This window comes from Scopulibacillus darangshiensis (assembly GCF_004341035.1).
GTDB lineage: Bacteria > Bacillota > Bacilli > Bacillales > Sporolactobacillaceae > Scopulibacillus > Scopulibacillus darangshiensis.
This window is the reverse complement of sequence record NZ_SLXK01000002.1, coordinates 158,130-215,669: the sequence shown is the minus strand read 5'-3', so window position 1 is coordinate 215,669 and position 57,540 is coordinate 158,130. Positions and strand designations below refer to the sequence as shown.

64 protein-coding genes, 1 pseudogene and 2 riboswitches (2 of these 67 running past the window's edge) are annotated in these 57,540 nt (G+C 43.0%); of the genes and pseudogenes, 58 read left to right on the top strand and 7 right to left on the bottom strand.

Annotation, left to right across the window (positions count from 1 at the left end; translation table 11 throughout):
- The 5 genes and pseudogenes from deoD to EV207_RS02840 form a co-directional block, all read right to left on the bottom strand.
- Window positions 1-46 carry the 5' end (the start) of a purine-nucleoside phosphorylase gene (deoD, locus tag EV207_RS02860; protein ID WP_132743427.1) on the bottom strand. Its footprint begins 662 nt before the window's first position, so 46 of the gene's 708 nt are visible here — the first part of the coding sequence; its start codon is at window positions 44-46; its stop codon lies beyond the left edge, outside the window.
- 86 nt (window positions 47-132) lie between these two features.
- Window positions 133-1,346: pseudogene (locus EV207_RS02855) on the bottom strand (MFS transporter).
- A gap of 90 nt (window positions 1,347-1,436) precedes the next feature.
- Window positions 1,437-1,772: a YolD-like family protein gene (locus tag EV207_RS02850; protein WP_132743424.1), complete on the bottom strand. Its 336-nt coding sequence runs from the start codon at window positions 1,770-1,772 to the stop codon at window positions 1,437-1,439.
- Between the two features lie 133 nt (window positions 1,773-1,905).
- Window positions 1,906-2,226 (bottom strand): thioredoxin family protein, encoded by a 321-nt coding sequence (locus tag EV207_RS02845; protein WP_132743422.1) that lies wholly within the window; start codon window positions 2,224-2,226, stop codon window positions 1,906-1,908.
- Window positions 2,227-2,388: 162 nt separating this feature from the next.
- Window positions 2,389-3,297, bottom strand: coding sequence for a hydroxymethylglutaryl-CoA lyase (locus EV207_RS02840; protein WP_132743420.1), 909 nt, complete (start codon window positions 3,295-3,297; stop codon window positions 2,389-2,391).
- A 185-nt stretch (window positions 3,298-3,482) separates the two neighbouring features.
- Here EV207_RS02840 and EV207_RS02835 point away from each other — a divergent pair, with 185 nt between their 5' ends.
- From EV207_RS02835 to EV207_RS02815, 5 genes are read left to right on the top strand one after another with little or no spacing between them, the layout of a single operon-like run.
- On the top strand, window positions 3,483-4,676 hold the full coding sequence (locus EV207_RS02835) for an acetyl-CoA C-acetyltransferase (protein WP_132743418.1): 1,194 nt from the start codon (window positions 3,483-3,485) through the stop codon (window positions 4,674-4,676).
- 21 nt (window positions 4,677-4,697) lie between these two features.
- Complete coding sequence (locus EV207_RS02830) at window positions 4,698-5,387, top strand: CoA transferase subunit A (RefSeq protein WP_132743416.1); 690 nt, start codon at window positions 4,698-4,700, stop codon at window positions 5,385-5,387.
- A 38-nt stretch (window positions 5,388-5,425) separates the two neighbouring features.
- Window positions 5,426-6,094, top strand: a complete 669-nt coding sequence (locus EV207_RS02825; RefSeq protein WP_132743599.1) for a CoA transferase subunit B — start codon at window positions 5,426-5,428, stop codon at window positions 6,092-6,094.
- Between the two features lie 26 nt (window positions 6,095-6,120).
- Window positions 6,121-7,440, top strand: a complete 1,320-nt coding sequence (locus EV207_RS02820; RefSeq protein WP_132743414.1) for a short-chain fatty acid transporter — start codon at window positions 6,121-6,123, stop codon at window positions 7,438-7,440.
- A 15-nt stretch (window positions 7,441-7,455) separates the two neighbouring features.
- Window positions 7,456-8,631: an acetyl-CoA C-acetyltransferase gene (locus EV207_RS02815; protein ID WP_132743412.1), complete on the top strand. Its 1,176-nt coding sequence runs from the start codon at window positions 7,456-7,458 to the stop codon at window positions 8,629-8,631.
- A gap of 35 nt (window positions 8,632-8,666) precedes the next feature.
- Here EV207_RS02815 and EV207_RS02810 read toward each other — a convergent pair whose 3' ends face one another.
- Window positions 8,667-9,578: an aldo/keto reductase gene (locus EV207_RS02810; protein ID WP_132743597.1), complete on the bottom strand. Its 912-nt coding sequence runs from the start codon at window positions 9,576-9,578 to the stop codon at window positions 8,667-8,669.
- A gap of 205 nt (window positions 9,579-9,783) precedes the next feature.
- On the opposite strand from EV207_RS02810, the gene EV207_RS02805 reads away from it, so the two are divergent.
- The 42 genes from EV207_RS02805 to EV207_RS02600 all read left to right on the top strand — a co-directional run bounded on the left by EV207_RS02805 (window position 9,784) and on the right by EV207_RS02600 (window position 47,547).
- Window positions 9,784-10,362 carry a DNA-3-methyladenine glycosylase I gene (locus tag EV207_RS02805; RefSeq protein WP_132743410.1) on the top strand — a complete coding sequence of 193 codons (579 nt, stop codon included), beginning with the start codon at window positions 9,784-9,786 and terminating at the stop codon, window positions 10,360-10,362.
- Window positions 10,355-10,894: an NUDIX hydrolase gene (locus EV207_RS02800; RefSeq protein WP_132743408.1), complete on the top strand. Its 540-nt coding sequence runs from the start codon at window positions 10,355-10,357 to the stop codon at window positions 10,892-10,894. The genes EV207_RS02805 and EV207_RS02800 overlap by 8 nt, the downstream gene beginning before the upstream one ends.
- Before the next feature lie 14 nt (window positions 10,895-10,908).
- Window positions 10,909-12,081, top strand: a complete 1,173-nt coding sequence (locus EV207_RS02795) for an endonuclease Q family protein (protein ID WP_132743406.1) — start codon at window positions 10,909-10,911, stop codon at window positions 12,079-12,081.
- An 83-nt stretch (window positions 12,082-12,164) separates the two neighbouring features.
- The gene (gene spoIIM, locus EV207_RS02790) at window positions 12,165-12,794 is read left to right on the top strand and encodes a stage II sporulation protein M (RefSeq protein WP_132743404.1); all 630 of its coding nucleotides are present in this window, start codon (window positions 12,165-12,167) and stop codon (window positions 12,792-12,794) included.
- A 121-nt stretch (window positions 12,795-12,915) separates the two neighbouring features.
- Window positions 12,916-13,371 carry a ferric iron uptake transcriptional regulator gene (gene fur / locus EV207_RS02785; protein WP_132743402.1) on the top strand — a complete coding sequence of 152 codons (456 nt, stop codon included), beginning with the start codon at window positions 12,916-12,918 and terminating at the stop codon, window positions 13,369-13,371.
- 171 nt (window positions 13,372-13,542) lie between these two features.
- Window positions 13,543-13,773: a YqzK family protein gene (locus tag EV207_RS02780; RefSeq protein WP_243646917.1), complete on the top strand. Its 231-nt coding sequence runs from the start codon at window positions 13,543-13,545 to the stop codon at window positions 13,771-13,773.
- Window positions 13,774-13,778: 5 nt separating this feature from the next.
- Window positions 13,779-14,672, top strand: coding sequence for a site-specific tyrosine recombinase XerD (xerD, locus tag EV207_RS02775; RefSeq protein ID WP_132743400.1), 894 nt, complete (start codon window positions 13,779-13,781; stop codon window positions 14,670-14,672).
- A gap of 24 nt (window positions 14,673-14,696) precedes the next feature.
- A complete protein-coding gene (gene deoB, locus EV207_RS02770) occupies window positions 14,697-15,884 on the top strand; it encodes a phosphopentomutase (protein WP_132743398.1) in 1,188 nt (395 codons plus the stop codon).
- Between the two features lie 17 nt (window positions 15,885-15,901).
- Entirely contained in the window at window positions 15,902-16,711 is an 810-nt protein-coding gene (locus tag EV207_RS02765) for a purine-nucleoside phosphorylase (protein ID WP_132743396.1), read from the top strand.
- 117 nt (window positions 16,712-16,828) lie between these two features.
- On the top strand, window positions 16,829-17,998 hold the full coding sequence (locus EV207_RS02760; RefSeq protein WP_132743394.1) for a D-alanyl-D-alanine carboxypeptidase family protein: 1,170 nt from the start codon (window positions 16,829-16,831) through the stop codon (window positions 17,996-17,998).
- Window positions 17,999-18,094: 96 nt separating this feature from the next.
- Window positions 18,095-18,445, top strand: a complete 351-nt coding sequence (gene spoIIAA, locus EV207_RS02755; protein WP_132743392.1) for an anti-sigma F factor antagonist — start codon at window positions 18,095-18,097, stop codon at window positions 18,443-18,445.
- Window positions 18,445-18,885 carry an anti-sigma F factor gene (spoIIAB, locus tag EV207_RS02750; RefSeq protein ID WP_132743390.1) on the top strand — a complete coding sequence of 147 codons (441 nt, stop codon included), beginning with the start codon at window positions 18,445-18,447 and terminating at the stop codon, window positions 18,883-18,885. The genes spoIIAA and spoIIAB overlap by 1 nt, the downstream gene beginning before the upstream one ends.
- A gap of 12 nt (window positions 18,886-18,897) precedes the next feature.
- Window positions 18,898-19,656 (top strand): RNA polymerase sporulation sigma factor SigF, encoded by a 759-nt coding sequence (gene sigF / locus EV207_RS02745; RefSeq protein ID WP_132743388.1) that lies wholly within the window; start codon window positions 18,898-18,900, stop codon window positions 19,654-19,656.
- A gap of 114 nt (window positions 19,657-19,770) precedes the next feature.
- Complete coding sequence (locus EV207_RS02740; protein WP_132743386.1) at window positions 19,771-20,394, top strand: stage V sporulation protein AA; 624 nt, start codon at window positions 19,771-19,773, stop codon at window positions 20,392-20,394.
- Window positions 20,387-20,806, top strand: a complete 420-nt coding sequence (locus EV207_RS02735) for a stage V sporulation protein AB (protein ID WP_132743384.1) — start codon at window positions 20,387-20,389, stop codon at window positions 20,804-20,806. Before EV207_RS02740 ends, EV207_RS02735 begins: the two co-directional genes overlap by 8 nt.
- Before the next feature lie 22 nt (window positions 20,807-20,828).
- Window positions 20,829-21,287, top strand: coding sequence for a stage V sporulation protein AC (gene spoVAC / locus EV207_RS02730; protein WP_132743382.1), 459 nt, complete (start codon window positions 20,829-20,831; stop codon window positions 21,285-21,287).
- Between the two features lie 31 nt (window positions 21,288-21,318).
- Window positions 21,319-22,329, top strand: a complete 1,011-nt coding sequence (spoVAD, locus tag EV207_RS02725) for a stage V sporulation protein AD (RefSeq protein ID WP_132743380.1) — start codon at window positions 21,319-21,321, stop codon at window positions 22,327-22,329.
- Between the two features lies 1 nt (window position 22,330).
- Window positions 22,331-22,681: a stage V sporulation protein AE gene (spoVAE, locus tag EV207_RS02720; protein ID WP_132743378.1), complete on the top strand. Its 351-nt coding sequence runs from the start codon at window positions 22,331-22,333 to the stop codon at window positions 22,679-22,681.
- 8 nt (window positions 22,682-22,689) lie between these two features.
- Window positions 22,690-23,268, top strand: a complete 579-nt coding sequence (gene spoVAEA, locus EV207_RS02715; protein WP_243646916.1) for a stage V sporulation protein SpoVABEA — start codon at window positions 22,690-22,692, stop codon at window positions 23,266-23,268.
- The gene (locus tag EV207_RS02710; RefSeq protein ID WP_279389158.1) at window positions 23,225-24,739 is read left to right on the top strand and encodes a spore germination protein; all 1,515 of its coding nucleotides are present in this window, start codon (window positions 23,225-23,227) and stop codon (window positions 24,737-24,739) included. The genes spoVAEA and EV207_RS02710 overlap by 44 nt, the downstream gene beginning before the upstream one ends.
- A gap of 84 nt (window positions 24,740-24,823) precedes the next feature.
- Window positions 24,824-25,006, top strand: a riboswitch (Lysine riboswitch).
- Window positions 25,007-25,134: 128 nt separating this feature from the next.
- Window positions 25,135-26,457, top strand: coding sequence for a diaminopimelate decarboxylase (gene lysA / locus EV207_RS02705; RefSeq protein ID WP_132743374.1), 1,323 nt, complete (start codon window positions 25,135-25,137; stop codon window positions 26,455-26,457).
- Between the two features lie 52 nt (window positions 26,458-26,509).
- A riboswitch (FMN riboswitch) is annotated at window positions 26,510-26,654 on the top strand.
- Window positions 26,655-26,989: 335 nt separating this feature from the next.
- Window positions 26,990-28,102, top strand: coding sequence for a bifunctional diaminohydroxyphosphoribosylaminopyrimidine deaminase/5-amino-6-(5-phosphoribosylamino)uracil reductase RibD (ribD, locus tag EV207_RS02700; protein ID WP_165886812.1), 1,113 nt, complete (start codon window positions 26,990-26,992; stop codon window positions 28,100-28,102).
- Complete coding sequence (gene ribE, locus EV207_RS02695; RefSeq protein ID WP_132743372.1) at window positions 28,083-28,670, top strand: riboflavin synthase; 588 nt, start codon at window positions 28,083-28,085, stop codon at window positions 28,668-28,670. Before ribD ends, ribE begins: the two co-directional genes overlap by 20 nt.
- Window positions 28,671-28,689: 19 nt before the next feature.
- Window positions 28,690-29,916, top strand: coding sequence for a bifunctional 3,4-dihydroxy-2-butanone-4-phosphate synthase/GTP cyclohydrolase II (locus EV207_RS02690; protein WP_279389157.1), 1,227 nt, complete (start codon window positions 28,690-28,692; stop codon window positions 29,914-29,916).
- 19 nt (window positions 29,917-29,935) lie between these two features.
- Window positions 29,936-30,403 carry a 6,7-dimethyl-8-ribityllumazine synthase gene (gene ribH, locus EV207_RS02685; protein ID WP_132743370.1) on the top strand — a complete coding sequence of 156 codons (468 nt, stop codon included), beginning with the start codon at window positions 29,936-29,938 and terminating at the stop codon, window positions 30,401-30,403.
- Window positions 30,404-30,865: 462 nt separating this feature from the next.
- The gene (locus tag EV207_RS02680; protein WP_132743368.1) at window positions 30,866-31,390 is read left to right on the top strand and encodes a cupin domain-containing protein; all 525 of its coding nucleotides are present in this window, start codon (window positions 30,866-30,868) and stop codon (window positions 31,388-31,390) included.
- Window positions 31,391-31,477: 87 nt separating this feature from the next.
- Window positions 31,478-32,401 carry a VOC family protein gene (locus EV207_RS02675; RefSeq protein WP_132743366.1) on the top strand — a complete coding sequence of 308 codons (924 nt, stop codon included), beginning with the start codon at window positions 31,478-31,480 and terminating at the stop codon, window positions 32,399-32,401.
- Window positions 32,392-33,183 (top strand): SDR family oxidoreductase, encoded by a 792-nt coding sequence (locus EV207_RS02670; protein ID WP_132743364.1) that lies wholly within the window; start codon window positions 32,392-32,394, stop codon window positions 33,181-33,183. The genes EV207_RS02675 and EV207_RS02670 overlap by 10 nt, the downstream gene beginning before the upstream one ends.
- 53 nt (window positions 33,184-33,236) lie before the next feature.
- Window positions 33,237-34,931: a thiamine pyrophosphate-binding protein gene (locus EV207_RS02665; protein ID WP_132743362.1), complete on the top strand. Its 1,695-nt coding sequence runs from the start codon at window positions 33,237-33,239 to the stop codon at window positions 34,929-34,931.
- A 7-nt stretch (window positions 34,932-34,938) separates the two neighbouring features.
- Window positions 34,939-36,387 (top strand): aldehyde dehydrogenase family protein, encoded by a 1,449-nt coding sequence (locus EV207_RS02660; protein WP_132743360.1) that lies wholly within the window; start codon window positions 34,939-34,941, stop codon window positions 36,385-36,387.
- 14 nt (window positions 36,388-36,401) lie between these two features.
- The gene (nadX, locus tag EV207_RS02655; RefSeq protein ID WP_132743358.1) at window positions 36,402-37,184 is read left to right on the top strand and encodes an aspartate dehydrogenase; all 783 of its coding nucleotides are present in this window, start codon (window positions 36,402-36,404) and stop codon (window positions 37,182-37,184) included.
- 59 nt (window positions 37,185-37,243) lie between these two features.
- On the top strand, window positions 37,244-38,524 hold the full coding sequence (locus EV207_RS02650) for an MFS transporter (protein WP_132743356.1): 1,281 nt from the start codon (window positions 37,244-37,246) through the stop codon (window positions 38,522-38,524).
- Between the two features lie 24 nt (window positions 38,525-38,548).
- Complete coding sequence (locus EV207_RS02645; protein ID WP_132743354.1) at window positions 38,549-39,853, top strand: aromatic ring-hydroxylating oxygenase subunit alpha; 1,305 nt, start codon at window positions 38,549-38,551, stop codon at window positions 39,851-39,853.
- Between the two features lie 21 nt (window positions 39,854-39,874).
- A complete protein-coding gene (locus EV207_RS02640; RefSeq protein ID WP_132743352.1) occupies window positions 39,875-40,384 on the top strand; it encodes an aromatic-ring-hydroxylating dioxygenase subunit beta in 510 nt (169 codons plus the stop codon).
- Window positions 40,385-40,410: 26 nt separating this feature from the next.
- The gene (locus EV207_RS02635; protein ID WP_132743350.1) at window positions 40,411-41,670 is read left to right on the top strand and encodes an MFS transporter; all 1,260 of its coding nucleotides are present in this window, start codon (window positions 40,411-40,413) and stop codon (window positions 41,668-41,670) included.
- 24 nt (window positions 41,671-41,694) lie between these two features.
- Window positions 41,695-42,480 carry an SDR family NAD(P)-dependent oxidoreductase gene (locus EV207_RS02630; RefSeq protein ID WP_132743348.1) on the top strand — a complete coding sequence of 262 codons (786 nt, stop codon included), beginning with the start codon at window positions 41,695-41,697 and terminating at the stop codon, window positions 42,478-42,480.
- 20 nt (window positions 42,481-42,500) lie between these two features.
- Complete coding sequence (locus EV207_RS02625; RefSeq protein ID WP_132743346.1) at window positions 42,501-43,322, top strand: alpha/beta fold hydrolase; 822 nt, start codon at window positions 42,501-42,503, stop codon at window positions 43,320-43,322.
- A gap of 5 nt (window positions 43,323-43,327) precedes the next feature.
- Complete coding sequence (locus tag EV207_RS02620; RefSeq protein WP_132743344.1) at window positions 43,328-44,122, top strand: IclR family transcriptional regulator; 795 nt, start codon at window positions 43,328-43,330, stop codon at window positions 44,120-44,122.
- Between the two features lie 18 nt (window positions 44,123-44,140).
- Window positions 44,141-45,898, top strand: coding sequence for a 2-oxoacid:acceptor oxidoreductase subunit alpha (locus EV207_RS02615; RefSeq protein ID WP_132743342.1), 1,758 nt, complete (start codon window positions 44,141-44,143; stop codon window positions 45,896-45,898).
- Entirely contained in the window at window positions 45,882-46,751 is an 870-nt protein-coding gene (locus EV207_RS02610) for a 2-oxoacid:ferredoxin oxidoreductase subunit beta (protein WP_132743340.1), read from the top strand. The genes EV207_RS02615 and EV207_RS02610 overlap by 17 nt, the downstream gene beginning before the upstream one ends.
- A 39-nt stretch (window positions 46,752-46,790) precedes the next feature.
- Window positions 46,791-47,036 carry an indolepyruvate ferredoxin oxidoreductase subunit alpha gene (locus EV207_RS02605; RefSeq protein WP_132743338.1) on the top strand — a complete coding sequence of 82 codons (246 nt, stop codon included), beginning with the start codon at window positions 46,791-46,793 and terminating at the stop codon, window positions 47,034-47,036.
- A 151-nt stretch (window positions 47,037-47,187) separates the two neighbouring features.
- The gene (locus EV207_RS02600) at window positions 47,188-47,547 is read left to right on the top strand and encodes a GNAT family N-acetyltransferase (protein ID WP_132743336.1); all 360 of its coding nucleotides are present in this window, start codon (window positions 47,188-47,190) and stop codon (window positions 47,545-47,547) included.
- On the opposite strand, the gene EV207_RS02595 is transcribed toward EV207_RS02600, so the two are convergent.
- Complete coding sequence (locus EV207_RS02595; RefSeq protein ID WP_132743334.1) at window positions 47,548-48,030, bottom strand: DUF309 domain-containing protein; 483 nt, start codon at window positions 48,028-48,030, stop codon at window positions 47,548-47,550.
- A 96-nt stretch (window positions 48,031-48,126) separates the two neighbouring features.
- Here EV207_RS02595 and EV207_RS02590 point away from each other — a divergent pair, with 96 nt between their 5' ends.
- The 11 genes from EV207_RS02590 to EV207_RS02540 form a co-directional block, all read left to right on the top strand.
- A complete protein-coding gene (locus EV207_RS02590) occupies window positions 48,127-48,915 on the top strand; it encodes a segregation/condensation protein A (RefSeq protein WP_132743333.1) in 789 nt (262 codons plus the stop codon).
- Window positions 48,884-49,468, top strand: a complete 585-nt coding sequence (gene scpB / locus EV207_RS02585) for an SMC-Scp complex subunit ScpB (protein ID WP_132743331.1) — start codon at window positions 48,884-48,886, stop codon at window positions 49,466-49,468. The genes EV207_RS02590 and scpB overlap by 32 nt, the downstream gene beginning before the upstream one ends.
- Before the next feature lie 35 nt (window positions 49,469-49,503).
- Window positions 49,504-49,860 (top strand): hypothetical protein, encoded by a 357-nt coding sequence (locus EV207_RS02580; protein WP_132743330.1) that lies wholly within the window; start codon window positions 49,504-49,506, stop codon window positions 49,858-49,860.
- 68 nt (window positions 49,861-49,928) lie between these two features.
- Window positions 49,929-51,083: a D-alanyl-D-alanine carboxypeptidase family protein gene (locus tag EV207_RS02575; protein ID WP_132743329.1), complete on the top strand. Its 1,155-nt coding sequence runs from the start codon at window positions 49,929-49,931 to the stop codon at window positions 51,081-51,083.
- On the top strand, window positions 51,076-51,669 hold the full coding sequence (locus tag EV207_RS02570) for a nucleoside recognition domain-containing protein (protein WP_132743328.1): 594 nt from the start codon (window positions 51,076-51,078) through the stop codon (window positions 51,667-51,669). Before EV207_RS02575 ends, EV207_RS02570 begins: the two co-directional genes overlap by 8 nt.
- A gap of 1 nt (window position 51,670) precedes the next feature.
- Window positions 51,671-52,207 (top strand): spore maturation protein, encoded by a 537-nt coding sequence (locus EV207_RS02565; protein WP_132743326.1) that lies wholly within the window; start codon window positions 51,671-51,673, stop codon window positions 52,205-52,207.
- A gap of 112 nt (window positions 52,208-52,319) precedes the next feature.
- Window positions 52,320-53,039, top strand: coding sequence for a pseudouridine synthase (locus tag EV207_RS02560; RefSeq protein ID WP_132743324.1), 720 nt, complete (start codon window positions 52,320-52,322; stop codon window positions 53,037-53,039).
- Between the two features lie 95 nt (window positions 53,040-53,134).
- Window positions 53,135-53,665, top strand: a complete 531-nt coding sequence (gene resA / locus EV207_RS02555; RefSeq protein WP_132743322.1) for a thiol-disulfide oxidoreductase ResA — start codon at window positions 53,135-53,137, stop codon at window positions 53,663-53,665.
- Window positions 53,666-53,680: 15 nt separating this feature from the next.
- Window positions 53,681-55,324: a cytochrome c biogenesis protein ResB gene (gene resB, locus EV207_RS02550; RefSeq protein ID WP_132743320.1), complete on the top strand. Its 1,644-nt coding sequence runs from the start codon at window positions 53,681-53,683 to the stop codon at window positions 55,322-55,324.
- Window positions 55,321-56,523, top strand: coding sequence for a c-type cytochrome biogenesis protein CcsB (gene ccsB / locus EV207_RS02545; protein ID WP_132743318.1), 1,203 nt, complete (start codon window positions 55,321-55,323; stop codon window positions 56,521-56,523). Before resB ends, ccsB begins: the two co-directional genes overlap by 4 nt.
- Window positions 56,524-57,296: 773 nt before the next feature.
- A protein-coding gene (locus EV207_RS02540; protein WP_207902908.1) for a response regulator transcription factor crosses the window boundary here: on the top strand, window positions 57,297-57,540 show its 5' portion. The gene runs 479 nt beyond the window's last position; only the first 244 of its 723 coding nucleotides appear in the window; the start codon lies at window positions 57,297-57,299; the stop codon falls past the right edge of the window.

Below are 57,540 nucleotides of genomic sequence, written 5' to 3'. Positions count from 1 at the left end.
TTGTTTCAGCTATGTCGCCTTTTTTGGCACCAATATGCACACTCATTAATATTCCTCCTCATTGATCTTTTGATATTTATTTTAAATAGAATATCAAACAATACTCATATTACACATTGTTTGCAGGTAAAATCAATTCGCTTGAAGCTCTTGATCAGCGGCGGGTTCTGCAGCTGAGGGCCTTGTAAGGGAAAAAACGGCACAGAAAAACGCTAACAGAACAAAAGCACTTCCGACCCAAGCATTATAATGCACTGAATAGCTTTCGACAACAATGCCGCCAATCGCCGATCCTAATGCAATGCCGAGGTGAATAGCGGTTGTATTCAGCCCCATCTGGATATCGGATGTTTCAGGAGCTGCCTGGATAAGGTAATTTTGCTGTGCAGGGGAGATTGCCCAGCTCAACATGCTCCAAAGAATCATGACTATCGTAAAAATATAAATCGACTGGGCTGTCAGGGGCAGAAGGACCAATGCAACGCCAAAGCATGCGACGATGGATAAAATGCTTCTGGCCGTACCAAATTTATCACTGGCCCAGCCGCCAACCCCGCCGCCCATAACAGCAGCAACCCCAAAGATAAAATAGAACAAGCTGACCAATACGCCGTTCAAACCCATCACGTTTTTCAGATAGGGTGTAAAGTAAGCATAAAGCGTCATATGACCGGTCAACATGAAAAAGGAAATCATTTGTGCGCTTAAGATTTTCTTGTTTTTAAGCGTTGCCAGCTGTTGTCCCAACGGCACAGCCGGTTTTGGCGGTATCTTTGATAAAAAGAACGAGACACCGATGATTGAAATGACTGTAAGGACGGAGATCAATATAAAAGGAGCCTGCCAGCCAAAGTTAGCACCAAGCACCATGCCAATTGGCACACCTAATACCAGTGATCCGCTGATTCCCATAAAAATAATCCCAATAGCACGCCCTCTATACGCTGGTGTTGTCACAGCCGCCGCCATTGTCAATGACAGAACGACAACGAGGGAGCCGCTTGCCGCGGTAAGGATCCTTGCTGCCATCAACCAGGTGTATGTTGGACTTACCGCGGCCAGAATATTCCCAATCAGGAAAACAAATAATGTACAAATATAAAGTTTCTTGCGTTCGAACTTAGATGTTACAGCCAAGAGCGTCGGTGCAGCCAGTGCAAAGACGAGAGAATAGACTGTGATCAGCTGGCCAGCTGCACTTATGGATACGTGCAAATCATTAGATACGAGATCTAAAACACCGCCGATAATAAGCTCGACAGTCCCTGCCACAAAGGAGGCAATCGCCAGGATGTAAACTCTAAAATTCAAGTCAGCACCTCCAAATCTCTTTTTATAGTTACCACTATAATAGTAACCTAATGTTAAAAATGAGACAAGGGGTTAAAAAATTTATTTAAAAACACCTCCGCTAAAGGGGAGGTGCCTCATCCTAATTAATCAAAAGAGATATCAAGAATGGCGTCTATTTTCAGCAGGTGCTTTCGATCTGCGGCATCGATGATTTTCAATTGGCGGGTTACTTCGTTAATGGTTTGAATCTGTCCTTTCAGCGCTTTGTAAGCGCCGTGTTCAATATAGGTGAAACGGACAGCTAAATCGTGATGGAGGGCCTCATACACAGCGAGATTGAGCTCCTCATTCTTTTGCTCATCAAGCGCCGGCTGTACGGCACGCGGATGCTCCTCTTCGTCCTGCCAATCTCTAAGCATTTTCACATGCTCTGGAAGCATGAGGGAAACCCACTTGATCGAACCCCGATCCTGTACCATGTCGTCACCTTCTTTAAATGTTTTGGGAATGTATGTTCTTATTTTATGCCAACCAAAACATTTTATGCAACGTTAAACTTTTCCAGGCAATTGAAAAAGCTCCCCGATTAAGGGAGCTCCTTTTGGCTTGTGATTATTTACTTTCAACACCATCTAGATACCCGCGGACATCTTCGGGTGTTTTGGCATTGGCGCTGTGCAGGTGCCCTTTCTTCTCGCCATTTTGGAATACTAGCAGGCTTGGGATGCCCATGACTTCATATTTTTCGGCAAGCTCGGGAAAGTTGTCACGGTTAACATCAAACCATTCAAATTTATAATCCTTAATAATATCATCGATGAACATGTCGAGGCGTTTGCAGTCAGGGCACCAGCCAGCCTCAAATTTGACTACAATCGGATCAGAGCTATTTATTGCTTGTTCAAAAGCTTCATTTGTTTCAATTGATTTCATCTTGGTCATCTTCCTTTCGAGATTATGCTATCCTTTATAATCCCATCATAGCAAAAAATGAATCATGATAAAAATTTCCTGATTTAAGATCCCCGGGATTTGAAGAGCTGGCCACCGCTGCTCCGGCACAGGCTGCAATGATGCTTTTTTGTCCTTAATAAGTTAACCCTTCTGTTTAATATTTTCGCGCAAATGATAGATTTTGCTGTCCAGCGGTCTTGACATATATGGGGCCACAAGATCCACAGCACTCACAACTTTCTCAATATTTACCCCTGTCTCAATTTCCATTTCCGCAAGCATGAAGAGCACATCTTCAGTCGCAACATTCCCGCTTGCCCCCGGTGCGAACGGGCAGCCGCCGAGTCCGCCTGCCGAGCTGTCGAAACGGCTGATGCCGGCTTCAAGACTCGCATAGATATTAGCAAGAGCCATCCCGCGGGTATTATGAAAGTGGCCGGTCAAGAGAACGCTTTCAGGAAGAGACGGCTTAAGGACTGTAAATAGCTCGTGAACATGCTTCGGGTTAGCCATGCCGACCGTATCGGCAACACTCAGTTCATCAACCCCGTATGCCGCAAATGTTTCACAAAGCTTTACCGTATCCTCTATAGAAACTTTTCCTTCATAGGGGCAAAAGAAAGCTGTTGAAATGCAGGCGCGGACAAATTTGCCGTTTTCTTTTAAATCCCGGATCAAAGGCTTTAACTCGATCATGCTTTCTTCCGTGGTTTTATTAATATTTTTCTTGTTAAAGGAATCGGACACACCAACAAACACAGCGATGTGACCCGCCCCTGATTGATAAAATCGCTCCACACCCTTTTGGTTTGGTGCGAGGACAAAATTACGGCGCTTATCCAAGCAGTGTTCTAAAACAGCTTCGGCATCCTTCATTTGCGGAACCCATTTGGGTGAAACAAAAGAGGTCAGTTCCATTTCTTTAAGACCAGCATCCTTTAAAGCATTAATGAATGCGATTTTTACTTCGGTCGGAATCAAGCTTTTTTCATTTTGCAGGCCATCGCGCGGACCAACTTCAATCATCGTAACTTCTTTGGGCAGCGACATTTCGGTTCCTCCTTATGGGCAGTTTACCAAATATAAATACATACAGTTCTATTTTATCGGTTCGCAAATGAAATCACAATTCAAGGACCTTTCATTTTAATATTTTTAAATTAAAATGAAAAATAATATTTTTTTTAGTATCATAATAGGTGTAAGCGTTTTATTTCTATAAAGGAGGACTATTCATGGCAAATAATGATGTTGTTATTGTCAGCGCTGTAAGAACAGCGATTGGTCAATTTAACGGATCACTTGCGGACGTAGCTGCACCCAAGCTCGGAGCCATTGTGATTGAAGAAGCACTGGGGAGGGCCGGGGCTAATAAAGAAGAGGTCGATGAAGTCATTATGGGAAATGTCCTTCAAGCCGGTCTTGGGCAAAATCCGGCACGTCAGGCTTCCATTCAGGCGGGGCTGCCTGAAACAGTCCCGGCGATGACGATCAATAAGGTTTGCGGATCCGGACTTAAAGCGGTTCATCTCGCTTCTCAAGCCATCATGCTTGGTGACGCTGACCTAATCGTTGCCGGCGGTATGGAGAATATGACCCAGGCACCTTACTTACTTGATAAAGCGCGTTCGGGATATCGGATGGGTGATGGCAAACTGATTGACAGCATGATCAAAGATGGCCTTTGGTGCGCCTTTAACGATTATCATATGGGTGTCACTGCAGAAAACCTTTGTGACCGCTATGAATTAACAAGAGAAGAACAAGATGCTTTTGCGGCTGTCAGTCAGCAAAAAGCAGTTAAAGCAATTGAAGAAGGCGTCTTTGAAGATGAGATCGTCCCGGTCACCATTCCACAAAGAAAAGGTGATCCAGTTGTGTTTAAAGTTGACGAACATCCAAGAAAAGGAACAACTGCAGAGGGACTTGGCAAACTGCGCGCCGCATTTAAAAAGGAAGGCAGTGTCACGGCAGGGAATGCTTCAGGAATTAACGACGGAGCAGCGGCGTTCGTGCTTATGAGCAGGAAAAAAGCAGAGGAAGCAGGTCTCAAGCCGCTTGCGGTAATTAAAGCTAATAGCAACGGTGCTGTTGATCCAAGTGTGATGGGGATCGGTCCAGTGCCGGCGGTAAAAAAAGCGTTGGAAAAAAGCGGCTTATCAATGGCTGATTTGCAGCTTATCGAAGCCAATGAAGCCTTCGCGGCCCAGTCATTAGCAGTCGGCAAGGAGCTTGAAATTGATCCATCCATTTTAAATGTTAACGGCGGGGCCATTGCACTCGGTCATCCAATCGGTGCGAGCGGGGCCAGAATCCTCGTCACTCTTCTGCATGAAATGAACCGGCGCGGCGTCACATATGGCTTAGCAACATTGTGCATCGGCGGCGGACAAGGTGTTGCGACGATTGTTGAACGAGAAGAAGTATAACCGAGGAGAGGAGCAGAATAAATGAAAACAATATGCAATAGTTTTGAAGATGCGATTAAAGACATTAAGGACGGAGCTACACTCATGGTCGGGGGCTTCGGGCTTGTCGGTATACCAGAAAATTTAATAAAAGCACTCGCAGCATCAGGAGTCAAGGATCTCACTGTCGTTTCAAACAACTGCGGTGTCGATGACTGGGGGCTCGGCCTTTTACTGAGGAACAAACAAATAAAGAAAATGGTCGGCTCCTATGTTGGTGAAAATAAGGAGTTTGAAAGACAGGTCCTGGCGGGGGAGCTTGAGGTTGAGTTAATTCCTCAAGGAACTTTGGCAGAGCGGATTAGAGCCGGCGGTGCAGGCATCCCGGCGTTCTATACCCCGGCTGCCGTTGGAACACCATTAGCCGAGGGGCGGGAAGTAAGAAGTTTTGATGGCAAAGAGTACCTTCTTGAGTATGGCATGACCGCTGATTTTAGTCTGGTCCGCGCGGCAAAGGGCGATAAGATGGGGAATCTCATTTATAACAAGACAGCACGCAACTTTAACCCAATGATTGCCACAGCGGGGAAAGTCACTATTGCGGAAGTTGAAGAGCTGTTTGAGACAGGTGAGCTGGAACCGGACCTTATTCATACACCAAGCATTTATGTTCAGAAATTGGTTAAAGGTGAGCAGGAAAAACGGATTGAACGTCTGACCGTCAGTCAATAACAGTATATTTATAAAGGGAGGTTGTTTTTAAGATGGTTATGGTAGAAGATAAAGCCAAAAAACGCGAACGCATTGCACGCCGGGCGGAAAAGGAAATAAAAGATGGTTATTATGTGAATCTCGGCATTGGTATGCCAACAATGGTGGCCAACTACATTTCCGATAATAAAGAAGTTGTTCTGCAATCAGAAAACGGGTTGCTTGGCATCGGCCCTTTTCCGGAAAAGAATGAGGTTGATCCGGACTTGATTAATGCGGGCAAAGAAACCGTCACAGCAACCAAAGGGGCGGCTTATTTTAGCAGTGCGGAATCTTTCGCCATGATCCGGGGCGGGCACATCAATTTGGCCATTCTCGGGGGTATGGAGATATCCGCTAAGGGCGATTTAGCAAATTGGATGATTCCAGGCAAAATGATTAAAGGTATGGGAGGTGCCATGGACCTTGTGCACGGCGCCAAAAGAATTATTGTCATCATGGATCATGTCAATAAGAACGGTGCCCCCAAAATCCTAAATAAATGCTCCTTGCCGCTGACTGGGAAAGGTGTCGTTAACCGGATTATTACAGACCGGGCCGTGATTGACGTGACTGAACAAGGACTTAAACTTGCCGAAGTCGCAAAAGGCTGCACTGTTGAAGAGGTGATCCAATCAACAGAGCCTGAACTAATCATCCCTGACGATGTTGCTCTTGATGCTTTTTAAACATTAAGGATTAGGAGAGGGGACTAATGCTAAAAAAGATAACAGCAGCTTCAAATAAGTTAATGGAACGGTATCTGCCAGATCCGTTCCTCTTTGTCATTCTTTTAACGTTTGTCGTCTTTATCTTTGGAATTATTATTACCGGCAGCTCCCCGGTTAAGATGGTATCTTATTGGGGCGGCGGCTTTTGGGGTCTGCTCGCTTTTTCCATGCAGATGGTGCTCATTTTGGTCACTGGCTATGTTTTGGCAAAAAGCCCGTTGTTTCAGACCCTTCTGAAAAAAATGGCTGGCAAGGTGAACAAACCTGGGACAGCGATTATCGTCGTCACGCTCGTATCCTTATTAGCAAGCTGGATCAATTGGGGCTTTGGATTGGTCATCGGAGCGTTATTTTCAATTGAGCTTGCCAAAAAAGTAAAAAATGTTGATTACCGGCTGTTAATTGCCAGTGCCTATTCCGGTTTCCTTGTATGGCATGGCGGCTTGTCGGGTTCCATTCCTCTTACGATTGCAACACCGGGCCATTTTGCCGAGAAAATGATTGGTGTTATTCCAACCTCCCAAACCATTTTTTCATCCTTCAATTTGGCCATTGTCATTGCATTATTCATTGTTATTCCAATCATTAACCGTCTGATGCTGCAAAAAGACCACGGCTATGCTATTGATCCTAAGCTCCTTGAAGAAACGGAGACCGCTGCTGTCCTTGATCAAGCAGATGCAAACACTCCCGCCGAAAAGCTTGAAAACAGCGTATGGCTTTCTATGATCATCGGATTATTAGGCATTGCCTTCGTCATCTATTACTTTGTCAACGGTTCAACATTAAATATTGATGTCGTTAATTTCGCCTTTTTGTTTGTCGGCATTATCCTGCACAAAACGCCAAAACGCTATCTGGCAGCCGTTAAAGAAGCTGTGACCGGAGCAGGCGGCATTATTTTGCAGTTTCCATTTTACGCAGGGATTATGGGAATGATGGTTGACTCTGGCCTTGCGGCACAATTATCAGAGTGGTTTGTTCATATATCCAATGCTTTTACCTTTCCGTTATTTACGTTCATCAGCGCAGGGATCGTGAATTTCTTTGTTCCTTCTGGCGGAGGACAATGGGCGGTTCAAGCTCCCGTCATGCTTGAAGCGACCAAAGCCTTAGGTGTTGATCCAGCGAAAACGGCGATGGCCGTCGCCTGGGGTGATGCCTGGACGAATATGGTCCAGCCGTTTTGGGCGTTGCCGGCTTTGGCAATTGCAGGGTTGAAGGCCAAAGACATTATGGGCTTTTGTCTTATTGTCCTTGTTGTCGGCGGTGTGATTATAGGCGCGGGGCTATTACTCTTATAAAAGAAGGTGAATCAAATGGAAAAAGTCTATTTGCTTGATGGGGCAAGAACAGCTTTTGGCGGTTTCGCCGGGTCGTTAAAAAATGTGAGCAGTACCGACTTGGGTGTGACGGCTTCCAAAGCAGCACTGGACAAAGCAAAAGTTGATGCCAAGGATATTGAGCAGGCTGTATTTGGCAATGTCATACACACAAGTACAAGCGCAGTCTATCTTGCCAGACACATTGCTCTCTATAGCGGTGTTCCCCAAGAAAAACCGGCATTGACGGTAAACCGTTTGTGCGGATCAGGCTTGCAGGCTGCCATCTCTGCCGCACAAAGCATGATGCTGGGCGAGGCACAGACGGCTCTTGTCGGCGGCGCGGAAAACATGTCAATGAGTCCGCACGCTGATTTTAAAACGAGAGCAAACGGTGCTAAATTCGGTTCTGTCGTCCTAGAGGATATGCTGCTGAACACGCTGACAGATGCTTATACCGGTGTCGGTATGGGCATGACCGCAGAGAATTTGGCACAGAAATATGATATTTCCCGTAAAGAACAGGATGAGTTCGCTTACCTTAGTCACATGCGTGCGGCAGAAGCTCGTAACAACGGCCGTTTTGCAAAGGAAATAACACCGGTTTCCACCAAAAAAGGCCTGGTAGATAAGGATGAGCATATACGGGCGGGCACGAGTGCTGATCAACTGGTATCTTTGAAACCAACCTTTAAAAAAGACGGGACGGTTACCGCAGGGAACTCAAGCGGTATTAACGATGGGGCGGCAGCGCTGGTCCTGGCTTCGGACCAATTTGTTAATGCAAGAAACCGACAACCACTTGCTGAAATCGTCTCATGGGGGATCGCCGGTGTTGATCCTAATTATATGGGCATTGGCCCTGTACCGGCAATCAAGCAAGCCCTAAGCCGTGCGGGGCTGCAGTTATCTGACATCAGCCTGATAGAAGTAAATGAGGCTTTTGCTGCACAATATCTTGCTGTTGAGAAAGAGTTAGGGCTTGACCGCGATATCACGAATGTTAACGGCGGAGCGATCGCCTTAGGACACCCTGTCGGAGCAAGCGGTTCGCGAATATTGTTATCGTTAGCTTATGAATTAAGGGAACGCGGCTGCCGTTACGGATTGGCCAGCCTATGCATAGGCGGCGGTCAGGGGATCGCCATGATTATCAAAAATATGAATGAATAAAATGAATGCCGCCCACATTTTTTGGGCGGCATTCTTCACCTATGCTGTTTATAAGTGTTAGCTTTTGATAAATTGTGAATGGCTTTTAATTCATCCGAAGATAATTCCGGTGTATTAACCGTATTAACATTCTCAAGTAATTGGCTTTCTTTGCTTGCACCAGGTATAGCTGATGCAACAGCCGGGTGGGATAGACAATAGCGTATGGCTGTTTGTGACAAAGAGCGATTTGGATCTGAAGCTTTCTTATACTCACCGAACAGTTGCTGCAGCTCATCTTTGTTGTAATCCAGAAAGCCTCGATCAGATATTTTGTCTAAGCCGCCGTCTGATAGGATCCCCTTGGCCACAGGCCCCCGGGCTATCACACTAATATTGTTTTCTTTCAGAAGAGCAAGCATCTCTTCCTCAGGCCGGCGGTCAAGAATGCTGTATTGCATTAATACGGATACTATCGTTGATCTCTTCACATATTCCCGGATAACATTCGGCCGTATCGAGCTAATGCCGTAATGCCGTATCACACCTTCTTGCTTTAATTCTTCAAAAGCATCTATTGTTTCATCAATAGGGTCATCGATCGTGCCGCCGTGTAATTGGTAGAGATCGATATAATCCGTCTTAAGACGCATAAGACTCTTTTTTACAGCTTCTTTAATGTATGCCTTGGACGGATCCCAATACCAGCCGTCACGGCCCGGCTCCCAATGGTTGCCCGCCTTTGTTGTCAGAATGACCTTTTCTCTTTTCCCTTTTAATGCCTTGCCAAGCACTTCTTCAATGCGGCCGAAATCATACAAGTCAGCTGTGTCGATAAAATTAATGCCTTCATCAATCGCCTTTTCAACAAGATATATCGCTTCTTTTTCATTTTGCGGAAGCGACATTGAGCCAAATCCTATTTCACTTACATAAAGATCGGAAGAACCAAGCTGATTTTTGTTCATCATTTTCCTCCTTTTTTTCACTATTATAATTATAAAAGAAATGAGCCTGCAAAGTCGATCGGAAGGGGTCGTGTTTGTTAGTTAATAAGAAAGTATGAACTTTCTTACGCACATAAGTGCAACTAAGGTTTTCGCCATAAAGGGCTTGGCGAAAAGCCAAGTTTTCTTTATCCTTTAATGAGAACGAGTAAAATGAGGTGTGAAAATGAAAAGATGTGAATGGGTGACAGATGAGCCAATTTACATAAGCTATCATGATAAGGAATGGGGAAGACCCCTTTACGACAGCGATAAATTATTTGAAATGTTGTGTCTTGAGGGCATGCAGGCCGGACTTAGCTGGATCACTATTTTAAAACGAAGGGAGAATTACAGGCAGGCCTTTGATCATTTTCAAGCGGATGTCATTGCAAAATACACCGAGGAAAAGGTGAATCAGCTATTACAGGACAAGGGCATCATCCGCAACCGCCGCAAAATTGAGGCAATCATCAACAATGCAAAAGTATATCTCGAGGTCAGGAAGGAATACGGAAATTTCAGTGATTATATTTGGTCATTCGTGGATGGCAAGCCCATTATTAATGCTTATGAAAAACATGAGGACGTGCCGGCTTTCACCGAACTGTCCAAGGCAATGAGTAAAGATTTAAAGAAACGCGGATTTAAATTCGTCGGTGAAACGATTTGTTATGCTTTCATGCAGGCGTCTGGGATGGTCAATGATCATCTTATTGACTGTTTTTGCTACAATGACATTAGAAAGGACGAGGACTTTGACTGATTTAAACGAAAAGACGATTCAATCCAAAACGATTTACGAGGGAAAAATCATTAATCTTAAAATAGAAGATGTAGAGCTTCCAAACGGGCATACCGGACGTCGGGAAATCATAGAACATCCGGGAGCGGTGGCTGTCATTGCAAAAACAGCGGAAGACAAGCTTGTTTTAGTCAAACAGTTTCGCAAACCGCTTGAGAGGACAATTTTCGAAATTCCAGCCGGAAAACTGGAAAAAGGCGAGGATCCACGGGAATCCGCCATCCGCGAACTAGAGGAGGAAACGGGTTACCGCTGCAACGAGCTTCAACATCTTGTTTCTTTCTATACATCACCAGGTTTCGCAAACGAACTGGTGCATATTTATTTTACAGATTCTCTAATTCAGGGTGAGCGTCACCTGGATGAGGACGAATTCTTAGAAAACTGCGAGGTTGATTTGAATAAAGCCCTTGAAATGATTCGTGACCGACGTATTTATGATGCAAAAACGGTCTATGCTGTACAGTATATGCAGCTCTTATTTTCAAAATAAAAGGAAGTTATAGTATGAACACGTATTTTGCCGATATGCACATCCACATTGGCCGGACAATGAGCGGTAAACCTGTTAAAATTACAGGTGCTAAAAGCTTGACGATCGATAATATTTTAGAGGAAGCCTCCGAGAGAAAAGGGATAGATATTGTTGGTGTCATCGATTCCCAAGTTCCGGAGGTCCTAGTGCAGCTTGAAGAAATGCTTCAGCAGGGTGTTGTACAGGAGCTTGATGACGGCGGGATCCGTTATGGCCATACAACATTGTTTCTAGGTGCGGAGATTGAACTGAATGCTTCATCAACGCAGGGGCCTCTTCACGTTCTCGCATTTATGCCCTCGCTTGACATAATGAAAGATTTCAGTTGTTGGCTTGCTAGGCACATGACAAATATTTCGCTCAGTACCCAAAGGTTTTATGGCGAGCCTAAAGTGCTGCAGCAAAAGGTGAAGGAGCTCGGAGGCTTATTTATTCCAGCCCACATTTTTACACCATTTAAAAGTTTATATGGTTCGGGGGTCAAATCCAGCATCACCGAAATATTTGATAAAGATCTGATAGATGCCGTGGAGCTTGGTTTAAGCTCTGATACAGATATGGCCGATCAGATTCCAGAGCTTCATCAGTTTACCTTCTTAACCAATTCCGATGCCCATTCATTAAAGAAAATTGCTCGGGAATACCAGAAATTACGGCTTGAAGCGCCGACATTTAAAGAATTCCAGCTCGCATTAAAAAATTGTGAGGGAAGAGGTGTAGCGGAAAACTACGGGTTAAATCCGCTTCTAGGCAAATATCATAAGACTTGCTGCAGTGAATGCTTTACACTTCTCGAGGAACATCAAAAGGGCAATCCCTGTCCTTCATGCGGTAATAAAAGGGTCATAAAAGGTGTGTACAACCGACTGCAGGAATTAAAAGAAGAGCCATCATCTCTTACACCCAACCGCCCTCCCTATGTTCATCAAGTGCCTCTTGATTTTATTCCTAAAGTTGGTCCGAAGACACTAGAGAAGTTGCTTAACCATTTCGGAACGGAAATGGCAGTGATGCATCAGGTAAATCGCAAGCATTTGGAAGCTGTCGTCGGCAGCCTGACAGCTGATCTGATTATTAAAGCAAGAAATGGAAAACTCTCTCTTGGCACCGGCGGAGCAGGCCGGTATGGCAAGGTGAAAACCTAATAAAACACAAACTATTTTCGGTGTCATAGATTCCAGGTGCGTTTCATAGACTTAATATAAGTCCGGAAGAGGAGGCACCTGGAATGAACCAGAATATCAAAAGGGTTGTTACAAACCATATTCAAGAAAATCTTTCAATCTATACTTTTGTTTGTTCCTTATTCTTTATGGGGATTATATTTGGAGCGATCGTTGTGAACAGTTTGCCATACGAAGCTAAGCAGCATTTGGTTGAATATTTGAATCGCTTTTTTGGTGAGTTATCCGATGGAAAAATCGCGGTTCCTTCAGCAATGCTCGGCGAAAGCTTCAAACACTATGTTCAGTATGTGGGTTTCATGTGGGTGCTTGGGTTATCGGTGATCGGTCTGCCGGTTATTTTTATACTCCTCTTTCTAAAGGGTGTTGTCATCGGATTTACTGTCGGCTTTCTCGTTAATCAAATGGGGTTTCATGGTTTTTGGGTAGCGATGGCTAGTGTATTTCCGCAGAATCTAATCGTCATTCCTATTTTTATCATTATGGGCGTCGCATCGGTGGCTTTTTCATTGAAGATGTTCCGGCAGCTGTTGATGAAAACACGGAAGACACCCCTTTTGCCGCAATTTTCACGCTATGCCATGTTATTGCTGGCTGTTTCCGCGGCTTTGTTCATTGTCTCACTTTATGAAGCTTACTTATCTCCGGGGCTCATAAGGAGCATTATCAATTAAGTCCCTATAACACTATAACATTATAATAATTACAATATATTAATTATAATTATTATAATTTGACACCTCTTTTTGCAAAGCTTATAATGATTTTGTGAAGTCTTGCGAGGGAGGATAAGGTATGGAGAACCGTATAGACCGCATTAAGAAGCAATTGCATTCGCAAAAGTATAAGCTTACACCTCAGCGGGAAGCAACTGTGCGCGTTTTGTTAGAAAATGAAGAGGACCACCTTAGTGCTGAAGATGTTTACCTCCTCGTAAAAGATAAAGCACCTGAAATCGGCCTGGCAACTGTCTACCGTACACTTGAATTACTGACAGAGCTTAAAGTGGTCGATAAAATCAATTTTGGGGATGGTGTCTCCCGATATGATTTGCGCCAGGAAGGTGCAGCGCATTTTCATCACCACCTTGTCTGTATTGAATGCGGCGCGGTCGATGAAATTCAAGATGATCTATTAGGTGACGTTGAAAAGGTTGTTGAAAGAGATTGGCATTTTAAGATAAAAGACCATCGTCTTACCTTTCACGGTATTTGTCATCGCTGCAATAAAGACAGCGACAAGGATGATTAATGAAATAGAAGAACCGGCCTTTTCCATAAAGGAGAAGGTTTTTGCACTTATGTGCATAAGAAAGTTTATACTTTCTTAATTAACTAATCTACCTTTACATATAAGGAAGACGTATAAACCCCAATACAATTGGCATATCTTGTACTATAAGTCTTTTTGCGGGGTGACGTCTTGAAAGCTTCAATAAAAATAATCATTGATACAATTAAAGTGGCCATATTATTTAGCGGTTGTACGATTGGTTTTTATTTTGCATTGCAATGGCTCGACCATAATTATGAAAGCTATCATAAATATGATGAGCCAAGCGGGCGTGCGGTAAAGGTTGACGGAACGGTTTCAGAGAACACCGAATCGTCTATGACCTTTCGTCTCATTGATTTTTTTAGAAATGGGGAATAATGGCCGTGAAGGATCAAGTAGAAGACTTTATCCATTATCTTATTGTCGAACGCGGGTTATCCGAGAACACCATTCAATCCTACCAAAGAGATTTGAAACAATATTTGTTATTTCTGCAACAAACAGAGCGCTTGTCAAATTGGGATAGTGTCACGAGAACGACAATAACAAAATACTTATATGAATTAAAAGATCAAGGCAAGGCACAGGCCACACTGGCAAGACAAACAGCGAGCATCCGTAACTTCCACCAATTCCTATTGCGGGAAAATGTCCTGCGCCAGGACCCAACCCATCATATCGGCGTCCCTAAATCCGAACGGCGGCTTCCTAAGGTTCTTTCTTTAAAGGAGGTCGAAGTATTGCTTTCAGCTCCAGACTTAGGCAAACCGTATGGCGTTCGGGATCAAGCCATGCTTGAAGTTCTATATGCCACGGGGATTCGTGTCACGGAATTGGTTCAATTAAATTTGGAAGATATTCATATAACCATGGGATTTCTGCGCTGTATTGGCAAGGGGAACAAAGAAAGAATTATTCCTTTGGGAACATTGGCATTGGAAGCGGTATCGCGCTATATTGATTCAGGCAGGCCAAAACTTGCGAACAAGAAGAACCAGAATGATGCCCTTTTTTTAAATCACCACGGCCGTCGTTTGACAAGACAAGGTTTTTGGAAAATCTTAAAACAGCTGGCATTGCACGCTGGTATCAAAAAGTCACTTTCACCACACACATTAAGACATTCCTTTGCGACGCATTTATTGGAAAATGGCGCGGATTTGCGGTCTGTCCAAGAAATGCTTGGCCATGCTGACATTTCAACAACGCAAATATATACCCATGTTACGAAGCATCGTTTGAAGGACATTTACACAACCTATCATCCTAGAGCGTAACCCACAATGACTGGAGGGCATTTTATGAAAAATCGTGAATTTGAACGTATTTTTTTGATTGTATTAGATTCTGTCGGCATTGGCGAAGCACCTGATGCAAAAGACTTCGGTGACCTGGGCAGCGACACCCTCGGACATATTGCCGAAAAAATGAACGGACTTAACCTTCCTCACCTATCCAAATTCGGCTTAGGCAACATACGTGATGATATCAAGGGCATCACACCGGCTGACCACCCTGAAGCATACTATGGCCGTATGCAAGAGGCATCGAACGGGAAAGACACAATGACCGGCCATTGGGAAATTATGGGTTTAAAGATAGACACGCCATTTATTACTTTTCCTGATGGCTTCCCAAATGAGCTTATACATGAGCTTGAGGAAAAAACCGGACGCAAAGTAATCGGCAACAAGCCTGCATCGGGAACAGAGATCATTAAAGAGCTTGGTGAGAAACATATGGAAACCGGAGATCTTATCGTTTACACATCAGCGGATTCCGTTCTGCAAATTGCCGCTCATGAAGACATCATTCCGATTGATGAGCTTTACCGGATTTGTGAGATTGCACGAGAATTGACCAGAGACGAAAAATATATGGTGGGAAGAGTGATCGCTCGGCCGTTCATTGGTAATCCAGGTCAATTTGAACGGACTGCAAACCGTCATGATTATGCACTGAAGCCTTTTGGCCATACAGTCATGAATGAGTTGAAAGACCAGAATTTCGATGTGATCGCATTAGGGAAAATTAATGATATCTATGACGGTGAAGGCGTAACAGATGCGCTTCGGACAAAAGATAATATGGACGGGGTTGATAAGCTCCTGGATGTCATGGATCGTCCATTTCATGGTCTAGCCTTCTTGAATCTCGTCGACTTTGATGCAAAATATGGGCATCGCCGCGACCCAATTGGCTATGGTGAGGCACTGGAGGCATTTGACCGCCGCCTGCCTGAGATTTTGGACAAGCTGACGGATAAGGATGGCTTGATTATTACAGCTGATCACGGGAATGACCCGACCTATTCAGGAACGGATCATACAAGAGAATTTGTCCCGCTGTTTGTCTACTATAATCATATTGAAGAAGGCAAAGAATTGCCGCTTCGTCATACCTTTGCAGACCTTGGAGCAACAGTTAGCGACAACTTTTCAATACCAATGCCTGCAAACGGCAAAAGCTTTTTGGATAAATTATCGTGATTGGGGTTTAGAATACGATGCAACTAAATGAAGCTGTTAAAGTCATTGAATCACAAATGACTATAAAACCACAAATTGGCATGATCCTTGGATCGGGTTTGGGTGTGCTAGCCGATGAATTAACGGATGCTGTTCAGATTCCATATGAATCGATTCCTCATTTTCCAAAACCGACAGTGGAAGGCCACAAAGGCCAATTTGTCGTTGGTTTATTAGATCAAGTGCCCGTTATTGTGATGCAGGGGAGATTTCATTATTACGAAGGCTACAGTCTCGAACAAGTCACATTGCCCGTAAGAGTGATGACATCGCTTGGCATCAAGAAATTAATCGTTACTAATGCAAGCGGCGGTGTCAATACATCATTTGCTGCCGGTGACCTTATGCTTATTACGGATCATATTAATATGCTTGGAACGAACCCCCTCATTGGTCCTAACGACAATGCTTTAGGCAATCGTTTCCCGGATATGTCGGCGGCCTACGACCCTGAACTTCAAGGTCTAACCAAACAGGCTGCCAGTGATTTGGAGATCAAATTAAAAGAGGGTGTCTACCTTGCAACGAGCGGTCCAAGTTATGAAACCCCAGCAGAGGTTAGAATGATGCGAACGCTCGGCGCTGATGCGGTAGGGATGTCAACAGTGCCCGAGGTTATCGTGGCAAAACACAGCGGGCTAAGTGTTCTAGGCATTTCCTGTATTTCTAACGCGGCAAGCGGCATCCTGCAACAACCGCTGTCACATGAAGAAGTGATGGAGACGACTGAAAAAGTAAAAGTGCACTTTATTCAGCTCGTCAAGGATATTGTAAAAAGAATCGGTTAAAGTTGATAATATTAAAGAAGTCGATCATAAATTGATCGGCTTTTTTCTTTCTTCCATTAGTATAATCGACCCTCAATTGGAGATAATATTATGGATTATTGAATGGAGGGATCGACCATGAAGGCGTTTGCGGCCATTTTAATGAGCATGACATTATTATTTTCATCACTATCCTATTCAGCGGTTACTTTTGCAAAAGAAAAAGATAAAGGATTAGTGGAAAATATAAAATCAGCTATTCTTATGGAGAAAGACACGGGAAAAATCTTATTTCAGAAGAATGATAACAAAGAATTACCCCCGGCCAGCATGACCAAAATAATGACTTTGTTGCTCATTTTCAAAGCATTAGAGCATCATGATATTTCCATGACCGATAAGGTGAAGGTTAGCGAACATGCAGCATCAATGGGGGGCTCACAGGTTTACCTTGAACCAGGAGAACAAATGACCGTAAATGACATGTTAAAAGCCATCACGATCAGTTCAGCCAATGATGCCTCAGTAGCTATGGCTGAATATATTTCCGGATCTGAAAAAGCATTTGTTAAAGAGATGAATAAGGAAGCTGCGAATCTTGGACTAAAACATACGCATTTTAAAAATCCGACAGGTTTGCCTGAAAAAGGCCACTATTCATCAGCCCATGATATGGCCGTGATGGCAAAAGCGCTTCTCCATTATCAAAAAGTTCTTTCTTACACATCTAAATATGAAGCTTATTTGCGGGAAAATACCGATCATAAGTTTTGGCTTGTTAATACAAATAAATTAATTAAAACTTATCCAGGTGTTGACGGCTTAAAAACTGGATTTACACATGAGGCAAAATATTGTCTGACAGCGACGGCAAAACGGAACGGCATGCGTGTGATTGCAGTCGTCATGGGGGCGCCGACAACAAAAAGACGAAATGAACAAGTCGCGAATCTTCTTGATTATGCCTTTTCTAACTATAAAACGAAAAAGCTTGTTGACCAGAACCATGTCGTCAGAATTGTCGATGTGAATAAAAGCCATGAGGGAAAAGTTCCGGTTGTCACTAGAGACCGGGTTGTCCTTTTATTAAAGAAAGGAACGGACACTAAGAATATTAAGAAAAGGGTGTCCATTAACGATAATTTGAACGCACCTCTCAAAGCGGGATCAGTCGTTGGCTACTATACGGTGACAAGTAAAGGAAAAACGTTGTCAAAAACACCTTTGGTCGTTAAAAAGGACATTAAGGAAGCGTCATGGTGGCAATTATTTAAGAGAAATATCAGTAAAATGACAAACAGGTCTTGATTGGTCGAATGACCACTAGTTTTGTCATGATGAAGGATTCACAACGTTAAATATAGAAAACACTCACTAACCGGAAATTAAAGGAGGAGAGGACTGTTGAGTCTGAGGATTGGTTTGGAAGTCAAAAATCAGGTCCTATGCATTCGATTGGAAGGGGAACTTGATCATCACACCGCAGAACAATTAAGGCATCAGGTTAACATGGCATTGCAGCAGCACCCTGTTCATCACATCCTATTGAACCTTAAAGAGCTTCAATTTATGGACAGCTCCGGATTAGGGGTTATATTAGGGCGATATAAGCAAATATCAGGTATGGGTGGAGAGATGGTTGTCTGTGCGATATCACCAGCTGTCCGCAGATTGTTTGAAATGTCAGGCATGTTCAAAATCATCCGTCTTGAAGAAGATGAACAATATGCTTTGCAAACGCTGGGGGTGGCTTAATGAAGAACGAAATGACTCTTGAATTTACCGCAGTGAGTGAAAATGAATCCTTTGCAAGGGTTACGGTTGCTTCGTTTGTTGCTCAGCTCGACCCGACAATGGATGAAATCACGGAAATAAAGACCGTTGTTTCTGAAGCGGTGACTAACTCTATTATTCATGGTTATGAAAATAAAGGAACAGGCAATGTAAAAATAAAGGCTGAGCTTGTAGATGGAGCAGTCAATATTACGATCAGCGATGAAGGTATCGGTATTGTCGATCTTGATGAAGCCAGACAGCCATTATTCACAACAAAGCCTGAGCTTGAGCGTTCCGGTATGGGCTTTACCATTATGGAAAATTTCATGGACCATGTTCAGGTTCATACTGAGCCCATGCACGGTACAACGATTTATTTGACCAAACACTTGACAAAAAATAAAGCCTTATGCAATTAGGGAGACATGCCCATGGATCTTGAGCTGAAAAAGGATGCCAAGGAACCATTGCTGGATGACGAGGAAGTAAAATCTCTTATTCAACGCAGCCAGGACGGAGATAAGGAAGCGCGTGATCTCATTGTACAGAGAAACATGCGGTTAGTCTGGTCGGTAGTCCAGCGCTTTCTGAACCGCGGTTATGAATCCGATGATCTCTTTCAAATCGGCTGCATCGGTCTATTAAAATCCGTTGATAAATTTGATCTCTCCTATGATGTCAAATTCTCTACATATGCCGTGCCAATGATAATAGGTGAGATTCAGCGTTTTATCAGGGATGATGGCGCCGTCAAAGTAAGCCGTTCATTAAAAGAAACCGGCAACAAGGTGAGAAAGAAGAGAGATGAGCTCTCAAAAAAATTGGGGCGTAATCCGACCGTTAACGAAATTGCGAGTGCACTGGAGATCTCTCCTGAAGATGTCGTTATGTCACAGGAAGCGATTCGCTCGCCATCTTCTATTCACGAAACAGTCTATGAAAATGATGGTGATCCGATTACATTGTTAGATCAAATATCTGATAAAGAAGAAGGACAGTGGTTCGATAAAATCGCGGTCCGTGAAGCTGTTCAACATTTGCAGGAACGAGAGCGGCTGATCGTCTACTTGCGGTACTTTAAGGACCAAACACAGTCAGAGGTAGCAAAAAGGTTAGGGATTTCCCAGGTTCAAGTTTCCAGATTAGAAAAGAAAATATTAGAAGATATTAAAGGTCAAATGGTTGAATAACCATTTGGCTTTTTTCTATTTCTAAGATAAATAAAGGAAAGTTATGGAATACAGCCCGCCTTAGAATGTTTATAAATCACTCAATACATACTAAGTCATATGAGGGGGGATTTTATGAGCAGTATTGTTCTTTACATCCGCTTAAGGCAAAAGTTTCAGGCGAAAATGAATGAGATCATCTCTATTGAAAAATTAGCTCACCTGATTGGTCCTAAAGACATGACGACGGGTCTAAAGCAAAAACCTATTTATAAAGTTAAGCCTGAAGACAATGCCTTTATTGTGATCGATGTGATGGATATCATCGCAGCTATTTATAAGGAATACCCGGATGTTGACATTCAAACCGTTGGTCCCTCTCAAACAATTATAGAAGTCCAGCCAAAGAAACGTAAAATTAATACTCTCTTTTTTGTCATTGTGTGGATTTTATTATTTATTGGAGCAGGTCTGACGATCATGAACTTTCATGAGGATGTTGCGATGAGAAGCGTCCATCAAAAAATTTATTACCTAATTACGGGAACTCACAATGATAAGCCTCTGATTTTGCAAATCCCTTATTCGTTTGGTCTGGGGTTAGGGATGATCCTGTTTTTTAACCATATTTTCAAGAAAAAATTTAATGAAGAACCAAGCCCGCTTGAAGTAGAAATGTTTAATTATCAACAAGATTTGGATCAATATGTGATCGTTCACGAAAAGAAAAAAAGTGAGCTGAAAAGGCACGATGATTAAAGACATCCTTTTAATCATTATTGGATTTTCGGGCGGCCTTGCTGTAGGAAGCGGTTTTGTTGCTTTTTTAACTGTACTCGGCATTATCCCGCGGTTAACGCAATTAACCAAAACACATCATTTTATTAGAGGGTATGAATGGAGTGTCATTCTTGGCGCTGTAATTGGAACTTGGGGAGGTTTAAGAAATACCCATTTAATAATGCCAGCGCTTCTGCTTATTCCCATTGGTCTTGCATCAGGAATTTTTGTCGGGATGCTTGCGGCTGCATTGACCGAAGTGCTTAATGTTTTGCCTATCCTCTCAAAACGCATCGGAATCAATGAACAAATTCTTGTTTTATTAATGGCCATTGTCTTGGGAAAAGTCTTCGGATCCCTTTTTCACTGGTCGTTTTTTGTTGATAAATGAAAATTAGGGGGGTGAAAGAATTATGAGTCAATTGAATAATCAAAAGGATTATAAAAAAAACGCTAAAAGTTATCAACCTAAACCAAATTATGTCATTAATTGCATTAAAGCTTTTTTTGTAGGAGGAGCCATTTGTCTAATCGGCCAGTGTTTACAAGTATTCTTTATACATTTTTTTGATTTTACCGAGAAAACAGCTGGAAATCCAACGACTGCAACACTGATTTTGATCGCTGCATTGTTAACTGGGTTTGGCATTTACGATAAAATCGGGCAATTCGCGGGGGCCGGTTCTCTTGTTCCGGTTACAGGGTTTGCAAATTCAATTACAAGCGCTGCGCTTGAGCACAAAAGTGAAGGTATTGTACTTGGTATTGCAACCAATCTATTTAAACTGGCGGGTGCTGTTATTGTGTTTGGAGTCGTTTCAGCCGCAATTCTTGGAGTGATCCGCTTGTTTTTAAATAACCTATTGGGTTAAAGATTAACTAAAGGAAGGAGTCGGAAGGAAAGTGAAAATTGGGAAACAAACATGGCGATATCAAAATAAGCTGTACTTGACATCAACCGGAACGGCTGCCGGACCTTTAGAAGCAAAAGGGCCCCTTGGTTCAAGCTTTGATAAAACCTATGACGATCTGCATTGCGGTGAGGATAATTGGGAGCTGGCAGAACGAACCATAATGAGAGAAGCCATTTCTTTTTGTTTGCAAAAAGCGAATAAGCAGGAAAGTGATATCGATGTTTTTTTAGCAGGGGATTTATTAAATCAAACGGTAACATCCAATTTTATTGCAAAAGAAAACCAGATCCCTTTTCTTGGCATGTTTGGGGCTTGTTCGACTTCAATGGAAACATTGGCGGTTGGTGCCGAGCTTGTTGACAGCGGGTTTGCGAATTATGCACTTTGTGCGGTGAGCAGCCATAATGCAACGGCTGAAAGACAATTCCGTTATCCGACAGAGTACGGCGGGCCTAAGCCGAAAACAGCGACTTATACAGTAACGGGAGCGGGTGCTGCACTGGTCAGCAAAGACCCCTCACCTGTCATGGTGAAAGAAGCTACGATTGGCAAGGTTGTCGATTGGGGCATTGGCGATGCGAATGATATGGGTTCGGCTATGGCGCCAGCTGCTGCTGATACTATAGCAGCTCACTTCCAGGAAACAGGGAGAACGCCGACCGATTATGACATGATCGTAACAGGTGATCTGTCAAGTGTCGGCAGCCCGATTGTTAAACAGCTTCTTTGGGAAAAAGGTTTTAATATTGATAATGTTCACCATGATTGCGGGTTAATGATCTATTCACCAGATCAGCCAGTATTCGCGGGGGGAAGCGGTTGTGCTTGTTCGGCAGCTGTAACCTTTGGTTATATTGCAAGCCAGCTTGCTTCAGGGGTAATTAACCGGGTCCTTGTGGCGGCGACAGGCGCATTATTGAATCCGACCATTATTCAGCAAAAAGAAACCATTCCATGTGTAGCGCACGCCGTTGTCTTGGAATCGGCAGGGGGGCAATAAGATGATATTTCTATATGCCTTTGTTGTAGGCGGGCTTATTTGTGTCGTCGGACAATTGTTATTAGATCTCTTTAAGCTGTCCCCTGCCCATGTGATTGTGTCATTTGTTGTAGCAGGTGCTGTCTTAGACGCTTTTGGGCTATATGACAAGCTTATTGAATTTGCCGGTGCCGGCGCTACGGTTCCTATTACAAGCTTTGGCCATTCATTATTGCACGGCGCCATGGCTGAAGGCAAAGCCCATGGATATATTGGCATCGCAATGGGCACATTTAAACTAACATCAGCCGGGATAACCTCTGCTATATTATTTGGATTTATCGTTGCCCTCATTTTTAAACCGAAAGGATGAGAAAAGTGATGCGGCGTGTCATTTTAATAACCGACGGTGATAAGTATGCAAGAGTTGCCGTGGAACATACGGCTAAGGCGCTTAACTGCCGCTGTATCTCACAATCATCAGGAAACCCGACGTCCTTAAGCGGTGAGGAATTAGTAAAGATGGTCTTGCAAACACCCTCTGATCCTGTACTCGTCATGTTTGATGATTGCGGTTATAGCGGGGTGGGACCTGGTGAGCATGCTCTTACCGTTGTTGCAGGTCATAAGGATATTCGGGTCCTAGGTGCTATCGCTGTTGCCTCAAACAGCAGCTACCATGAATGGACTCGTGTAGATGTCAGCATTGATCAGTTTGGAGAATTAACCGAATATGGCGTTGACAAGGAAGGTCTGCCTGATTTAGAAACGGGACGCGTTGCCGGAGATACCGTCTATATCCTGGACCAGTTGAAATTACCAATTGTTGTGGGTGTCGGTGATCTCGGAAAGATGAGGGGGCTTGATACAGTCGAGAAAGGGTCGCCGATTACGAGAAAGGCTGTAGAATTAATCCTTGAAAGGAGTGAGGACAATCAAAGAGAAGCGGGAAGAAAATAAGGAACCAATTAACAAGAAGCTTAAAGATAATGAAAATTACATGAAGGAACGGTTGGACGTCGGGGCAGGAAACTTCGATGTCGGTGTTCGCAACATGGAAATTTTCAGTGATGAGATCGGGATCTACTATTGTAATTCATTGGTTGATTCCTCACTTATTGTAGAATTAATCAGAGAGTTGCTTCGCATCGTCGACAGCCATCGTCCAAATCTTAAGGCCAAGGATATTATTAAAAATCATCTTGCGCATGAACAGGTAAAAGAAATAAAAACCCTGGATGAATCAGTCGACAACATGCTTTCAGGATTAATCGTTATTTTAATCGACGGAGAGCAGGTCGGCTTAGTCATCGATGTCCGGCATTATCCTGGAAGGTCGCCTGAAGAACCGGATGTTGAGAAAGTCATTCGGGGGTCAAAGGATGGATTTACCGAAAATATTATTGAAAACGCCGGTCTTATGCGGAGAAGGGTCAGAGATGAGCGGTACCGAAATGATATCATGCAAATCGGGGAACGTTCCAAAACAGATGTTTGTCTGTGTTACCTGAAAGACGTTGCCAATCCGGGGTTGTTAAAAACCCTTAAATCCGAACTTAAAAAGATTGAAGTAGACGGCATTCCGATGGCGGATAAAACAATTGAGGAATACCTTGTCAAACAAGGCATTAATCCATACCCGCTCGTCAGATATACTGGCCGTCCGGACGTCGCTGCGGCACACATTCTTGAAGGACATATTTTATTGATTACAGATACATCACCAAGTATCATTATCTTTCCAACAACTTTGTTTCATCATGTCCAGCACGCTGAGGAATATCGGCAAACACCGTCTGTCGGTGCTTTTCTTAGATGGGTTCGGTTTATCGCTATGTTGGCATCAATTTTTCTTGTACCATTATGGCTATTGCTTGTGGAGAACCAATCGCTCTTGCCTCCAGGGCTGGATTTTATCGGCCCGAACAAACATGATTACCACATCCCTTTAATCGTGCAGATTCTTATAGCCGAAATAGGGGTTGAAACACTCAGGATGGCTGCTATCCATACCCCAACATCATTATCAACCGCCTTGGGCTTAATAGCGGCAGTTCTAGTAGGTCAAATTGCAGTTCAGGTCGGCATATTCGTGTCAGAGGTTATTTTATATGTGGCGGTCTCCGCCATTGGTGCATTTGCCACACCAAGCTATGAACTCAGCGTAGCCAATAAAATTACCCGCATCCTTTTGATTCTGGTCGTAGGGTTCTTTCATGTTCCGGGATTTGTCATCTTTACTACATTGCTTGTTATTTACTTGGCCCGTGTAAAAAATCTGAATACGCCCTATTTGTGGCCATTTATTCCCTTTAATCCGATGGCTCTATTTAATATTTTGGTACGGACCGCGATGCCGCTTTCCCGTATTCGGCCAAGTATTGTTAAGCCGCTGAATAAAACCAAACAGCCGACGCCCAATAGAAAATAACAGTTGTCAATTCCGCAAATCTCCCTTGTAAGAGTGTGAAAAGTGTGTTAAAATCTTTTTTAAATTTAATATTGACCTCATCATTTGAGGAGTCAGGGGCGCAAAACGAATAAGTACGGGATCTGAGCAGTTGGGGGCTATGAAGTTTCCGGAAAGGTCAATTTGCCGAAGCGGACGATTTACCCAATAAATCATTTGCTGGGTTAATGTTGAATAAGCATTAAACTGTCACTACTAAATATAAGGTAGTGGAGTACTATTCCGACCAATGAGGTACGGCGGAAATAAGCTTATGACCTTCGTTGCATAGGCTTTTTCTGATTATATCCGTGTTCTCTGGTAGCTTTGGGTGAAGTTGGAGTAGTGCCTGCTAATAAAGGAGCGAAGAAGCACTTATGCGAGGCACACAATGTATTAATCAAAAGGGGCACCTCACGATCGGAGGGGTCGATACAGTAGATTTAGCAAAAAAATACGGAACACCTTTATTTGTATATGACACAGCCTTAATACGCGAAAAGGCAGAAGCCTTCAAAAAGGCTTTTGAAACATACCCTCACATCAAATGGCAGGTGGCATATGCCAGCAAAGCCTTTTCATCCGTTGCAATGGTCCAGCTCATTCATCAATTGGACCTGTCCTTGGATGTGGTATCTGGGGGAGAATTATTTACTGCTGTCAAAGCGGGTTTTCCGGCAGAGCGTATCCACTTCCATGGCAACAATAAAACAGAAGAAGAGTTAATCTTTGCCCTTGATGAACAAATTGGGATGATTATTGTAGATAACTTTTACGAAATTCAGCTTTTGGAGAAGCTTTGCATGGAGCGGGGACGTACCATCGATATTTTATTGCGGTTAACCCCGGGTATTGAAGCCCATACTCATGATTATATTATGACCGGCCAAGAGGATTCCAAATTTGGATTCAACCTTGGAGATCATAGTATTGATGAAGCCATCCAATTAACGTCAGCATCAAACTATTTGAAATTAAATGGTTTGCACTGTCATATTGGTTCTCAAATCTTTGAAACAGACGGGTTTGAGTTAGCTATAAAAAGAATCTATCAATACATTGAAAATTGGTCGGAGAAATATGATTTCGAACCAAGGGTCCTTAATGTCGGTGGCGGTTTTGGCATAAAATACAGTAAAGATGACCAACCTATCCCTCTCAAAAGGTATATCGATGTTATTGTTAATACAATTACCAATGAGAGTGAAGCCAAAGGATGTGCCATTCCGGAGATATGGGTGGAGCCGGGCAGAGCCATAGTAGGTGAAGCGGGTACAACCCTGTATTCCATCGGTGCTTATAAAGACATTCCTAATGTGAAAAAGTATTTGGCCGTTGATGGAGGAATGACAGATAATCTCAGGCCGTCACTTTATCAGGCAAAATATGATGCTGTGGTCGCCAACAGAGCGAATGAAGAATTAGAAGAAACCGTTACAGTAGCAGGGAAGTGCTGTGAATCCGGTGACATTCTGATTCAAGATGCCCAACTTTCAAAGTCAGTGAGCGGCGATATTCTTGCTGTGTTCTGCACTGGTGCCTATGGTTATTCCATGGCGAATCATTATAATCGCCTGCCAAAGCCCGCCGTTGTTTTTGTCGAGGAAGGCGATGCCCAGTTAACGATGAGAAGGGAAACTTACGAGGACCTTGTCCGGCAGGATATTATGCTGCAAGAGATTGCCAAGGCAGGGTATTAAGGTTAGACAATCTAGAGTGTTTTTGTGTATACTAAAAACAGTTGAATAGTTATTATGCCTTCGGGGTCGGGTGAAATTCCCAATCGGCGGTGATTAGCGATCAGCTATAAGTCCGTGACCCGTGAACAATATTGTGAGCGGTGGATCCGGTTAAATTCCGGAGCCGACAGTTAAAGTCTGGATGGGAGAAGGCAAACAAACCGGAACATTATGTTCATAAACCAGGAAAACAGATAAAATACAGATCATGCCGCATGTTCCAAATACGGTCTCTATTGATCAATCCTTTTTCGAAAAGTCTGTCTTCTGTTTGAAAAGAGTTTTCGCAAACTTGGTTTATTTCTTATGGTTATTTTTAAAACCCCCGAAGCGCAAGTCTTCGGGGGTTTTTTATACTTTAAGAATGTTTAAGTTCGCTAATGCGAAAAAGCGGAATAAAGTATAAGTGCAACTAAAGCTTTCGCCATAAATACTTGGCGATAAGCCAAGTTTTCTTTATGCCCAATTTTTATAAATGGAGGTGGCCATTAAGTTGTCTGATAAAAAATACATGTCACTAGCATTAGATTTGGTCAAGGGGACCCTGGGACAAACAAGTCCGAACCCCGCTGTAGGCGCGGTTGTTGTGAAAAATGGCCGGATCGTTGGAATGGGCGCCCATCTTAAAGCCGGTGATGCGCACGCCGAAGTTCATGCATTAAATATGGCGGGATCTGAGGCGGAAGGTGCGACGATCTATGTGACATTAGAACCGTGCAGCCACTATGGCAAAACACCGCCTTGTGCTGAACTTATTATTCAAAAAAAGCTTGCCCGCGTAGTTATTGCGACAACAGATCCAAATCCTTTTGTTTCAGGACAAGGAATCAAAAAATTGGAAGATGCTGGACTTGAAGTTAAAGTCGGGGTGCTTCAGGAGGAATCTGACCATTATAATCGAGCCTTTTTCCATTTCATAAAAACGAAAACACCTTTTGTCACCATGAAAATGGCTGTCAGCCTAGACGGTAAAATGGCCACAAACACGGGTGAGAGCAAGTGGATCACAAGTGAAGCGTCACGGCACGACAGCCACCGTCTCAGGCATTCACATGATGCGATTCTCATTGGTGCGGGAACCGTTGTTGCCGATGATCCAGCACTGACAACACGGCTTGAGACACCAGGGAAACATCCTATCAGGGTGGTTTTAGACCACCATTTAAGAACCCCAAATGAAGCGAAGCTTATCAATGATAAAGCAGCAGAGACATGGATTGTCACAACCGGGGAACAAAGAGGCTCAGAAAAAGCGAAGAGATTTGATGCGCTAGGTGTCAAGGTGCTCTATTTAGACAGTCATCGTATTGACATTTCCGATGTTCTTAAGTTACTTGGCGAGTATGGCATCGTCACCTTGCTTGTCGAAGGCGGACCAACAATACAGGACAGTTTTCTCAGGTCAAAGAACATTCAACAAATCGTCGCTTACATCGCCCCTTTAATAATAGGAGGAGAAAAGGCGTTAAGCGCCTTCGGCGGGCTTGGCATGAACAGCCTTGCGGATGCCCTCGCTCTTGACATCGATAAAGTAGCTGAAATAGGAAAAGATATTAAAATAATAGCCCATGCAAGGAGTGATGAAGATGTTCACGGGAATCATTGAAGAAGTCGGGACCGTCACATCAATAGAATCATCAGGTGATGCCATTGTGATGACAATAAATGCCCCCTATATTCTTGAGGACGCAAAGCTTGGTGACAGCATCGCTGTGAACGGTGTTTGTTTGACAATTAAAGAAATGGCATCGTCTCATTTTACAGTGGACTTGATGCCGGAAACGGTGAAAGCCACATCACTTCGACAATGCGGGGCGGGTGCCAAGGTTAATTTGGAGCGGGCGATGGCCGCTGATGGACGCTTTGGCGGCCATTTTGTATCAGGACACGTCGATGGCATCGGAACGATTATTAAGAAGGAGCCAAAAGATAACGCCGTTTATTACGAGATAGAAGTGACTGAAGAATTAAGCCGCTATATGATTTATAAAGGATCAGTTACAGTAGACGGGACAAGCTTAACTATCTTTGGACTAAGGGAACATACTTTTACCCTTTCTTTAATTCCACATACGTTAACACATACTATTCTGGGAGAAAAAATACCTGGAGATATCGTAAACATTGAAACGGACATGGTTGGAAAATACCTTGAAAAGTTCGTCACCAACTAAGAGAGGAGCGGATCCATCAATGATTCATAATAAGAGACATCAAGATACCATTTTCGATCCAATTGAGGATGCCATTATGGACTTAAAGGAAGGCCGCGTTGTCATTGTATGTGATGATGAAGACAGGGAAAATGAGGGTGATTTTATCGCTTTGGCTGAGAAAGCGACACCAGAAATCATAAATTTTATGATCACCGAAGGCCGCGGTTTGGTTTGTGCACCAATAGATGAAAGCCTGGCGGAAAAACTTGGTTTTGATCCTATGGTTGATCATAATACAGACTCAAATGGCACGGCCTTTACGGTAAGCGTTGATCATTATTCAACAACCACCGGCATATCAGCTGGTGAGCGCTCCAATACTGTTCTGGCGATGATCCAGCCTGAGGCAAAGCCCAAAGATTTTATGCGGCCGGGACATATTTTCCCGTTAATTGCAAAGCCGGGCGGAGTATTGCGCCGGGCTGGCCATACAGAGGCTGCGGTTGATTTAGCAAGACTATCAGGCACTAATGTACATGCGGGTGTCATTTGTGAAATCATCAAGGAAGATGGCAATATGGCCCGTGTGCCGGATTTAATACAAATCGCAAAAAAGTTTAACTTAAAAATGATAACCATAAAGGACCTTATTCAATATCGAAGAAGAGAAGACAAATTAATTACCCGGGAAGTCTCTGTCGAATTGCCCACGGATTACGGGACATTTAAGGTTACCTGCTTTTCTAATGTTCTGGACGACAAAGAACATCTAGCGATTATAAAGGGTGACATTATTGAAGGCGAGCCGACATTAGTCAGGATGCACTCTGAGTGTTTGACCGGCGATGTTTTTGGATCGCAGCGCTGTGATTGCGGCCCTCAGCTCCATGCAGCATTGTCTCAGATTGAAAAAGAAGGCCGCGGGGTTCTCGTTTATCTGAGACAAGAAGGCAGAGGAATAGGCCTTATGAATAAACTCCGTGCCTACAAGCTTCAAGAACAAGGATATGACACGGTGGAAGCAAACCAAAAGTTAGGCTTTGCACCAGACTTAAGAGATTACGGCATAGGAGCGCAGATCTTAAAAGATTTAGGCATTTCTAAAATCCGTCTGCTGACAAATAACCCGCGGAAAATAGCAGGATTAGAGGGTTATGGTTTAGAGGTCATCGAGCGGGTTCCAATAGAGATGCAAGCGAACAAAGATAACATTAAGTATTTACAAACGAAGCACGAAAAACTTGGTCATCTTTTCCAATATTAAAATTATCGGAGGTATTCCCATGGGAAAAACATTTGAAGGACATTTGTCAGCCGAATCTTTGAAAGTAGCGATTGTTGTTGCCAGATTTAATGATTTTATTACCGAAAAACTGCTTGCAGGTGCTAAGGATGCCTTAAGACGTCATGGCGCAGAGGAAAGCAATATTGACATCGTTTGGGTACCGGGGGCATTTGAAATCCCATTTGCCGCAAAAAAATGCGCAGATACAGCGCAGTATGATGCGATCATAACATTAGGGGCGGTGATCCGCGGGGCAACACCCCATTTTGATTATGTTTGCGCAAGCGCCGCGAAAGGTGTCACGGATGTCAGCATAACAACAGGTATTCCTGTCATATTCGGCGTGTTAACGACTAATACAATCGAACAAGCCGTTGAGCGTGCGGGAACAAAAGCCGGGAATAAAGGCTGGGATGCTGGAGTAACAGCAATTGAGATGGCAAACTTAGGAAAGCAATTTGAATAAAAAATTCAGGTTACAATACAAAAGAAAAAAAAGCCGGGCTTCTTTAAATTTTTAAAGAAGGCCGGCTTTTTTTTAGTAAGCGAAGGAATTTCATAAAAGATCAAGAACAGCGGAAATATGCGAGACTCCTGCGGGAACAGCGAGCCAGGCGAGACCCCGCAAAGCGAGGAACGAGCTTGAGGAGGCTCGCGGGTCGCCCGCGGAAAGCGAGCGTATTTCCGCTTGTATAATAACGAAGCAACAACAAATTTCAGTAAGAGCTTTTAAAAAAGGAAAAACCAAAATTCTGTAACTCTGTATTTCTACATTAAAAGCAATTATGAAATTGATTCAAGCATGAAAATTATTTTTTGAAAATTTATAATTGACAATCCTAAATGAACGATGATAACATGTGTTTAACATATACAAAACATTGTTTTGTATATAAAACAAATGAGTGAAATGGGAGGAGAATTTAGTATGTCACAACAAAAACTTTCAAAGGAAGAATTTGAAAAGAAATATGTTGCGAGGTTAAAAGATAGAAAAACGGATTGGGATGTTCTGTCATTTCAAGAGTCTATTGACCCGAAATATCGCCGTGCGCAAATTCGATATGTTGGCGGAGGCGGAACCGGGCAGCATAATGACCAAAGTGTTATAAAGGCTGATCATTTTACATTAAGTACAATGCTATTACCGGCAGGTTCAGAGGGTCCATCTCATCTTCACCATGATGTAGAGGAAGTGTTCTTTGTCATTCAGGGACAAATTACTGCCATTATTGAAGATGAAGGTGAAAAATATGAAATTCCATTAGATACAAGAGACTGCATATGGTCACCACCAGGCGTATATCGCGGTGTAAGAAATGATGGGGACGTTGATGCTTTAATGCTTGTTATGCTTGGGGCGCAAAAGCCCCAGTTACCGACCTATCCAGAAGGAAGTGCTTTAGAAGACCTTCGTCTTGAACGCGCAAAAGCAAAAGCAGCTCAAAAGTAAAGATGGAAGACCGAAGGCTTGCTGCCTTCGGTTCCAATCAAACCATTCGTGTTGTCACGGAATGTCAAAAATTAGAGGTGACAAAAAATGCTTGGTATCACTCATTTAAGACATATAAGTTTGATCACGCCATCATTAACAGAACAAAGCCGATATTATGAAAACGTTTGGGGTTTGGATAAGGTAAATGAAAATGATGATGCCGTTTATTTTCGCGGGGCGGGTCCGGAAAACCACATTTTAAGTTTGCATAAAAGCAAAAGAAAGGGCTTACATCACATTGCGTTCGGAATGGTTGACAAAAATGCCGTCGATGAGGCTGCCGAAAAGCTGGAAGCACAACATGTTCCGATTATTACTTCACCAAGCTATTTGAATGAAGCCGGAGGCGGCTACGGATTAAGATTTTTGGATCCAGAAGGCCGATGCATTGAACTTTCGGCCTGGGTAGATATCCATACAACGGATTGGAAAAAGAAAAGTGTCGATCCAATGAAATTGAACCATGTCGTTTTAAATACAATCGATATTGATAGAATAGTAGATTTTTACACAAAGGTGTTAGGCTTTAAAGTCTCCGATTGGAGTGAGCATCAAATGGCCTTCCTGCGGTGCAACAAAAACCATCATTCAATATCGTTTAATCAAGGCGAACATGCATCAGTCAATCATATTGCCTATGAGGTTGATGGCGTTGATGAGGTCATGCGCGGGATCCGCAATGTTAAGAAGGCCGGCTTTGAACCCATGTGGGGACCTGGCCGTCATGGTCCCGGAAATAATATATTCTGTTATTTTAAAGATCCGGCTGGATTTGTTATTGAGTATACGTGTTATCTCATAACGATCAATGAAGAATCTGAGTGGGAAACTTTAGTTTGGAAGCGGGTCCCTCATTTAATGGACAAATGGGGTATTGCCGGCCCCCCTTCAAAAGAAGCCAGGGCGGCAATGGCAGGTGAGTCTGATGCGGGATGGGCGTATGAAGAGAGGTCAAACAAGTGCTATTAGGATTAGAAGATAAAGTCGTTGTTGTCATGGGAGGGACTTCCGGTGTTGGTTTAAAAACGGCGGAGATGTTTTTGGAAGAAGGAGCAAAAGTGTCCGTTTGCGGACGCAACCCAGAAAGAATGGCGGTTGCTTATCAACACCTTCTGAATCAAAATTCATCTGACAAGATTTATGCTGACACTTGTGATGTGACTTGCGAAGATCAAGTGAATCATTTTGTGAATCGCACCGCGGAAAATCTCGGGGGTATTGACATTCTTGTTAACGCCGCAGGAAAAAGCATTATGGGCCACTTTTTTGATATCACGAATGACCAGTGGGATGAGCAAATCAGATTGAAATACTTTTCGGTTATTTACGCCGTTCGTGCTGTTTATCCTTACATGCTCAAAAGAGGCGGAGGCAGGGTGATAAATATTAATGCGACCCTAGCCAAGGAACCGGAGCCGCATATGGTTGCTACCGCAGCTACAAGAGCAGGACTATTAAATTTAAGCAAAACATTGGCACATGAACTAGCTCCGGATAACATTTTAGTTAATTCTGTTAGTTTGGGGCTGATTCGGACAGACCAATGGGAGCGAAGAAGAAAGAGGGGTGCTCAAGGGGTTGAACCTGAAGTATACTACTCTGAATTAGCCAAGAAGAGGAAAATCCCGTTAGGCAGAGTCGGGGAACCTGAAGAGGTTGCGAGCGTGATTGTTTTCTTATCATCGGAAAAATCTAGTTATGTGTCGGGGTCCACCATTGAGGTAGCCGGAGGAATTGGGAAAGCTTTATAAAATTCGATCACACACATTAACATAACTCTTTTATAAATAAAGGTTGGATGTCAATGAATACCCTTGTTCAGACAGAATTTACAACATCAGATGCACTTGTTAAGGAACTTATCCGTGCAGGTGTTACACAAGCTTTTGGCATTGTAAGCATTCATAATATGCCTATTTATGACGCTATTTTGCGTGAAGGAAGTATTCAACTTATCACGGCAAGGGGGGAAAGCGGCGCTGTTAATATGGCAGATGGTTATGCCAGGGCGACAGGCAAACTTGGTGTTGTTATAACCAGTACAGGAACCGGAGCGGGAAATGCTGCAGGTTCATTAGTGGAAGCATGGAGCGCTGGGGTCCCGGTACTTCATATAACAGGTGAAGTCGCTTCGCCATATTTAGGGACAGGCAGGGGCTATATTCATGAGTGCAAAGATCAGCTTTCCATGATGAAAGGGGCATGCAAAGAAGCTTTTCGGCTCCGGCAGCCTGAACAAGTTGTTCCTTTAATCCGCCATGCTGTAAGTGAAGCATCAACGGCTCCAGTGGGGCCAGTTACCGTAGAAATTCCAATTGATTATCAATCAGCGATTATTCCGGAGGTTATGATCGAAAGTGGCGATTACGCGATCAAAGGTAAAGAGATACCTTTGAATATAAACAAGGGAATCGTAACTAAAGTGACTGCGGCTCGCCGTCCGGTGATTTGGGCAGGCGGAGGCGTTATTTCATCCGGTTCATCCAATGAAGTGCAAGCACTTGCCGAATTGATCGGTGCCGCAGTGATCACAAGTCAATCAGGGAAAGGATCCATCCCCGAAGATCACCCGCTTTGCATCGGTCACTTTGCCGCTCATCAACCAGTAAGAGAATTACTGGAAAAAGCTGATTTATTAATTAGTGTAGGAGTCCGTTTTCGCAGCAATGAAACCGCTGGCTGGGAAGTAAGTGTACCAAAAGACCATATTTCCATCGATATAGATTGTCAAGCCATAAATCGGAATTATGATGTGACACATGGTTTGGTAGGGGATGCCAAGTCGATATTAAAACAATTAATGGAAGCCCTTTCAATACAATCGATTACTCCTGACCAAAACTACATTAATGAAGTTGGGTCAGTCAGGAATCAAGTGCGTGCTGCTTTAAGGGAAACACTTGGCCCATATGAAGCATTTGTTGACGGGATGCGGCGGTTGTTGCCTCAAGATACAATTCTTGTCCGCGATGTAACTGTTCCGGCAAACGTGTGGGGAAGCCGGCTTTTCGATATCTATCAACCTCGTACTTCCATTCATGCATCCGGAGGCGGCATCGGTCAAGGATTACCGACGGCTATTGGCGCCCAGATAGGCCAGAAAGATAGAAAAGTTGTTTTAATGGCGGGTGACGGCGGATTTATGGTTAACGTCGGGGAAATGGCAACTGCAGTGCAGGAACAGCTCCCTTTAATCATCATTCTATTCGATGATGCGGGTTACGGGGTTTTGAGAAATATTCAAGATGCTGCCTATGGACGGCGGGTGGCTGTAGATTTACTCAGTCCTGACTTTGTTATGTTGGCTAAATCAATGGGCTTTACTGCAGAAAGAGTGGGTTCACCTGAAGCGTTTGTATCTCAATTAGAGACGGCGATTTCTTATAAAGGACCTTCTATGATCGTTGTAGATATGGAGGCGGTCGGTCCGATGGCCAAACCATTTGGAGGTCCCCCCGGAGCGGCCAAAGCATTTCAGCCGAAGAAATTAGGAAGGTGAGATAAGCATGATTGGAGTATTTCCCGAAGTATCTGGTCGGATTCTGATTAATGGTGATTGGAAAAAAGTCAGTAAAACAAAAAAGGTTATTAATCCGGCAAAAATAGAAGAAGTTGTTGGTGAAGTGGCATTATGTTCTACGCAGGATGTCGATGATGCCATTAAGGCAGCATCCGATGTCTTTAAATCTTGGTCAAGAACTTCAGTGGAAGAACGGGCCGATCGAATGAGGCAAGCATCTGAAAAATTAAGTCCGCTTGTTGAGGAAAATGTTTCCTTGCTCGTAAGGGAAAATGGAAAAACACTTGTGGAATCGAAAAAAGACCTTTTACGCTGTATTCAAGTCATGAACCAAATGGCAGATACATTAATTGAATGGTGGAAGCCAGTTGATCTAAGCGGGGCTTTACAGAGTGTGCAGATCCGCAGGCGGGCCCGTGGTGTCACAGCTGTCATTTCTCCATGGAATTCACCATTGATATTAACTTTTAAGCGTGTTATTCCCGCTGTGCTAGCTGGAAATACAGTCGTCATAAAGCCGGCAACGAATTGTCCGTTGACTGTGCTTACTTTCTTAAAAGCTGTTGCCTCCTCATTTCCGCCCGGAGTCATTAACATCGTAACTGGATCCGGTGCAATGATCGGTGAAGTGCTGTGCAGCGACCCCCGTGTCAAAGCGATATGCTTCACAGGGAGCACGGATACAGGCAAGACAATCATGAGACAAGCCGCAAGCACCGTAAAAAAGTTATATATGGAACTCGGGGGCAACGATCCCGCGCTAATCCTGCCAGATGCGGCATTGGATCGAACGGATATCGAGCGAATCCGCGGCGGCGTTTTGCGAGCTTCTGGCCAAGTCTGTTCAGCAATCAAACGGATATATGTTCACGAATCGCGTTATGTTGAATTTGTGGATAAGCTTAAATCAGGGTTTGAACGGGTTGTTGTCGGAAATGGCATTCATCCTGATACAACGATGGGCCCGTTAAATAACAAAGGACAATTTGACTATGTCAAAGGTTTGGTTGAACGCACAAAACAATCCGGTGCTCAGGTGGCTGAACTAGGTCAGAAATTAAATTCTGATTCTTGGGAAGAAGGATACTTTATGAACCCTTCTATTGTGACTAATATTAGTCACGACAGTGAGTTGGTGCATGCTGAACAATTTGGGCCTGTGATACCTGTTATTCCTTATACTGAACTAAGCCAAGCTATCGAGATGGCTAATGATACACAATATGGCCTAAGAGCCTCTGTTTGGACATCTGATGAGAGGAAAGCAGCGGAGATCGCTGATTACCTTGAGGCGGGTGCGGTATTCCATAACAACCATACTATCTTCAAGGATCTTAGATTAGATTTTCCAGGCATTAAAGAAAGTGGATTCAGCAAGGAAACACAGTGGGGCAGTTTAGAATTATTCACTGACTCTTATGGCTTCGCTAACTAAATGGGGGAAAATAAATGAAAATAGGCTTAATTGGATGCGGAAATATAGGGAAGTTTCTATTGCAATCATTAAATTGTGACGGATTTCTGCCTGACTCTAGAATAGAAACAGTTTATATGCGAAAAAAGCAAAGTTTCAAAGAGCTTTCCGAAAGATACGGTTCTCATTTTTGCGATGATTTTGGTGACTTTCTCCAATCAGATATCGATTTAGTGATTGAAGCGGCAACGATCCAAGCTGTCAGGCTATACGCACGCACTGTCATCGAACATGGGAAGGATTTATTAATCATTAGTGTTGGGGCATTGGCTGATAATGGATTATTCAAGCAATTAAAGCAGCTTTCTGAACTTAAAGGCAATAAAATTCATTTGCCGTCAGGCGCCATTGGCGGTTTGGATGTCCTAAAAGCCACTCAATTAACCGGGCAATTAGAATCGGTAACGATAACAACTCGAAAACCCGCTGCTTCGCTTACGGATAAAGCTGTTGATAATGAACTGACCTTATTTGATGGGCCAGCTTTTGAAGCCATCCGCCAATTTCCTAAAAACATTAATGTTTCCATTATTTTATCCTTAGCAGGGCTCGGGGCTGAAAAAACGAAAGTAAGGATCATTGCCGACAGCAATGTTACAAAGAACATTCATTGTATTGAAGCGACAGGTCCTTTTGGGAAATTTAATCTAAATATTGAAAACAATCCGATGCCGAATAACCCAAAAACAAGTTATTTAGCGGGGTTAAGTATATTATCAACATTAAAATGCCGTCATGAAGCACTAGAAATAGGATAAAACAGGTATGCAACCAGAGTGAGCGGACGCCATAACCAACGCTTAATTAAAGGAGGACAATGATGAAACGTTCACGGGCAAGGTGGCTTTATATTGCTCCGCCAATCTTTTTTTTCTGGGTTTTTGGCCAAATGGATAAATTAGGGATATCAGTCATTATCACAAATGAGGATTTTTTGAAAGATATGGATCTATTAGGCGATACCGCGAAAATAGGGTTTCTGATGACGGGATTCTTAGTCCTTTATGGGCTGGCAAACATTGCGTGGGGATTTATCGTTGACCGGATCGGACCGCGTAAGACGGCAATTATCGGTACAGTCATTTGGGGATTGACGATGATCCTGGGAGGATTGAGTTCATCATATGGATTATTCATGATTTCCCGCATGATTCTTGGTATTGGTGAGGCTGTCCTCTTTCCGGTTTGCAATAAATTTATCTCTAATTGGTTTCCGCCTAAGGAATTTGGCAGGGCGCAGTCAACTTGGATTATTGGTGATTATTTAGGACCGGCCATTGGCATTCCTATTATTATATTTACCATTGGTTTAGGCGGATGGGAAGCATCTTTCTTTCTCCTAGCGGTGTTCTCCTTTCTAATTAATCTGCCATTGTTTATATTTTTGACGCGTGATCAGCCGAAACAACATTACGCCGTAAATAAAGTTGAGCTCCAATATATTCAAGATGGCCAGGGGAGTCAGCATGCCAATAATACAAGTTTTAAGGATTTGTTGAAGAACTACAAATATTGGATGATTTGGTTTGTCATGCTCGTTGATAGTGTGTTGTTTTATGGGATTAGTTTTTGGCTGCCTACTTATTTAGAAAAGGCGCGGCATTTTTCGACTGCACTGATGAGCTCATGGACATCTACTGCATGGATACTAGCTTTAGTTACCGTTTTATTGGTCGGCTATATTGCTGATAAGACAAGAAAACCATCCCTTATCGGTGCCGTGATCTTTGTCATAGGTGCCGGGGCCTTATTTACTGCTGTATCAACGGAAGTGTCATATCTTGCAGCGGCCATGATGGGAGTCGGGCTAGCGGCAGTAGGGGGAGTGCTGGAAATTTCACAATTGCTGCTTGTTGACTACTCATCAAAAGAAACAGCAGGCAAAGCTGCTGGCTTGATGGGATTTACCAATATCGTCGGCGGATTTACAACAGCCTTTATGGGGTACTTAGTAGATGTTTCCGGGGGGAATTTTACTACCGCCATTGCTTTCCTAATTATTAATGCGGCTCTTGGGGCGATTGCCTTATTTACTCTAGTTCCCGGCGAAAGAAAAAAGCCGTTGAATCAAAAACAAGATATTAATGCCAATGCCTGAATAAAAAGCGGGGAGGACCTGAAAATGATCAAAACGGATGTTCGTTTGGATGACATGACGCGAGGGGAAATTGTACGTTACTTAGAAAACACGGTTGAACCGGAAGAAGGCATTATTCCCGCCTATATTATGAGTGACCCTGCAGTCTATGATTTGGAACATGAGAAAGTCTTTTTGAAAACATGGTTATTCCTAGGTCACGAATCAGAAATTCCGAACAATGGGGATTTTGTGACAAGGGATTTAGCCGGCTATTCAGTGATTGTTTCAAGGAACCAGGATGGGGTTATCAGGGCATTTTACAATATGTGCACCCATCGAGGCATGAAGCTGTGCCGAGCGGATAAAGGGAACAAAGCGCGATTTACTTGTCCTTATCACGGCTTTACATTTAAAAACAGCGGTGAATTGATTGGGGTGCCAATGCAAAAGGATATTTACGGCGGTAAGCTTGATTTTGAGGCAATGGGGCTGCATCAAGTCACCATTGAAACATATAAAGGTCTTATTTTCGGAACATTTAATGACACCCCCCAAGACTTTTCAGAGTTTCTTGGCGATTTTAAATGGTATTTGGATATTGCGGTTGGCCGCACAGACATGGAAGTTGTCGGACCGCCGCAAAAGTTCATTATTAATTCTCAATGGAAAATAGGCGCCGATAATTTTGTAAGCGACTCCTATCATACGATGGTGACCCACGGTTCCATTGCAAAGCTTGGCATGGTGCCGAATGCAACTTATTCAAAAAAGGGCTATCAAGTCCACACGGAAAATGGACATGGTTGTAACATCGGGATGCCTAACCCGGATTTTGCTTTTCCAGAGGAACTGATTCCGGAATATAAAGCACATCTATCACCGCAACAATTTGACATGATGGCCGATTTAAAAAATATGATCGGCACGATATTCCCAAATTTATCGTTCTTAGTGTCCCATACGGAAGTGAAAGGAAAGCTCATTTCTAATACAACAGTTCGCTTATGGCGACCGATTGCAGTTGACAAGATGGAAGTGATCACATGGTTTCTTGTTGAAAAAAATGCTTCAGAAGATTGGAAACACCGTTCGCGTGAATCCTATATTCTCACATTCAGCCCTTCAGGTATTTTTGAACAAGACGATACTGAGGTATTTACTGATATAACGGGAGCTGCCAGCGGCCATGTCCCTTTTGCCAAAAATTACACTTATAACTATACAATGGGCAAACATCGCGTGCCAGTCAAAGACTTCCTGGGCCCGGGTATTGTCTATGATGACAAATTTACCGAGGCAAATTCCAGAAGCTATTACCGTTATTGGCTGGATTTAATGAAAGCCTAAAGTGCAGAGGAGGTAAATTCTATGAGCATGGAACGTTTGTTGGCAAAACATATTTTCGAAGAATGGTTATATCATGAAGCAAAATGTCTTGATGAGATTGAATTCGATCGCTGGTTTAACTTGATGCATCCGGATTTACGGTATGAAATGCCCGTCCGCGTGAATAAAGAAGGCATGGAACGGCCTGATTATGCGACTGACATGTTTGCTTTTCAAGATGATATTAACACGTTGAAAATGCGGGTTGAGCGGCTAAAAACTGAATATGCGTGGGCGGAAATGCCGCCCTCCCGAACACGCCGTTTTGTAAGCAATGTTCGCGTTGCTGAATTTGAAGACCATCAAAGGGCAGTTGTTAACAGTTATTTGCTCATTTACCGCAGCCGGTCTACGGACATTGAACATGACTTGATTTCCGGTGAGCGTCGGGACGAATTTAAATATCTCGATGGTGATTGGAAGTTATCAAAACGCTTTTTCTTGGTTGATCAAACGACGTTAAACACGAGGAACCTGGCCATTTTTGTATAAAAATTCGTTTTTTATAGGGGGAGTTAATGGTGACGTCAAAATCGGTGTTCTTCAATTGGATGGGTGTGCTTTCCCTTTTTATTGTGCTAACCATTGCCTATATTGATAGAGTTAATGTTTCCATCCTTATAACCGATCACTCCTTTTTACAGTATTTGGGCATAGAGGGCGACCGGGTCGCACAAGGCTATTTAATGACTTCATTTTTAATTGCGTACGGTATATCAGCCTTCTTCCTGACTCCCTTATATGAGAGATTCCTAGGCGCGAAAAAAGGACTATTGATTAGTTTAATTATATGGGGCATTTTTACTTTTATCGCTCCTTTTTTCAGCATTTTTTTCTTGCTGCTGGCAACCCGAATTATTCTTGGGTTAAGTGAAGGACCATTGTTTTCCTTAAACACAATGTATATAAGCGGCGTTTTCCCTGAAAATAAACGCGGCAAACCGAACGCTGTATGGGCCTTGGGTGTTTCCGCCGGATTGGCTGTCGGATCTCCCTTTATTTCATACCTTGTCTATCAATTTAGCTGGCAATGGTCATTTTATACATTGGGGTTACTTAACTTGTTAATCGGCGCCCCGTTGATTTTACTTTTTATTAGGTCCCATAAGGTGTTGCCTTCCATGGCCGAAACAAAGGGCAATTGGTTCAAAGAAACCAGGAGTGTATTCAAAAAGGCTATTAAAACACCGGGGTTGTTGTGGCTCTTAATCTGGGAAATTGTTAACCTTAGCTACCTTTGGGGAACAGCGGCATGGCTGCCTTCATATCTCTTAGATGCCCGCGGGTTTTCGATAAAACAAATGGGGGTACTCGCTTCACTGCCATTTATCGTAAGTCTACTCTCAAAACTATTAAGCGGGTATATTATTGATCGCATTGAGAAGAAATCTATGATGTGGGTGATCGGAGGGATTGGGTGTTCTGTTTTTATTATTATTGCTATAACCACAGGGAATCCAGTCATTTCCGCTATCTCAATCATCATCGCTAATGGATTTTGGGGGATACAAGGCCCTGTGCTTCCTACGACCGTTCAATCATTAGCCAATGAAAGAAGTGTCGGCAGCACCTATGGTGTGATTAATGGGACTGGGAACCTAGTTTCCGCGTTTATCCCAGTTATTATGGGTATGCTTATTTCGGTTAATTTTGCCTATGGTTTTGCGCTTCTTATTGGTGCTCAGCTCGTTGCAATGGTTTGCGGTTTACGTATGATCTTTCTCATCGGAAGGGTAAAAAAGGACAAGGTTCATTCCAATGAAGTAAAAACAATTTAAAATTTAAAAGAAATGGTGATATTCGTGGGTTGGTTAGAAGGTAAAACAGCAGTTATAACAGGAGGGGCATCCGGTGTCGGTAAAGCAATAGTCCATCGTTTTGTGCATGAGGGAGCAAATGTTTGCGTCCTCGATATATCAAAGGAAAAGCTTCAATTATTAGATAGCGAATACGGAAAAAAGGTTATTTCCATTCGCGGCGATGCAAGAAACTTTAAAGATAATAGAGCAGCTGTTTCTTTGGCTGTCGAAACGTTTGGCAAGTTAGACACATTAGTTCTTAATGCTGGCATATTTGATGGCTTTAAAAAATTCGCCGATCTTTCACCCGAAGTTATCGAGGCGGCATACAATGAGATTCTTGACATCAATGTTAAAGGGTATCTTCTTGGCGTTAAAGCGGCGTTGCCAGAGCTTATAAAAAATAACGGAACGATTGTCTTTACTGTTTCGGGGGCAAGCTTTTATCCCGATGGCGGCGGCGTACTCTATACCGCGAGTAAACACGCTGAACTTGGACTCATGAGACAAATGGCATTTGAATTGGCACCTGACATAAGGGTCAACGGTGTTGCTTTAGGTGGAACTATGACAGAGCTTGGCGTCGCACCAAGTCTCAGACCGTATTATACCGCTCCAACGGCAGATGATAGGAAAATAAGTATCAGCAACAGAAATCCGCTGAAAATGTTTATGGAACCTGAAGATCACGTTGCCTCATATGTTTTGCTCGCATCGGACCAGTCTAAGGCCATTACAGGGGAGATTATATCTAGTGATGGCGGCCTTGGTGTAAGAGGGTTGTCATAAAACCAAAGGAGTGGCTATCTATGCCTTACCAAAAAGTGAATGATCTCACCATCCATTATGAAATAGAGGGTGATGGCCCGCCGTTAGTATTGCTTCACGGTATGGGCAATAATTCCCGATCATGGCGAAAACAAATTGAAACACTATGTCATTACTTTACAGTCGTCGCTTGGGATGCACCGGGTTATGGCAAAAGCTCAGATCCTCAAAAGCCGCTTACCGAATTTACGGATTTTGCTAAGGTGCTTAGAGCCTTCTTGGACAAATTAAATCTGCATGATATCTACCTGTTGGGTCATTCGATGGGAGCGGCGACAGCATTAGAATTCTATGATTTTTATCCGGATTTTATTAAAGCTCTCATACTTGCGGATGCTACGAGGGGAGCGGCAGCATGTGATCATGAAGAAAATGAAAAAAAATTAAAGGTTCGTTTGGATTCTATTAAAAATCTGCCGCCTAACAAGTTAGCAAAAGAACGGGTAAAAAAATTATTATCTCCACATGCAAGTGATGAAGTTAGAAAATTGGCAGAAAGTATCATGTCCGAAGCCCGGCCCGCAGGTTATTGTTCTGTTGCATATTCATTGTACAATGCGAATCAAATGAGCTTATATCCTATGGTTAATATTCCGACCTTAATCATGTGTGGTGAATTAGATGACGTCACTCCTGTTAGTGAATCTAAAATTATCCATTCACATATCCAAAAATCAGAATTTGTTACTATTCCAAATGCCGGGCACCTCTGTTATTTAGAAGATCCAAATATTTTTAATTACCATGTCATCAATTTTTTGTGTAAAATTGAACAATCCAAGAGAATTCTAGAAAGGAAATGATTGACATGGTAAACGATCAAAAAGAACGGTATCTTTCAAATTCTTTAGTTAGGGGCCTGGAAATACTCAAAATGTTTAACGCCGAACGTCGGTCCTTGTCCTTAGTAGAAATTTCAAACCACTTAGGGGTGGGCAGAACAACACCGTATCGGATTTTATATACTTTGCAAGCTATGGGATACCTTCGTCAAGATGATTCTACAAAAAGGTACGAACTAACCCCACGAGTTATGGAACTAGGTTTTGCTTATTTAAATTCATTGCAGCTCCCAGAAGTTGCCCAGCGATATTTGGAGGAGCTTCGAGATGAAACAGGGGCATCTGTTCATCTTGGTGTATTAGATAATTTTGAAGTGATCTACATTGAAAGATTGCCGGGAAAAACGACAACGACAGTCAATATTACCGTTGGGACTAGGCTGCCGGCGTATTCAACGACTTTAGGTAAGATCATTCTTGCTTATCAGCCTAAAGAGGTTGTTGAAAAGATTCTTTCACCAGAATATATAAGTGACACTGACAAAGATCCGGTGGCAATGATTTTAAAACTGAAAAAAGAGCTAAATGAAATAAGAAACCAAGGTTATTCACTAAGTAACGGTGACTTTGAAAGTGGCATAAACTCAGTTGCTGCGCCAATCTTTAACAGCAAGGGATCAGTGATCGCATCTGTTAATGTGGCAGCCCCTGACGCATCATTAAAAGACGAATTTCTAAATGAAGTTGTTGTTCCGAAAGTATGTGAGATAGCCGATAAAATCACATCTATTACCAACAATCGTCTATCCGTACAAGAATAGATAAGGGAGTGGTAAAATATGGTCAAGCGCCTTGCATGGAAAGTTGGCGGCCAACAAGGAGAAGGGATCGAAAGCACCGGTGAAATTTTTGCCAAAGCTTTATACAGGTTAGGCTATCACTTATATGGCTACCGCCATTTTTCGTCACGTATAAAAGGCGGTCATACCAATAATAACATTCGGGTTAGCACTGAAAAAGTCCGTTCGATTTCAGACGAAATAGATATTCTTATTGCCTTTGACCAGGAAACAATAGATGTTAACTTTGATGATTTGCGTCAAGATGGCATTATCATCGCTGATGCAAAATTTAAGCCTGCCAATCCAAATGAATCTAAAGCAAAATTGTATGCTGTCCCTTTTACGAAAATTGCAGCTGACCTTGGTACATCGCTCATGAAAAACATGGTGGCTGTTGGCGCATCAAGTGCTGCAATGGGCATCCCGCTTGAATATTTCCATCCAATTGTTGAGGAATTGTTTGGCCGCAAAGGTGAAAAAATTGTAGAGAGCAATATTCGAGCAATTGAACAAGGAGCAGACTATTTTAATCGTGAAGCGGGCGGCCGGATTGAAGAACTTGCATTGGCACCGGGAGATGGCCGGCAGCGAATGTACATGATCGGCAACGATGCGATAGCTTTGGGTGCTATTGCAGCCGGTGTCCGTTTGATGAGTGCCTATCCCATCACGCCGGCAAGCGAAATTATGGAATATTTAATTGAAAAGCTTCCAAAGTTCGGCGGTACAGTCATCCAAACGGAAGATGAAATGGCAGCAGCAACCATGGCGATCGGTGCTAATTACAGCGGTGTCAGGGCCTTTACCGCTTCCGCCGGCCCAGGTCTTTCGTTAATGACCGAATCCATTGGTTTGTCAGGCATGACAGAAACCCCTTTGGTCATTGTCGATACGCAACGCGGCGGTCCAAGTACCGGATTGCCAACCAAACAAGAACAATCCGATATCATGGCGATGATTTACGGAACCCACGGTGACATACCAAAAGTAGTTCTTGCTCCCAGCACGGTTGAAGAGGCTTTCTATGATATGGTTGAGGCGTTTAACATTGCGGATGAGTATCAATGCCCTGTAATTGTCTTGTCTGATCTGCAGCTTTCCTTAGGCAAACAAAGTGTTGATCCATTTAATTACGATAAAATCGATATACGCAGAGGAAAATTAATAATAGATGATTCATTGCCCGAGCTTGAAAAAAAGGGAAGTTTTAAACGCTATGAAGATACAATAGATGGTGTTTCTCCGAGAACAATTCCAGGCACGAGAAATGGCCTTCATCATGTGACTGGTGTGGAGCATAATGAGGCAGGTAAGCCGTCGGAAGCGGCAAGCAATCGAAAAATACAAATGGATAAAAGGCTTAGAAAGCTTAATAGTTTAAAGTTTGATAACCCTGTTCACACAAATACGAAACATGAAAATCCTGATCTGCTATTAATAGGAACAGGTTCGACACGTGGTGCTATTGAAGAAGCTATGACAAAGCTTGCAAATGACGGTGTGAGTGTCAACCATGCACACATTCGCCTTCTGCATCCCTTCCCGGCTGAAGAAATGTCTCCGCTCATCGAAAAGGCGAGGCAAGTTGTTGTGGTCGAGCATAATGCCACGGGACAACTCGAAAGCCTCGTCAAACTAAATGTCGGAGGCAGGGATAAAATGTCAAGCATCCTTAAATACGATGGCAACCCATTTAAGCCTCTGGAGGTCTATAACCAATGCAAAGGAGTTGTATACCATGTCAGCCACGTTTAAGGACTTTCGAAATAATGTCAAACCAAACTGGTGCCCGGGATGCGGTGACTTTTCCGTTCAGGCTTCCATACAGCGTGCGGCAGCAAATTTGAGTCTAACGCCTGAAACGTTGACAATCATAAGCGGCATCGGCTGCTCCGGCAGAATTTCCGGCTATATTAATGCCTATGGCCTCCATGGTATTCATGGGCGGGCGCTGCCAATTGCCCAAGGTGTTAAAATGGGAAACCGCGATATGACGGTGATTGCGGCAGGTGGTGACGGTGATGGTTTTGCAATTGGATTGGGTCACACCATTCACGCCATCCGCAGAAATATTGATATCACATATATTGTTATGGACAATCAAATCTATGGGCTTACCAAAGGACAAACATCACCAAGAAGTGCTGAAGGCTTTCAAACCAAGAGTACACCGGCAGGATCAATTGAGTCATCATTATCTGTTATGCAAATGGCACTAACAGCCGGCGCCACTTTTGTAGCCCAGGGATTCTCAAGTGAGGTAAAGGACTTAACATCCTTGATAGAACAAGGTATACAGCATAAAGGGTTTTCGCTCATCAATGTCTTTAGCCCTTGTGTAACATATAACAAAATAAATACTTATGATTGGTTTAAGGAAAATTTAATAAAGTTAAGCGAAATAGATGGGTATCATCCTTCAAATAGGATCATGGCAATGGAAACATTAATGAAGCATAATGACCTTGTGATGGGCATTATTTATCAAGACAAAGAAAAGTATTCTTATCAGGAGCTTCTGAATGGTTACAGCAAGGAACCGCTTGCGTATAGCCGGCTAAATTTGGGCCGTGAAACATTTGATAATCTCGTTGCAGAGTTTATGTAAAAACTTTCGGATAAATCAAGTGCGAAGGAGAGAACGGATATGGCATTTGTCATTGCATCACCCTGTATAGAAGAAAAGGCTGCTGAATGCGTTGAAACTTGTCCAGTGGATTGTATTCAGGAAGGTGATAACATGTACTATATCGATCCTGATATTTGCATCGATTGCGGTGCTTGTGAGGCGGTTTGTCCTGTTGAGGCTATTTTTCAGGAAGAAGATATTCCAGATGGAGAAAAGGACTATATTAAAAAAACGCTGAATTTTTCAGGTGAGAGAAAAAAATAATACTATAAAAGCATGCGGCTTTTCCCCTTTTTAAATATTTATAATGCACATTTCGTCAAAATTTGGGTATAATAGATCACATAGGTATCATTGCATAATCATAGTGACAAGCGGGTCTATTCAATCCGTGACATTAATAAGGGGTTAAGTTATGTTAATTCGCTATAAGAAAAGCTATGAAAAGATAGCTATGGGACTATTATCTTTTGTTCCCTCGGAGAAAGAATTAAAGAAGTTGCAGGAAACAATCAAAAACTATGAAGAAGAAGACCATTGGCAGCTTTTTCTGTGGAAGGAAGAAGAAGACATCATCGGCATCATCGGTGTCAGTGTTGAAGATGATCGGGCCTATCTTCGCCATGTCAGTGTCAACCCATCCCATCGCGGGCTAGGAGTAGGCAGGAAAATGGTGTCCGCTTTGCAGCGCCTTTTAGGTGAAAAATATACCATTGTACCGACAGATTTGACTGAGGCCTTTTATGAAAAATGCCTTAAAGAAGATGAAGGCTGATCATCTTTTCTTTCTTAATTTGTGCTTATTGACGAGAGTCATATTCGTCATATCACTGGGTTTTCCCCACGCGATGTTTTCGGACAAACACTTGCCGATACAACGTTCTATTAATGATGGCTCATTAATGGGCAGATTGATGTCTTGATAGGGTGCATTGACCTGAATATTTTTTTTCACCTCATTTAAGGTTTTGAATAGCTCATCGTCATCAAGTCCTAATGCCGTAAGTTCTTTACGGTATGGCCGCAAATGACGTTGAGCTTTTTTGATCATTTTATGTGCACCAACAACGTTTTTCCTGCGGTAATGGTACATTGTTACTGCAACTTGAATTAAGCCGACCCAGTACTGCTTCCGGTTCTCTTTATCGTCCTTTTTCCAGTGATCTTCAAGAACCTCATGGCATTCGAAATAGTCTCGGCAGCCGTGGAATAACACCAAATAAGTGATATAAGCCTCAGGATACATATCACGGCACACTCCCTTCTCCTTCTTATACTCATTTTAGCATGTGATTGCCGGTTCATGGAAGATTGTGCTATAATACCGTCAGCAAATTGGTCGGGATGATGATGCATGGAATATAAAGTGAAAATCGATGCTTTTGAGGGTCCATTGGACTTGTTGTTACACTTAATTAAACAGCTTGAAATTGATTTATATGATATACCTGTTGCCGAAATTACGGAGCAATACCTGGATTTTATCCATAAAATGCAAGTGCTTGAACTGGATGTCGCAAGCGAATACCTTGTAATGGCTGCAACATTAATAGAAATGAAAAGCAAAATGCTTTTGCCAAAACAAGAACCCTTGGAGGAAGACCTTTTTGATCAAAATATGGCGTTGGAAGAGGACCCCAGGGATGAACTGATGCGAAGGCTAATTGACTACAGACAATACAAGCAGGCTGCACAAGAATTGAAGGAGCTTGAGCAGGAACAAATCCGGCTTTATACCAAGTCTCCAAGCGATTTATCCTGTTACGAGAGAACTGAACAAGCCCTTCCTGCTGAAGGCGAGGTTACTGTCTCAGACATGATTTCCGCACTTCAACGTTTACTTAAGAAAAAGAAAATAAATAAACCAATGAACACCAAAATCGAAAGGCAATCACTGCCGATCGGCAAACGAATGATTGAAATCGTCGATGTGCTTAAAGCTAAGCGGGATCTTGTCTCGTTCGATACACTCTTTCCTTATCCTGATCGGTCCCATGTTGTTGTGACGTTTTTGGCTCTGTTAGAACTCATGAAGAAAAAGCAAATCACATGCAATCAAGAAACGAATTTTACTGATATTTCGATTTGTCTAACGAAGGGAGCCGAACCTATTGAAATCGACGGAAATGAAAGCAGTTATTGAAGGGCTGTTATATGTATCTGGGGAAGATGGCCTTTTACTTGAACAGATAGAAAGTGTTATTGGAGTAAATGGATCAGATGCCCGTGCATTGGTTGAAGAAATGAAGCAGGATTGGGAAAATGATGCGAAAGGCTTAATGATCATTGATATTGCCGGCGGGTACCAGCTCACTACAAAACCATTTCTTGCTGACTACTTTGAAAAATTTGTGGAGGCGCCAAGACGGTCATCATTATCCCAAGCAGCGCTTGAGACATTGGCCATCATTGCCTATAAGCAGCCGATATCGCGCGCCGATATTGAGGACATTCGCGGTGTCAAGTCGGAAAAGGCGATCCAAACGTTAGTTTCAAGAGAACTTGTAAAAGAAGCCGGCCGCGCTGAAGGGACCGGGAGAGCGATCTTGTATGGTGTAACAACCATGTTTTTAACTTATTTTGGTCTGAAATCACTTGAAGAACTGCCGCCTTTGGTTCCTGAAGAAGAAGATCAATCAGATGAAGCGTCCGATTTATTTTATGAAAACTTTAGGCAAACAGTTGAAGGACTATAATTAACAGATCACTTTAGAGGGGGGCATAATCCAATATGATGACACTCGCAACATTTTGGGATCAATGCAAGGACGGCTTTAACGGCATGAAGGAGAAGCTTCCTGATTTTATCCGGCTTTATAAGCTGCGCACATTGCTTTTTATATTATTTACGCCTGTTTTTACTGCGATACCGATGTTTTTCTTTTATGCCATGTTCCATTCTACAGTGGGCTACGGTATTTTATATTTTTTAATCCTCGTAATAACTGCAATGCCTTGGGTTGTTTTACCAGTCATCTTTTTATATAGCATAGACGAAATTAACCGAAGCATTCAATACATTTGGTCAGCAATCATTCTTTTCTCATGCCTATTTTGGTTTATCCTCTTCCTTAACCTCAATTTTTGATATTGATTGTTCATATTCATCCTGTCCAAGCATAGACTTGTATTAATTCTACTAAGGGACGGGATGGTATGACAGCATATTGCAAAAGGGTAATCACACTTCTAATAGGATTCAGCCTTCTTATCCCTCTAATGCCGGTGAATCAGGCATCCGCTACAACAGTGTCGGTCTCCGCGCAATCCGCCATTCTCATGGATCAGTCATCTGGACGCGTGCTTTACGAAAAAAACAGTCATAAAAAAGTGAAGATTGCCAGCATCACAAAAGTTATGACTGCTATTCTCGCCGTGGAATCAGGCGAAATGGATGACACGGTTAAAGTGAGTGCCAATGCCGTGCGAACGGAAGGATCATCCATTTATTTAAAAAAGGGCGAAAAAATCAAATTAAGGGACCTTGTATATGGCCTGATGCTGCGATCAGGAAATGATGCGGCGGTCAGCATCGCTGAAGCTGTAGGCGGAAGTGTCCAAGGGTTTGTTTACATGATGAACAAAAAGGCTAGGGAGCTTGGCATGCTTGATACCCATTTCGCCAATCCACATGGTCTGGATGCTAAGGGGGATCCGTATTCATCAGCTTACGATATGGCTCTTGTGACAAAGTATGCAATGAAAAATCCGGCTTTCCGAAAGATTTTTAAAACGAAGGTTCATAAGGCGCCGAACCCTACCGAAAAGTGGGATCGTGTGTGGCGAAATAAAAACAAACTTCTTTTTCGATACGATTATTCAACCGGAGGGAAAACAGGCTTTACAAAAAGGGCCGGAAGAACATTAATATCAACGGCTTCAAAGGATGACATGGACTTAATCGTTGTGACGTTGAATGATGGTGACGATTGGCAGGACCACATGAATCTCTTTAACTGGGGTTTCAAAAAATACGATATGGTGACCATCGCTAAGAAGGGGAAACTTTCTGGTATCAAGGTAAAAAAGTATTTTAAAAATCATCTTTATGTGCACCATGATTTAAAACTGCCGTTGTCAGACAATGAAAAAGAAGATCTAAGCACAAAACTCACCCTTTATGAGCCGCCTAAGAAAAAAGAGTGGAAGCATCCGCCGGCGCCAATAGGCATGCTGTCAGTCCGATCAGATAATGAAACAATATACAAATTGCCCATTTTTTATAGTAAAGCTAAGGAAAAAGAAAAAGGCTTTTGGTCCTTCGTCGGTCACATTTTTATGAGCAGTATAAGGATTGATGCCGATGATTAATCTTATCTGGATGGCGATGCTGATCATTGGAATCGTGGTCGCTGCTGTAAATGGGCGAATGTCAGAAGTGAATGCCGCTATATTTGAATCAGCTGAAGACGGGGTGGGCATTTGCTTCGGGCTGATCAGCATCCTCGTCTTTTGGCTCGGGATTATGAAAATAGCGGAAAAGTCAGGGCTGCTCGCGAAACTGTCTCAATTATTCAAACCGCTTATGACATGGCTGTTTCCTGATGTTCCCAAGGATCATCCGGCCATGGGATACATTTTGTCAAATACAATCGCTAACCTATTTGGTCTCGGCAACGCAGCGACGCCAATGGGAATTAAGGCGATGGAGCAGCTGAAGAAATTAAATCGCGATCGTCCTGAAGCGAGCCGTTCGATGATCACTCTATTGGCACTTAATACGACAGGTCTGACTCTTGTGCCGACAACTGTTATTGCGATCAGGATGAAATATGGTTCGCAAGCTCCAACAGAAATTGTCGGTACCACCTTAATCGCAACCACATGCGCAACCATAGCAGCTATAATTATCGACCGCTTTTTTTATTACAGGCGGGTCCGAAAGGGGAAAAAGTAGTATGGCTTTTATCACCGCCCTTTCAATTTGGCTGATACCAATCATTATAGGTCTGATCCTAGTGCATGGGACCATTAAGAGAGTGCCGACTTATGAGACGTTTGTTGAAGGGGGTAAGGAAGGCTTCAACATCGCCATTTCCATCATACCTTTTCTCTTAGGTATGCTTGTCGCTATCGGAGTATTTCGGGCGTCAGGTGCGATGGACATGTTAATTAACGCCATTAAGCCGTTTCTTCAAGCTGTCGGCATCCCCGCTGAGGTTGTCCCGCTTGCAATCATTCGCCCAATTTCCGGTACGGGTGCATTGGGTTTAATGTCTGACCTCATCCGCGTACATGGTCCTGATTCCTATATTGGGCGGCTAGCCTCAACACTTCAAGGGGCAACCGATACGACATTTTACGTGATAACCGTCTATTTCGGGGCGGTCGGTGTAAAGAAAATTGGCGATGCAATTAAGGTTGGCTTACTTGCTGACCTTGTCGGCATTATTGCATCGATTGTGATTGTCGCTATAGTGTTTGGTACAATGTGAATACGTCTGCCGAAAAAAGGGAGTACCCAAGGGTATTCCCTTTTTCTGACTATAAAAGTGTAACTTGAGAAATGCTAGGGGCAAGGTTATGATTAAGTGTGGGGTGAAACGCATGGAAAGAATACAAAAGATAATAGCACAATCAGGATTAACATCCAGGCGGAAAGCCGAACAAATGATTTTGGACAAGCGGGTCAAAGTGAATGGACAGACAGTCACAGAACTCGGAACGAAAGTGTCGGCTAAGGACAAGGTTGAAGTGGATGGCGTGCCGCTTGACCGCGAGGAGCCGGTTTATTTCTTGCTCTATAAGCCGACAGGTGTGATATCAAGTGTGAAGGATGACAAAGACAGGAAGGTCGTCACAGACTTTTTGTCGGAGGTGAAGCAGCGGGTTTTTCCAGTAGGCCGGTTGGATTATGATACATCTGGAGCGATCATTCTTACAAATGACGGAGAACTCGCGAATAAATTAATGCATCCTAAATTCCAAATTGATAAAGAGTATGTCGCGAAAATTAAGGGGATCCCTGATAAACGCCATCTGAATATTCTAAGAAAGGGTGTTCGCCTTGAAGATGGGGTCACATCACCCGCCGAAGTTAAGATCATGTCAGCTGATCGCAAAAAGAACACATCAATCATTCATTTGACGATCCATGAAGGAAGGAATAGACAAGTTCGGCGCATGTTCAAGGCATTAGGGTATGATGTTGTAAAATTAAAAAGGGAAAGATATGGATTTTTGAACTTAAAAGGCATGAACCCTGGTGATATCAGGGAGCTAAAGCCACATGAAGTAAAACAGCTTTACAAAACGGCTGTCACATAACTGTCATAATTCAATTTTAAGAAAATAGCGATTTCGCGTTACACTTAGAATATGACACGAAGTTTGAATAATGGAAATCAGTGAGGTGGGTGCGAATGGCCGATAGGAAAAAACGGTTAATCATCCGCACCTTGATTATTCTAATCTTGGTTGCGGCCGTTGGTTTTACAATTTACCAAATATTTAATAAGAAACATGTTGTTGAGATTGGTGATACTGCGCCGGATTTCATTTTAACTGATGTCCACGGTAAAAAGGTCCATTTAAAGGATTTTCGGGGTAAGGCAGTTGTGCTGAACTTTTGGGCCACATGGTGCGACCCGTGCAAAAGAGAAATGCCATACATAAATAAAGTCTATGAAAAAACGAAAAACCAAAAAGATGTCGTGATTTTGGCGGTCAATATTAAGGAGTCAAAATTTGCTGTTGAAAACTTTTTGAATCGCTATCATATTAAATTTCCAGTGTTAATGGATAAAAAAGGCGATGTGATGGATGCGTATAATATTGTGCCGATTCCTACAACCTTTTTTATCGATAAAGATGGCAAGGTTGTCGACAAGGTCACTGAAACAATGCCAAGCGCCGATTATCTCCAGAAAAAAATAGAAAAGATTAAACCATAAAAAAGAGGTGGTGGCATGAGCCGGGAAATCATATGTGAATGCGGACACAAAAATCCCGAAGGCACCATACTATGTGAAGCCTGCGGCAAGCCCTTAACGGACGATCAGTCTTCTAAGGAATTATTGAACATGCGTTATGAAGGGAGTGCGCGCCGTTCCCAAACGTATTCTCGCACACCAATTGATAAAATATGGAACTTTTTTTCTTCTGTAAAGGTCGGGATCACCCTCATCATTTTAGTTTTGATTGCTATAGCGATCGGGACAATCTTCCCGCAGGACGTCTATATTCCCGCGGGTGCCGATCCAAAGACTTTTTATAAGGAACAGTATGGCGTTTTGGGCGAAATATACAAGACTCTCGGTTTCGATCATTTATATGGATCATGGTGGTTTGTCATTTTACTGGGGCTTCTTGGTCTGTCTATTATCGTGGCGAGTATCGACCGGTTTATTCCATTACATAGAGCTCTGAGAAACCAAAAAATTGTGCGTCATGATCGATTCATGAAGAAGCAGAGGATGTACGGTGTCACTGAAACGGATGATGGCGCTCAAATCATTGACAAAGCGAGAATAGCCCTCAAAGAGAGGCGTTATAACATTCGTGAAGATAATGGCAGCTTGCTTGCGGAAAAAGGACGTTTTTCTAGATGGGGGCCATACGTCAACCACATTGGCCTTATCATTGTTTTGACGGCGGGCATGCTGCGATTTTTTCCGGGCATGTATACGCATGAGGTCCTCTGGCTGAAAGAAGGGGAAACAGCTAAGCTCCCTGGGACACATGGTGAATACTATTTGAAAAATCACAAGTTCATTTTAGAAACCTATAACCAAAATAATAAGCAATATGAAAAGTCATTAAAAAGAGCCGGCACTGTTGCCAAAAACTATCAATCTAATGTCACACTCTATAAAACAAGCGATCATCATGTCTTGGGTGCAAAACCGGAGCTTCATAAGGTAGAAGATGCCGGTATTCGGGTTAATGCGCCATTAGAATTTAATCATTACCAGGTTTTCCAAGCTGATTACCGGCTTAATGAATTTAATAAAATGTCCTTTAAACTAACGAATAAGAAGACAAAGAAGTCGTTTGGCAAACTGTCTGTTGATTTGTTTAACCCCAAAAAGGAATATGATCTTGGCAACGGTTACAGGGTCAAACTAATTGATTACTTTCCGGACTTTTATTTTAATGATAAGGGTGAGCCGGCATCGAAAACCGATGTCCCTGAAAATCCGGCCTTTATATTCAAGATGTTCACGCCGGATCATCCTAAGGGTGAAGTCAGCTTTGTCGCCATCAAGACGAACCTTGAGCCGCTTGGCAAAAACGACTACAAAATGACTTTTGCCGGGGTTGAAACGAAAAATGTTTCAGGCTTCGTGATAAAGAAGGATTGGACACTTTGGATTTTCTTTGTTGGCATGATTATCTTTCTCATCGGTGTGGGACAGGGCATGTATTGGAATCACCGAAGGATGTGGCTGCAAAGACAAGGCAATACGCTCGTTTTTGCCGGACATACGAATAAAAACTGGTTTGGTCTAAAGAAGGACATTCGCTTTGTTGTTGAAAAGTCAGGCCTTTCGGAGCCTGTTGATCGGCTTGAGCAGAAATCCTTGGAAAAAGAGAGGGAGATTCAAGCATGACAGCTGTTGAGACTAGCAGTCTTCTTTTACTCGTGTCATTTATTCTTTATACCTTGGGGTCGATTGTTTTTACTGTCAGTGTTACGGGCAAGAAATTCCGCCAAAAAGGCAATGAATCAGCGGGAAAGCGTCTTGGCAGGGTTGGTTTTATCATTACAATCATCGGCTTTTTATCTCAGCTCGGTTATTTTTTCTTTCGCTGGGATGCCGATGGCCACGTTCCCGTCAGCAATCTGTTTGAATACACGACCTTTTTCAGCATGATGATGATTTTAGCTTTTATTATTATTTACATCTTGTATCGGAACAATGGAGTTGGGGTGTTGACATTACCGATCGCTGTTGTTGTCATAGCCTATGCAAGCGTATTTCCTAGAGAGGTCGAACCTCTCATTCCCGCCTTGCAAAGTAACTGGCTAAAAATTCATGTCACTACGGTAGCATTGGGTGAAGGCATTCTTTCAATCAGCTTCGCGGCGGGTTTAGTCTATCTATTAGCAGTCATTGATCAATCAAAGGCGAGCAAAAAAACATTTTGGCTGGAATTTGTGATGTATTCCCTTGTTGCGACATTTGCGTTTGTTATCATTTCATTTGCATTCCAGTCAGCTCATTACCAACAAACTTTTTCATGGGTCAACGAAAAAGGTAATCAGGCCAAGCTCGTCTATCATATGCCAGCTATTGCAGGACCACATGACGGCACTAAAATCGGTGAGGGATTTGGCCCATTATTTGAAGCGCCATCATGGATGAATGGCGTCGAGGCACCTCGGAAATTCAATACTGTTATTTGGTCAATTCTCGGAGGTTTCATCCTTTACTGGATTATCCGCTTGATTTTAAGGCGCCGAATCAGCGCGGCGTTCCAAGGTGTGCTGAAAAACATTAATTCGCCTCTAATGGATGAAATTAGTTACAGGGCAGTAGCTATAGGATTTCCGATCTTTACCCTAGGTGGATTGGTTTTCGCAGCGATTTGGGCTCAACAGGCTTGGACACGCTTTTGGGGCTGGGATCCCAAAGAGGTTTGGGCATTAATAACCTTCCTGTTCTATGCCGCATTTTTGCATTTTCGATTATCGAGAGGCTGGCAAGGCGAAAAATCAGCCTGGCTCAGTGTGATTGGCTTTGTTATTATCATGTTTAATTTAATCTTCGTTAATTTGGTTATTGCCGGTTTGCATTCATACGCATAACGTTTTAAAAGAGGTGTCCTCAAAAGCATAGCTTTTAAGGAGAGGGCACTGAAAAAGTCCCTTTTAAAAAAGCTGTTTTCGCAATTTTTGTGCTATCTGAGAAAGTGAGTCGTTGATCTACGCTCCAGGAGGCTCACTTTCCGCGGGGCGGGCGGTGAGCCTCCTTGACGCTCTAGTGTCTGCGGGGTCTCACCTGTCCCGCTAGTCCCGCAGGAGTCTAGTATCTGCATCTTGAGTAAGCGGTGCTGAGGAACACCCATATATTAGGTGTTCCGAATCTCGCACCTTCCGCTCCAATCAACTTTATTGCCGACGGTGCATGTCATTCAGAGAAAGACAAACAAAAATGCAGAACCACTCACAATTATTGAGGGTTTCTGCATTTTTTAATTTATAATCGGTTCCGATACTTTCAAAACAACAGTTATTAAAGCTAACCCCTTCTACGATCCTTTTCTTATCAGGGAATCTGAATGATGGGAAAGCTGCCGAGCACCTATCTCTCCCTTCGTTGAGATATAAAATGATGGATGCAGGGTATGAATTATGAACTCATCTAGCCTGTATGGGAAATGTCGTTCATAGGTGTTATGAAAGCCCAAAGCCGGTAAAAAAATAAGGCTCTGTTCATTAAAATGTCAAATTGGGGCCATCCACCTTTATTTTATTGAAAGCCCAAGTTTACTTTATGGACACAAATTGATTACAATGAGGATATAGACAAGATGATCCGACTGTTACATACAGTATGTTATATTGAGCAAGGAGGCACTATGTTGGACAATGAAAATGCAGTTGTTTTAGTCGTTGATGATGAAGAACGGATTCGCAGATTGCTTAGAATGTACTTAGAACGTGAAGGTTATGTCATCGAAGAAGCTGAAGATGGCGAAACGGCATTGGAGATGGCGGTTAATAACGATTATGATCTCATCCTGCTTGACTTGATGCTGCCGGGGATGGATGGCATTGAGGTGTGTGAGAAGCTAAGGGACAGTAAAGCAACTCCTGTTATTA

Bases quoted from the DNA above. Each gene is read 5' to 3' on its own strand.
- EV207_RS02625 (WP_132743346.1), top strand. From the start codon at position 42,501: ATGCCTTACCAAAAAGTGAATGATCTCACCATCCATTATGAAATAGAG.
- EV207_RS02565 (WP_132743326.1), top strand. From the start codon at position 51,671: ATGGCTTTTATCACCGCCCTTTCAATTTGGCTGATACCAATCATTATA.
- EV207_RS02635 (WP_132743350.1), top strand. From the start codon at position 40,411: ATGGTGACGTCAAAATCGGTGTTCTTCAATTGGATGGGTGTGCTTTCC.
- EV207_RS02825 (WP_132743599.1), top strand. From the start codon at position 5,426: ATGGTAGAAGATAAAGCCAAAAAACGCGAACGCATTGCACGCCGGGCG.
- EV207_RS02740 (WP_132743386.1), top strand. From the start codon at position 19,771: ATGAGCAGTATTGTTCTTTACATCCGCTTAAGGCAAAAGTTTCAGGCG.
- EV207_RS02830 (WP_132743416.1), top strand. From the start codon at position 4,698: ATGAAAACAATATGCAATAGTTTTGAAGATGCGATTAAAGACATTAAG.
- EV207_RS02660 (WP_132743360.1), top strand. From the start codon at position 34,939: ATGATTGGAGTATTTCCCGAAGTATCTGGTCGGATTCTGATTAATGGT.
- EV207_RS02810 (WP_132743597.1), bottom strand. From the start codon at position 9,578: ATGAACAAAAATCAGCTTGGTTCTTCCGATCTTTATGTAAGTGAAATA.
- spoVAE (WP_132743378.1), top strand. From the start codon at position 22,331: ATGATATTTCTATATGCCTTTGTTGTAGGCGGGCTTATTTGTGTCGTC.
- EV207_RS02850 (WP_132743424.1), bottom strand. From the start codon at position 1,772: ATGGTACAGGATCGGGGTTCGATCAAGTGGGTTTCCCTCATGCTTCCA.
- resB (WP_132743320.1), top strand. From the start codon at position 53,681: ATGAGCCGGGAAATCATATGTGAATGCGGACACAAAAATCCCGAAGGC.
- EV207_RS02805 (WP_132743410.1), top strand. From the start codon at position 9,784: ATGAAAAGATGTGAATGGGTGACAGATGAGCCAATTTACATAAGCTAT.
- EV207_RS02570 (WP_132743328.1), top strand. From the start codon at position 51,076: ATGATTAATCTTATCTGGATGGCGATGCTGATCATTGGAATCGTGGTC.
- EV207_RS02690 (WP_279389157.1), top strand. From the start codon at position 28,690: ATGATTCATAATAAGAGACATCAAGATACCATTTTCGATCCAATTGAG.
- EV207_RS02680 (WP_132743368.1), top strand. From the start codon at position 30,866: ATGTCACAACAAAAACTTTCAAAGGAAGAATTTGAAAAGAAATATGTT.
- EV207_RS02650 (WP_132743356.1), top strand. From the start codon at position 37,244: ATGATGAAACGTTCACGGGCAAGGTGGCTTTATATTGCTCCGCCAATC.
- EV207_RS02620 (WP_132743344.1), top strand. From the start codon at position 43,328: ATGGTAAACGATCAAAAAGAACGGTATCTTTCAAATTCTTTAGTTAGG.
- spoVAC (WP_132743382.1), top strand. From the start codon at position 20,829: ATGAGTCAATTGAATAATCAAAAGGATTATAAAAAAAACGCTAAAAGT.
- EV207_RS02675 (WP_132743366.1), top strand. From the start codon at position 31,478: ATGCTTGGTATCACTCATTTAAGACATATAAGTTTGATCACGCCATCA.
- fur (WP_132743402.1), top strand. From the start codon at position 12,916: ATGGAGAACCGTATAGACCGCATTAAGAAGCAATTGCATTCGCAAAAG.
- EV207_RS02735 (WP_132743384.1), top strand. From the start codon at position 20,387: ATGATTAAAGACATCCTTTTAATCATTATTGGATTTTCGGGCGGCCTT.
- spoVAEA (WP_243646916.1), top strand. From the start codon at position 22,690: ATGCGGCGTGTCATTTTAATAACCGACGGTGATAAGTATGCAAGAGTT.
- EV207_RS02645 (WP_132743354.1), top strand. From the start codon at position 38,549: ATGATCAAAACGGATGTTCGTTTGGATGACATGACGCGAGGGGAAATT.
- EV207_RS02600 (WP_132743336.1), top strand. From the start codon at position 47,188: ATGTTAATTCGCTATAAGAAAAGCTATGAAAAGATAGCTATGGGACTA.
- EV207_RS02760 (WP_132743394.1), top strand. From the start codon at position 16,829: ATGAAGGCGTTTGCGGCCATTTTAATGAGCATGACATTATTATTTTCA.
- spoIIM (WP_132743404.1), top strand. From the start codon at position 12,165: ATGAACCAGAATATCAAAAGGGTTGTTACAAACCATATTCAAGAAAAT.
- EV207_RS02610 (WP_132743340.1), top strand. From the start codon at position 45,882: ATGTCAGCCACGTTTAAGGACTTTCGAAATAATGTCAAACCAAACTGG.
- EV207_RS02820 (WP_132743414.1), top strand. From the start codon at position 6,121: ATGCTAAAAAAGATAACAGCAGCTTCAAATAAGTTAATGGAACGGTAT.
- EV207_RS02845 (WP_132743422.1), bottom strand. From the start codon at position 2,226: ATGAAATCAATTGAAACAAATGAAGCTTTTGAACAAGCAATAAATAGC.
- nadX (WP_132743358.1), top strand. From the start codon at position 36,402: ATGAAAATAGGCTTAATTGGATGCGGAAATATAGGGAAGTTTCTATTG.
- EV207_RS02665 (WP_132743362.1), top strand. From the start codon at position 33,237: ATGAATACCCTTGTTCAGACAGAATTTACAACATCAGATGCACTTGTT.
- spoIIAB (WP_132743390.1), top strand. From the start codon at position 18,445: ATGAAGAACGAAATGACTCTTGAATTTACCGCAGTGAGTGAAAATGAA.
- EV207_RS02835 (WP_132743418.1), top strand. From the start codon at position 3,483: ATGGCAAATAATGATGTTGTTATTGTCAGCGCTGTAAGAACAGCGATT.
- EV207_RS02580 (WP_132743330.1), top strand. From the start codon at position 49,504: ATGATGACACTCGCAACATTTTGGGATCAATGCAAGGACGGCTTTAAC.
- resA (WP_132743322.1), top strand. From the start codon at position 53,135: ATGGCCGATAGGAAAAAACGGTTAATCATCCGCACCTTGATTATTCTA.
- EV207_RS02560 (WP_132743324.1), top strand. From the start codon at position 52,320: ATGGAAAGAATACAAAAGATAATAGCACAATCAGGATTAACATCCAGG.
- deoB (WP_132743398.1), top strand. From the start codon at position 14,697: ATGAAAAATCGTGAATTTGAACGTATTTTTTTGATTGTATTAGATTCT.
- ribE (WP_132743372.1), top strand. From the start codon at position 28,083: ATGTTCACGGGAATCATTGAAGAAGTCGGGACCGTCACATCAATAGAA.
- EV207_RS02765 (WP_132743396.1), top strand. From the start codon at position 15,902: ATGCAACTAAATGAAGCTGTTAAAGTCATTGAATCACAAATGACTATA.
- ccsB (WP_132743318.1), top strand. From the start codon at position 55,321: ATGACAGCTGTTGAGACTAGCAGTCTTCTTTTACTCGTGTCATTTATT.
- EV207_RS02640 (WP_132743352.1), top strand. From the start codon at position 39,875: ATGAGCATGGAACGTTTGTTGGCAAAACATATTTTCGAAGAATGGTTA.
- EV207_RS02575 (WP_132743329.1), top strand. From the start codon at position 49,929: ATGACAGCATATTGCAAAAGGGTAATCACACTTCTAATAGGATTCAGC.
- lysA (WP_132743374.1), top strand. From the start codon at position 25,135: ATGCGAGGCACACAATGTATTAATCAAAAGGGGCACCTCACGATCGGA.
- ribH (WP_132743370.1), top strand. From the start codon at position 29,936: ATGGGAAAAACATTTGAAGGACATTTGTCAGCCGAATCTTTGAAAGTA.
- sigF (WP_132743388.1), top strand. From the start codon at position 18,898: ATGGATCTTGAGCTGAAAAAGGATGCCAAGGAACCATTGCTGGATGAC.
- EV207_RS02815 (WP_132743412.1), top strand. From the start codon at position 7,456: ATGGAAAAAGTCTATTTGCTTGATGGGGCAAGAACAGCTTTTGGCGGT.
- EV207_RS02615 (WP_132743342.1), top strand. From the start codon at position 44,141: ATGGTCAAGCGCCTTGCATGGAAAGTTGGCGGCCAACAAGGAGAAGGG.
- EV207_RS02840 (WP_132743420.1), bottom strand. From the start codon at position 3,297: ATGTCGCTGCCCAAAGAAGTTACGATGATTGAAGTTGGTCCGCGCGAT.
- EV207_RS02590 (WP_132743333.1), top strand. From the start codon at position 48,127: ATGGAATATAAAGTGAAAATCGATGCTTTTGAGGGTCCATTGGACTTG.
- EV207_RS02795 (WP_132743406.1), top strand. From the start codon at position 10,909: ATGAACACGTATTTTGCCGATATGCACATCCACATTGGCCGGACAATG.
- EV207_RS02605 (WP_132743338.1), top strand. From the start codon at position 46,791: ATGGCATTTGTCATTGCATCACCCTGTATAGAAGAAAAGGCTGCTGAA.